Below are 55914 nucleotides of genomic sequence, written 5' to 3'. Positions count from 1 at the left end.
GCCGCTGGCAGGGCATCGTCACGCAGGGGCTGGCAAGCGTGCGGGCGAACATCCCCGCGAATGCCTGCGGAAGCAACGCGGCGTTCTCGGGCACCATCGACGACATCCTCGTCTTCACGGGCAACCGGACCATCGATGGCCCCGGCGGCACCCTCGCGCAGAGCGGGCCGTGCAGCGTCCGCTCGTCGAACGGGCTGACGACCTATTCCACACTGGTGTTCGACACGGCGGACCTGACGCAGTTCAGCTCCCAGCTCGCCGACATCGCCGTTCACGAACTCGGGCACTCGCTCGGCATCGGGACCCTGTGGCAACGCTTCGGGCTGGTGAGCGGCATCGGCACGAGCAACCCCGTGTACCGGGGCACGAACGGCGTGCGCGAGTACCGCGCCTTCGGCGGCACCCTGAGCACCGTGCCCGTCGAGAACACGGGCGGCTCCGGCACGGCGGGCGGCCACTGGCGCGAGACGACCTTCAAGAACGAGCTGATGACAGGCTACCTCAACAGCGGCGTCAAGAACCCGCTGTCGCGCCTGAGCGTCGGCACCTTGCAGGACATGGGTTATGCTGTCACCTACACCACCGCCGACGCCTACAGCCTGACCACCGCGCAGAGCCTCGCCGCGTCGCTGGACCTCGCCTCGCGCGAGGAACTGATCACGCCGAAGTACCGCAGCCGCTGAGAGTTGAGGTTGGACCTGGAACTGCCCCCGCCGGGTTGGTGGGGGTAGTTTTTGTGGGAAGAGAGGAGAACGCCGTTAGCAAGCAGCGTTAATCGCTCTAACAGATTGGATTCGTAAATCTTCCAACTGGCTCTGGACGCCCTGCCTGTTCACCCCCTCCCGACCTCCCCCCTCAAGGGGGAGGAGCAAAAGATCACATCCAAACACAATCTCAACAACTCCTCACTGCAACAACCTCGTCCAAGACCCACGCCCCCGATGCTCTAGGCTAGGCCCTCATGAGTCTGCTCTCGCAACTGTCCGGCACGCTGATCAACGTCGCCGCCGTCCTGCTGGGCACGCTGCTCGGCCTCGCGCTGGGGGGGCGGCTGCCGGAACGCACCCAGCGCACACTGCTGCAAACGCTCAGCCTCGTGACGCTCTTCATCGGCCTGGACATGGCGGGGAGCCTGAACCGCGTGACGGGCGGCAACATTCCCGGCGTGATCCTCGCGCTCGTCAGCCTCGCGCTGGGGGCCGTGATCGGCGAGGCGCTGCGGATCGAGGAGGGGCTGGCGGGGCTGGGTGAGGCTCTCAAGCGAAGATTCCGGGGCGGCGGGCGCTTCACGGAGGGGTTCGTGGCGGCGAGCCTGCTCTTCTGCGTCGGCCCGATGACGGTGGTGGGCGGGCTGCAAAACGGCCTGACGGGCGACAACGCCACCTATGTCCTGAAGAGCACGCTCGACGGCATCGCCTCGCTCGCGCTGGCAGGGGCGTACGGCATCGGAGTCGGCTTCAGCGTCATCACGGTATTTCTCCTTCAGGGGGGCCTCAGCCTCGCGGCGGGGGCGTTCGCGGCGGGCCTGCTGAATGGGGCGGACCCCGGCGTCCTGAGGACCAACCCCTACGTCCTGATGATCACGGGCGCGGGTGGCCTCGTCATCGCCGGAATCAGTTGGAACCTGATGCTCGCCGGGCTGGGCTGGGAGGACCGCCGGGTGCGCGTGGGCAGCATGCTCCCGGCCCTCGCCGTCGCGCCGCTGGCCCTGTGGGTGGCGGGTCGGCTGGGGTAGGGGGAGGGGAGACGCCCGCTCTCAGATGGGAACGGGGTGTTGGTGGCGCACTGTGCGGCAGGGTTCCGCTGTCAGAGCCGTGTCAGTCTCCGTCCCTAGACTGACGACCATCTCCAGGAGACCCGTCCTGACCGAGACTTTCCCCCTCTCCTGACCCTCCGCGCCGGGCGTGACTGGCCCTCCCCACGCCCCACGCCCGGCCTGACCCCTCCCGCGCCCCCACCTCTCGCGTTTTCCCCCTGGGCCGGGTCGTAATCGGCGCGCGAACGGGCGGTGACTCCCGCCCCCAGCGCACAGGCTCAAGCCCTCTCGCCGTGATACAGAGCAGCGCCCCCGCCGGGAGTGGTGGGGGCGCTGTTCATGCTGGCTGTTGATCGCTGGCCGCTCTCAACTCAGCTTCGCCTTGAACTCCTCGTACCCGAAGGTCTTCACCCGTTCATAGGTGCCATCCGCGCGCAGGATGCCGATGTCGGGGTGCTTGACGCCGTTGAAAAAGGTCGTCTTCACCATCGTGTAATGGATCATGTCGTCGAAGATCACGCGGTCGCCGACGCTGAGAGGGTGGTCGAAGACGTACTCGCCCACCACGTCGCCCGCCAGGCAGGTCGTGCCGCCGATGAGGTAGGGGTGGCCGGGTATCTGGTCGTGCGCCTCGCGGTGAGTCACCTCCCCGGCGATGGGGTCGCGGGCACCGAGGATGCGCGGGCGGTAGGGCATCTCCAGCACGTCGGGCATGTGGGCACTCACCGACACGTCGAGGAGGGCGGCGTCCCTGACGTTGTGCACCACGTCGAGCACGCTGCTCACGAGCCAGCCCGTCTGCCACGCGAAGGCCGAGCCGGGTTCGAGGAGGACGTGGACGCCCCACTTCTGGCGGAAGGCACGCACGACGCGAATCAGCCGCTCGATGTCGTACCCCTCGCGCGTCATCAGGTGCCCGCCGCCGAAGTTGACCCACCCCATGCGGGGCAGGAACTCCCCGAAGTTGCGCTCCACGACCTCCAGCGTGCGCTCCAGCGTGTCCGAGTCCTTTTCACACAACGTATGGAAGTGCAGGCCGTCAATGCCGTCGAGGAGGTCGGCCCGGAACTCCCGCCGCGTCACCCCCAGCCGCGAGAACGGCCCGGCGGGGTTGTACAGGTCCGTCTCGACCTCCGCATATTCAGGGTTGACGCGGATGCCGATGTGGAGCGTCTTCCCGGCGGCGCGGGCGGCCTCCACCTGCGGTTTGAAGCGTTCCCACTGGGAGAAGGAGTTGAAGACGAGGTGATCGGCCAGCTCCAGGATGCGCGGGAAGTCCTCGTCGCTGTAGGCGGGGGCGTAGACGTGGACCTCCCCCCGCATCTCCTCGCGGGCGAGCAGGGCCTCGTTGAGACTGCTCGCGGTCGCCCCGGTGATGCCGAATTCGCGCAGGATGGGAAAGGCGCTCCACATGGCGAAGCCCTTGAAGGCGAGGATGATCTGCGCGCCGCTCTCGCGCTGGACGTGACTGATAAGGGCGAGGTTGCGCCGCAGCCGCGACTCGTCGAGGACGAAGGCCGGGCTGGGGATGGCCCGCCAGTCGGTCTCCTCCACGGGCCGGACGGCGGGAAGCTGAAAGTCGGAGACGGTCATGGGAGACAGGGTAGCGGGTGGGGGGCGGGAGGATTGGGTCAGGGGGAGGAACCCTGAGTCGAGGTTTGCTCCTGGGCCAGAGCGTCGAACGTCGCCTGGGCGTCGGCGAGGGCCGCCTGTGCTTCGGCACTCTGCGTGGGGGAAGCCCACCCCTGCGACGCGGCGGGGCGGTCGTCGTCGAGGAAGGACCCACACGCGCGCAGGACGCCGATGACGAAGCTCCCGATCAGCCACCACTGCCACCACGGGCGACCGCCGCGCGCCGCCTCCCGCTCCTGTTCGGTAGCTCCCCCACGAAGTCGCCGGGCGGTCTTGGCGTCCCAGTCCCCGTCTTTGGCCTTCTTCAACGCCTTCTGCGCCCCCTTGTGCTCCTCGGCGGCGGCGCGTTCGAGGAGGTGCTTGGCGTAGTCGAGGCTGTCCTGAAGGGGCCGGGTGTCCACGGGCCGCAGCACACCGTCGTCCCCGACCTCAACCAGCCCGGCGCGCAGTTGCTGGGCGAGGGCGAAGCGGGCGTCGTTGTTCCCGGCGTCGGCGGCCTTGAGGAGGTAGCGGTACTTCGCGCGGTCGTCCAGCTCGAACTGCCCCCGGTAGGCGTCGAACCCCCGGTACACGCGCCAGCTCATGTCGTCGCTGCCGAGGTCGGCGGCCTTGAGGACGGCGTCGCGCTTCTCCGGCGTGTCGCGCAACGCCGCCTTCAATCCCAGCCCGTGCTCTTGCAGGTGGACGAGCATTTCTGCGGCGGCCTTGTCGCCCTCGTCGCGGGCGCGCATGAGGAGGGGGGTGGGATCGGGTATGGCCCACGTGCGGTTGAAACAATGCAGGCGACCCAACGTCACCGCCGCCTCGTGATCGCCCTCCCCGGCCCAGCGGGTGAGCAGGGCCGTGACACGGGGCAGCAGAGGTTCGAGCCAGCCCTTCGCCTGGTACAGCGCCCAGGGGAAATTTCCACTCGCGCGAACGCGGGGGTCTCCCTCGGCGGCGGCCAGGAAGCGTTCCAACGCCACCCGCCGCTCTGCCTCGGGGGCATCGGCGTGCGTGAGCGCGACGAGCAACTGGTCGGCGTAGCTCTCCTGAAGGTCCGCCGCCAGCCGCGCCCGCTCGACGCCTGCTGCCGAATCGCCCGCGAAATGCAGGGCGTGGTGCGAGACGTGGGAGTGGAAGGCGGCCCAGAGCTTCTGCATGTCGCCCTGCCCCAGCAGGCCCGCCTCCTGCTGCTGGCGCACAAAGGTCAGCATGTGTTCCTCGCTCCCGCCCCACTCGGCGCGCAGGTGCAGCAGCGTGACGCGGCGCAGCTCCAGCGAGTGCGGGTTGTCCTCCAGCGGGCGGGTGTACCAGTCGGGATACTGCTGAGCCTGCACGTCGGCGAGGCTCATCTGACAGCCCCGCGTGTTGTGGACGGTGGCGACCGTCAGCCACGCCGTCAGAGGGTTACGCGTCAGGGTCGTCGCCTCCCGCGCGCATCCCTCCGCCTGTTCGAGAAAGTGGTGCAGACCACGCCAGCCCTGATCGCTCACCAGATTGGCCGTGGTCTCACCCCGGAAGGCCCAGGCGCGGCCCAGCAGCCACCCCGCCAGCGCCGCGTGCGCCGCGTAGGAACCGGGGTGAGTGTCCATCCACCCCCGGAAGCACTCGCCCAGCGCCGGGTCGGGATTCTGGAAGGCGTCGAAAGTCCGCTTCAACTCCAGCTCGCTCACCTCGCCGCGCTCGAAGCGCCCTTGCAGGCCAGTGAGAAAGGGGTCGAGGTCGGTGTACCGGGCGTCCCGCAGGTGGGCGAGGAGGTCGGGCGGCGTGAGGTCCATACGGCCCCCAGGCTAGTGGGGCGTCACCTACCGCCGTGTCACAAGTTCGCGCCGTGCCGGGGTCGTGTTGGGGGAAGAGGACCCCCTCACCCCGCCACGAACCGCAGCGCCCCCGGCGTGTCCCCGCCCGGCGCGAGCGTGGGCACCAGCGTGCTCGTGCTGACCTGGGCGGCATGGCGCACGTCGCCCCCCAGCCCCAGGTCCGCGAGGTGCTGGCCGTGCGCGCTGCTGGAGAGCGTCTCGACCGGATCGGCGGCGTTGCGGCGCACCGTCAGGGCGATCCGGGTGCCGTCGTCGCTGGAGAAAGCCCCCATCGCCAGCAGGTACTCGGCGAGGACCCCGGCGGTATACACGTCCTCCAGCCCCACCCGCGTATCGGTGCCCGCGCACACGACGGCGATCTCCTCCGTGGCGAGCGACCGGGCGCGGCGGGCGGCGGCGTGCGCGTTGACCAAAGCGGCCAGCAGCACGTGTTTGCCCGTTTCGGCGGCGGCGAAGGCGGCCCCGGTGCCGTTCGTCGTGTTCATCACCACCGTCTTGCCCGTGAAGTTCTGTCCGGCGGCCTCCACCGGGCTGTTGCCGAAGTCGAAGCCGGGGATAGGCAGCCCGCCCCGCTCCCCGCCGAGGAGAATGTCGGAACTCCCCTCGCGCAGACTCAGAGCGACCTCCGGCGTGGCGGTCAGGAGCAGCGCCTCCGCCCCCCGCTCCAAGTACTGCACGGCGGTCGTCGTGGCCCGCAGCACGTCCACCACGAGCACCACGTCCGGGTAGTGGCCGTGGGGGAGGAGGTCGACGCGCAGTCTCATCGCGGTACCGGGGAGGGGGGGCGGCCAGCGGCCAGCGGCCAGCGGCCAGCAAACCACCCGGAGGTCCAGGGGTCTCTTGATCTCCGGCTCCAACGCCGCCGAACCAACTGGTCTTCTGCTGGTGGCTGGAAGCTGGAGGCTGGCCGCTCCCTCCTCACGCCAGCGCCTCCCGCAACCGCGCCAGCCCCGCCGCCGCCCCGTCCGGCCCGAAGACGCTGCTGCCCGCCACGAGGACGGTCGCGCCCGCATCGGCGAGCATTCGGGCGTTCTCCGGCGTCACGCCGCCGTCCACCTGCACGTCGGCGGCGCTGCCGATCTCGTCCAGCCAGCGCCGCAGGGTCCGCACCCGCTCCACGCTCGCCGGGAGAAACCGCTGCCCGCCGAAACCGGGGTTGACGCTCATCACCAGCACGAGGTCCACGTCCCCCAGGACGGGCCGCACCGCCTCCAGCGGCGTGCCGGGGTTGAGGGTGACGCCCGCCCGCCTGCCGAGTTCGCGGATCGCCCCCACGGCCCGGTGGACGTGCGGCGTCGCCTCCACATGAACGGTCAGACCGTCGGCCCCCGCCTCCGCGAAGTCGCGCAGGTAACGTTCGGGCCGCTCGACCATCAGGTGAACGTCCAGAAAGAGGCTGGTCGCCCGGCGCGCGGCGGCGAGGATGGGCAACCCGAAGGAGAGGTTGGGCACGAACATGCCGTCCATCACGTCCACATGGGCGGAGTCGGCCCCGGCGATGGCCTGCAATTCCTCACCGAGCCGCGTGAAATCGCAGGACAGCAGGCTGGGGGCGAGTTTGACGCGGGTCACGGGGCCACTCTAACAGTGCCGCCGCTTTGTGGCGTGGGTTGCGGTTCGTGGAGAGCGGTCAGCCGTCAGCTTTCAGCGGTCAGCAAAAAGCTGCTTAAGCCCTGGCTCTTTTCACTCTTCCCCTTGGGGGGAGGCCGGGACTCGCGGAGCTGCGAAGCAGAGGGGGTGAACAGGCCTGGCAACCCAGACAACGACGACCGCAACTCCCCAGCACCGTTCAAACGAAATGGCAGGCCAACTCCACCCCTCTCCCACACCCACCAAACGCCCGTTAGTTCCTAGCGTGGCATCATGACGGCAATCCCACGGAGGCCCCATGACCACATCGCAAGACCCGAACGCCCCCGCTCCGGCTGCCTCGCCGCTGGACGCCTGGAAGGCCCTCGCCCGCAAGGACCTGCGCGGCGCGGAGCCGGAGACCCTCAACCGCCTCACGCCCGAGGGGCTGACGCTCCGGCCCCTGTACACCGCCGCCGACGTGGAGGGGCTGGACCCCGGATTGCCGGGCCTGCCGCCCTTCACCCGTGGCCCGCGTGCCACGATGTACGCCGCCCGCCCGTGGACCATCCGCCAGTACGCGGGCTTCTCCACCGCCGAGGAGAGCAACGCCTTCTACCGCCGCAACCTCGCCGCCGGGCAGAAGGGCCTGTCGGTCGCCTTCGACCTCGCCACCCACCGGGGCTACGACTCCGACCATCCGCGCGTGGTGGGCGACGTGGGCAAGGCGGGCGTGGCAATTGACTCGGTGGAGGACATGAAGGTCCTCTTCGACGGCATTCCCCTCTCCGAAATGTCCGTGTCCATGACGATGAACGGGGCGGTGCTGCCCGTCCTCGCCGGGTACATCGTGGCTGGGCAGGAGCAGGGCGCGACGCTGGGCCAGCTCTCCGGCACCATCCAGAACGACATCCTCAAAGAGTTCATGGTGCGGAACACCTACATCTACCCGCCCGCGCCCTCCATGCGGATCGTCGCCGACATCATCGAGTTCACGGCGCGGGAGATGCCGCGCTTCAACTCCATCTCCATCAGCGGGTATCACTTGCAGGAGGCGGGGGCGAACGCCGCGCTCGAACTCGCCTACACGCTCGCGGACGGGCTGGAGTACGTGCGGGCCGCGCTTGCCAAAGGCCTCGACATCGACGAGTTCGCCCCCCGGCTGAGCTTCTTCTTCGCCATCGGGATGAACTTCTACACCGAGGTGGCGAAACTTCGGGCGGCCCGGCTGCTGTGGTCGGAGCTGATGGGACAGTTCAAACCGAAAAACCCGATGAGCCGCGCCCTGCGGACCCACTGCCAGACCTCCGGCTGGTCGCTGACCGAGCAGGACCCCTACAACAACGTCGTCCGAACGGCCATCGAGGCGATGGCGGCGGTGTTCGGCGGGACCCAGAGCCTCCACACGAACGCCTTCGACGAGGCGATTGGCCTGCCGACCGACTTCTCCGCCCGCATCGCGCGCAACACGCAGCTTGTGATTCAGGAGGAGACGGGCATCCCGCACGTCGTGGACCCGTGGGGCGGCTCGTACCTGATGGAGCGGCTGACCGCCGACCTGGCCGAGGAGGCCCGCAGGCTCATCGCCGAGGTCGAGGCCCTGGGCGGCATGGCGAAGGCCGTCGAGTCGGGCACGCCCAAGCTCAGGATCGAGGAGTCGGCGGCCCGCAAGCAGGCGCGCATCGACCGGGGCGAGGACGTGATCGTGGGGGTCAACAAGTACCGCACCGAGGCCGAGACGCATGTGGACGTGCTCAGCATCGACAACGCCTCCGTCCGCGAGGGCCAGATTCGGCGGCTGGAGACGCTGCGGGCGACGCGGGATGGGGCGGAAGTAGACCGGACGCTCGCCGCCCTCGCGGAATGTGCCCGCACGGAGTCAGGAAACCTCCTCGCCCTGAGCGTCGAGGCCATGCGCGCCCGCGCCACCGTGGGCGAGGTGAGCGCCGCGCTGGAGGGCGTGTGGGGCCGCCACCGCGCCGAGGTCCGCACCCTCAGCGGCGTGTACGCGCAGGGCTACTCCGGGGACGAGGGCTTCTCCGCCCTTCAGCGCGAGATCGAGGACTTCGCCGCCGCCGAGGGCCGCCGCCCCCGCATGCTCGTGGTCAAGATGGGGCAGGACGGCCACGACCGGGGGGCAAAGGTCATCGCCACGGCCTTCGCGGACCTCGGCTTCGACGTGGACGTGGGGCCGCTCTTCCAGACGCCCGAGGAGGCCGCGCGGCAGGCGGTCGAGAACGACGTTCACGTCGTCGGCGTGAGCAGCCAGGCGGCGGGGCACGGAACCCTCATTCCGGCGCTGGTCGGCGCGCTGAGGGCCGAGGGCGCGGACGACATCCTCGTGATCGCGGGCGGCGTGATTCCCCAGCAGGACTACGCGGCGCTGCGGGCGGCGGGCGTGGCGGGCATCTTCGGGCCGGGCACACCCATCCTGACCTCGGCGCGCGAGGTGCTGCGGCTGGTGCGGGAACGGCGGGAGGGGACGCCGGGAAAGCCCTGAACGCCGCCGGGGAGGTGAAGTGAAGACAACTGGCACGGCCTCCTCACGCCCGCCCTGTACAACGGAGCATGAGCCACCGTCTCCCGGCTGTGCTTCTCGCCTTCGGTCTGCTCTGCGGCCCCCCGTCAGGTCACGCCCAGGCGGTGTCCCGCCAACCGACCGCCCTGCAACAGGCCCGCGTGCAGGCCGCGCAGGAGACGGCGCAGGTGCGGCTGCTGGAGCGGGCGGGCCAGCTCCGCCCCCAGCGCGTCTCGGCCAGTTGCCGCGACCGCTCGGGCCGGGTGCGCCTGTCCGTCCTCGCCGACGCGCTGGGTACGCCGCGTATCGTGCGCTATGCCCGCCGGATTCCCGACAATACCCTCCACTTCACCGGCTACTACGACGCCACCGGGCGTCTGCGTTTCGCCACCGCCCAGGCCTCCGGCCCCGTGGGCGTGCTGTACAACCTCAGCGCCGAGTACGACGCGCGTGGACGCCTGCTAAGGGAGACGGGAACGCGCCGCGCCGGGTACGCCGCCGAGTTGCGCCGCCTGCCCAATCTGAACGTGGTGCTGCTGAGGCGGGGGATTTGCACGTTGTAAGGGGGCCGCCAGCCGCCAGCTTCCAGCCACCGGCAGGGGGTGGGCGCTCCAGCTTAAAGCTCGGAGCTTCCGAGAATTGGCCCGACGAGGGGAGCCACGCTGTTCTGCTCGTCTGCTCGCTCGCCCCCAGGCGGAGGCCGGGGGACGACGGGTACGGCCCGCGCACGTGCTCAGGGTGTCATGCTGAGCGTCGGCGAAGCGTCCCCAAGCGCCGGGACCCGACGCTCGCGCCCAGGGTGACGAGTCCCGTTGGCCTCGCTCGGAGCGAGTGGCGTCCTCCACCGCTATTCAAAGCGGGGAGATAGGTCGCCGCCTGATAGCAGGGTTGCAATTCGACGCCGAAGGGGCGGCGCAGGGCCACCAAAATTCGGCTTCGCCGTGCCGCCCTATGCACATGGCCGGAGAGCGTTCCACACGACACGCACTTCAAACTGAACTCGCCTCTGGTGTACACTCTCAGGTCTTGCAGGACGTGGTGGAGCGGCTGGACAAGTCCTTCAAGGGCTTCTTCAGGCGTGTGAAGGCGGGCCAGAAGGCGGGGTCTCCGGGGTTCAAGGGAAGGTCCCATGACGACTCCCTGAAAACCTCAACATCAACGGCCTTGCCCGCACCAAGACTGCGAAGGGCGGACTGGACGCGGGATGGGCCACCTTCATCACTCTCCTTTCTCTCAGCGTGGGGCAGGAGAGGCCTCGACCAGAAGTTATCTGCGCCGACGCTTTCCTCCGGCATTCGCCAGGCTCTCGCCGTGCTTCAGGAGCTTGACGCGCACGGAGGACGGAGGGGGACGCGGTGGGGCCTGAAAAAGACTCATACCCCGCGCGCTAGCCTGCCCGCATGACCCTCGCCCCACCGCCGGACACGACGCCCGCCCCCGAGTCCGGCCCGCCGCGCCCGGTCGGCGGTGGGGAACGCTCGGCCCTGCCCGACGTGCTGCGGGGGCTGGCCCTGCTGGGCATCCTCATCGTGAACGTGCAGAACTTCGCGGGCTTCCGCGAGTGGGAGCAGCGGGGCGTGGACGGGGCGGTGCAGACGCTGACCGACATGTTCGTGAACGGGCGGGCGATCAGCCTCTTCGCCATGCTGTTCGGGTGGGGGGCGGCGGGCCTCCTCGCGCGGCACGGCTCCGGGCGGCTGTTGCGGCGGCTGGTGGTGCTCTTCGCCATCGGGACGGCGCACGCGGTCCTCGTGTGGACGGGCGACATCATCTCCAACTACGCGCTGCTGTCGCTGGCGCTGCTCCTCACCGCGCGGGCGACGACGGGCACGCTGGTGGCGCTGGCGGGTGGCCTCGGCGCGTGGTGGCTGCTGACGACGGTGCTGGAGGGGTTAGGTGCGCTCGCCCGCGACCCCCGGCCCCGCTTCTCCGGCCTGCCCATCCTTCCGCCCGGCACGACCTACGGCGACGCGGTGGCCGAGCGTGCCGCCGATTTCCTGCCCGCGCTCATCAACGGGAGCGTCTACAACGGACCGTGGTTGATCGCCCTGTTCCTGCTGGGGGCCGCCGCACAGCGCACGGGGCTGCTCACCCGCCCGCAGGAGCACTTGCCCCTGCTGCGCCGCCTCGCCGTCTTCGGGCTGGGCATCGGGCTGCCGCTGGGCATCCTCCTCGCGTGGATGAACACGCAGGGGACGCTGAGCGCCGGGCTGCTCTCCATTCCGGTTCGCATGGGGGGCGGGCTGGCCTCCGCGCTGGGCTACGTGGGCGTGCTGGGGCTGCTCGCCGCCGGGGGACGGCTGGGCGTCCTGATCGCCTTCGCCGCCAGCGGGCGCGTCGCCATGAGCAACTACATCGCGCAGAGCCTGATCATGACGACCCTTTTCTACCCCTACGGCGGCGCGCAGTACGGGGAGTGGGGGGCCGCGCCTGCCGTGCTGCTCGCGCTGGCGGTCGGCCTCGCGCAACTGCCGCTGAGCGCGTGGGTGCTGCGCCGCTTCGGAAGTGGGCCGCTGGAACGGCTGACGCGCTGGCTCGTCTACGGTCCCGCTCGCGGCGTAAGGTAGGGCATGGAATTCATCTGGAAGGCGGGCGTGATCCGCGAGATCGCCCACGCGGGGGCGCGCCTGGAAGTCATCGAACACACCGCTGAACCCGCCACGCGGGCGCTGGAGGGCTACCATCAACCCCTCTCGCGCCCGTCCCCGTGGCGGCAGCTCGCGGTCCACACGGGCGGCGCGATGGCGGTCCTCGAACCCGGTGCCCTGCAATACCTGCGCGGCGACATCGAGTTGCAGGCGAGCACGTCCGGTGGCGCGAGCGGCGGGGGCGGGCTGGGCGGCTTCCTGCGCGGGGCGGTCACGGCGGCGGCGACGGGCGAGGGCCTGTACAAGACCGTCTACCGGGGCGCGGGCACCGTCTACACCGAGCCGACCCGGCTGCACCTCCTCCTCGGTGAGCTGCGCGGCGAGGACCTGATCGTGGACGACGGGGCCTTCGTCGCCTGTGCGGGCGAGGTGACGGTGGGCCGCCACGTCAACGCGGGCCTCACGGCGGCGCTGGGCAGCGGGGAAGGCCGGGTGCAGCCCAAACTCTCCGGCACGGGCGTCTTCGCCCTGCAAAGCCCGGTCCCCGAGGCCGAGTTCCAGTTCCTCGACCTGCGCGGCGAGACCCTGAAGGTGGACGGCAACCTCGTCGTGGCGTACACGGGCGGCCTGAGTTTCGCCGTGGAGCGCAGTGCGCGGGGCCTGCTCGGCGGCGGCAAGACGGGCGAGGGCTTCGTGCAGGTCTACCGGGGCACGGGCCGCGTGTGGCTCGCGCCGACGTTGCCGCTGAGGGTGTCGCCGCTGGGGGTGGCGATGTCGGTGGGGTGAGTCAGTCTTTGTGGTAGACGAAACTTCGTGAACAACTACAGGAGTTTTTGGGACCACGTTTCTGGGAGGCTACGCCTGTTCACCCCCTCCCGGCCTCCCCCTCAAGGGGGAGGAGCTAGAAAGCCACTGCTTAAGCCTCAGCTCTTTTTCTCCCTCTCCCCTCGTGGGAGAGGGCCGGGGTGAGGGGGCGACGTGGCGACTCAACCGCTCAATCCTCCCTCCAGCCGCGCCCCCTCCACCACCGTCCCCAGCCGCTCCAGCCGTTCGCGCAGCGCCACGAGGTACACGCCCGGCTCCACCTCCTCGCCGAGGGTCCAGACCCGCACACCGGGCGGGGCCGCCAGCACCCGGTCCACGAACGCCAGCGTTTGCATGCGCGTGGCGCGGGCTTCCTCCACCAGTTCCGGCAACGTCATCTCGCCCAGCGGTGCGGTGAGGCGGTGGGGCACCTTCGCCGCGTAATCGCCCAGACCGATCCGCATTTCCATCCCCATCTTGCGCTCCATACCGATCACGCGCCGCAGGGTGTCCTCGGCCCCGGCACCCCAGCCGTCGGCGGTCAGCCAGGTGTGGTAGGCGGCAGCCTGTTCGTCCAAGTCGGCGCGAATCCGCGCGGGCGAGATCACGGCGGCCTGCGCGCGGATGGCCTCCAGGGGGTGAGGGTCGCCAGTCATAGCGGGCAGTGTCCCACACGGGGCCGCTATCCTGATGCCCGATGCAGCACACGGGCACCTGGACGGACATCTACGGCTCGGCTCGCGCAAGCTTCGAGGGCCGCGCGGGCGGGCACCGCTGGCTCGTGGCCGCGCCGCCCGATCTGGCCTCGGAAGTTCCTACTCAATTGGAGGCGGTGGACGGCAAAGGCCGAGCCGACCTCCTCGTCCACGAGGGTCTGACTCCACTCCTCGCCGCCGTGCGTGAGCTGGGGCCGCGTGGGGTTCTCGTCGTCGCGCCGCGTGCCCTCGCCTCCGGTCCTGTCGTGACCGTGGGAGAGCAGGTCATCGAACCACCGGACGGCGTGCCCTACCGCGAGGGGGGCGAGTTCCCCGCCTGGCGCTCGGCCCTGCCCGGTTCCGACGACGAGGGCGAGAGCGGGGCTGCGAGCGCCGTCGCCTCCCTCGGCCTCCCGGTGGTCGTCACGACGCCCGAGAGGGTTCGAGCCGCCCTCGAAGCCTGGATGGACGCGACCCCACACGGTCGGTAAGCCAAAAGAGACGGCCTACCGCGCCCAATCCTCCTCTTCCCCCTACACTCGCCCCGTGACCGCGCCCGCCCCCGACCCCACCGTGCGACACCTCTACGTCCACGTGCCCTTCTGCCCGAGCATCTGCCCCTACTGCGATTTTCACGTTCTGACGCGGCGGGCGGGGCTGGTGGAGCGGTATCTGGAAGGTATCGAGGCCGAGGCGGCGCGGCTGGCGGCGGAGTACGCGGTGGACCTGGAGACGGTGTACCTGGGCGGCGGCACCCCGAGCTTCCTGCGAGATGCTGAGCTGGCGGCCCTCGTGGGCAGCGTTCGCCGTCACCTGGGCTGGGGTGGCGTGGAGAACACGTTGGAGGTCAACCCCGGCACAGTGTCCCCGGAGCGGGCGGCCCACTGGCGCTCACTCGGATTCGACCGCGCCTCCGTGGGTGTGCAGAGTCTCGACGACGCGACGCTGAAATTCCTGGGCCGCCAGCACGACGCCGCGCAGGCCCGCGAGGCCGTCACCACCCTGGTCGGCGCGGGCTTCCGGGTCAGCGGCGACCTCATCACCGCCGTGCCGGGGCAACCGCTGGAGGCCGACGTGCGCGGTCTGGTGGACCTCGGCGTGGGACACGTCAGCGCGTACACCCTCACCATTGAGCCGGGTACCGAGTTCGCCCGCCGGGGCGTGACGGTGGAGGAGGACGACGAGCGCGCGGGCTTCGAGCGGACGGAGGCGCTGCTGGGCGGCCTCGGCTTCACCCGCTATGAGGTGAGCAATTACGCCCGCCCCGGCGAGGAGTCGCGCCACAACCTCGCCTACTGGAACAACCGGCTGTACCTGGGGTTGGGGCCGGGGGCGGCGGGGCATTATCCGGTGGTCGGGCGAGTCGAGGAGTCGGGGCGTCGAGGAGTCGAGCAGGAACTCCCCTCGACCTCCCGACCTCTCGACCTCTCGACTCCCCTCACCCACCGCCGCACCAACCCCCACCTCCACGACTGGCTCGCCGGGGCACAGGGCGAGGGGCAGGACGTGGACGCCGCCGAGTTCGTCACCGACGCGCTGTTCATGGGCCTGCGGCTGCGGGAGGGGGTGGACCTGTCCGACGTGTTGCGCCGCTCGGGGCTGGACGTATCCACCGTTTACGCCAACCCTATCGCCGCGAACGTGCGCCGGGGTCTGCTGGAGGTGGACGGCATACGGCTGCGCGCCACTCCGGCGGGCTGGTGGAGCCTCAACCGGGTGGTTTCCGACTTCCTCGAAATTGAGCCGCACCTACCACTTTCAGGTGTGAATGAACCCTTCACGACTCCGGACGCAGGTGACTGATGGCTCCCGGCGCACCCATTAGACTGCCCGCATGACAAAGAATTACGATTTCGACGTGCTCGTGATCGGCGCGGGTCCCGGCGGTTATCACGCGGCCATCCGCGCCGCCCAGCTCGGCCTGAAGGTCGCCTGTGCCGACCGCGAGGCGGTGGGCGGCGTGTGCCTGAACGTGGGCTGCATCCCCACCAAAGCCCTGCTGCACGCGGGCGAGCAGATGGCCGCCGCACGCCACGCCTCCGAGTTCGGGCTGACCTTCGGCGAGCAGAAGCTGGACGTGGCGAAGCTCAACGGCTGGAAGGACAGCATCGTCAAGAAGCTCACGGGTGGCGTGAGCGGCCTCTTCAAGGCCAACAAGGTCACGTACCTCGTCGGGCAGGCGAGCTTCGTGGACGACCACACCGTCCGGGTGGGCGAGCAGACCTACACGGCGGCCAACGTCATCATCGCCACGGGCAGCGAACCCGCCCGCATTCCTGGGCTGGAGGTGGACCAGCAGAGCATCGTGGACTCCACGGGTGCCCTGACGGTGCCCGACCCCGTGCCCGCGCGGATGCTGTGCGTGGGCGGCGGCGTCATCTCCTTCGAGTTCTCGCACATCTACAACAACCTCGGCGCGAAGGTCAAGATCATCGAGTTCCTGCCGACCATCATCCCCGGCGCGGACGCCGACGCGGTGAAGGAGTTCGGCAAGTCGATGAAGAAGCAGGGCATCGAGTTCGAGACGCAGGCGAAGGCCAACTCCGCCGTGAAGAAGGCCGACGGCGTTCACGTCGAGATCGAGAACGTGAAGACGGGCGAGAAGCGCACCGAGGTCTTCGACCGGGTGCTCGTCGCCGTGGGCCGCCGCCCGCGCACCGACGGCCTGAACGTGGAGGCGGCGGGCGTGGCACGCACCGACCGGGGCTTTGTCCCCGCCGACGAGCAGCAGCGCACCAACGTGCCCCACATCTTCGCCATCGGGGACGTGGCAAGTAACCCCATGCTCGCCCACAAGGCGATGAAGGAGGGATTGGTCGCCGCCGAGGTCATCGCCGGGAAGCCCGCCGCGCAGGACGCCGTCGCCATCCCCGGCGTCGTGTACACCTCCCCCGAACTCGCCTGGGTCGGCCTGACCGAGCAGGAGGCCCGCGACAAGGGCTACGACGTTCGCACGGGCGTCTTTCCCCTCAGCGCCTCGGGCCGCGCGATGACCTTGCAGCAGACCGACGGCTTCGTGAAGATGGTCGTGGACCACGACACCGACCTGTTGCTCGGCGTCCACATCGTCGCCGCGCACGCCAGCGATATGCTGGGGGAGGCCAGCCTCGCGCTGGAGATGGGTGCGACCGCCACCGACATCGCCCTGACGATCCACGCCCACCCCACCCTGGGCGAGACGATCCTGGAGGCCGCCGAGTCGGTCCACAAGCAGGCCATCCACATCGTGAACCGCTGAGCGGGCACAGGTGGGGGCGGGGGGACGTTCGGAGCCTCCCCGCCCCCGCCCCTGCTATACTCCCGCCTGCGATACGCGGGCACTCGTAGCTCAGTCGGATAGAGCGGGGGACTCCTAAGCCCTAGGCCACTGGTTCGATTCCAGTCGAGTGCACCAGAAACAAGGCGGCAGGATGCAGCGTATTCAACCTGCGTCCTGCCGCTCTTCTTAACCTGATGGGGAAGATGGGGGGAGGCGAGGATATGCGCCTAAACAGTGCGGAGGCGCGTGCTACAAGAGGTCGTGCGTTTTCTCATTCCCCTCGTCCTTGCCTCGTCCGCCCTCGCCACTCCGGCTCTTCCGGTCGCCAACGGTCACACTCCGGGCAGTCTCGTGAGTGGCCTGGCGGTCAAACGCGACTGGACTCTGGAGGACAACGGCTTTTGCAGGCAGCGGGCAGCGGCGGCGGCCAGCATCTCGCATCCGCAGAAGGCCAGTTCCAAGTTCAAGTACATCAGGACGTTCAGCTTCCGCACGAGAAGCACGGCGAGCCATGAGCGTCTGATGCTGGACTACACGAACGCCGGACTTCAGGTGCCGTTTCCCTGGCAGGACGGGCAGTGGCTGAGCCGTCAGTACACGTCGCAAGCGACGCCCAACCACACGTACCTGTTGGAGATGCAGGACCAGCCGAAGGCGCAGGGCAGCTACACGACCGTGGCAAGCGCCTGCATCACAGTATTTGGGTTGCGTTGACCTGGGTGTCCGGGACACTGGAGCGTTCTGCCGCCCCTGTGCGTCGCAGGTCTCTTCATCTCCGAGGCAACCTTGACCCTCGGCTCACCCCGCGCCGGGGCTGGGGGTGCATCCTGCCCGCATGAGCCACAAGGACAAGTACAACGAGGGCGACCGCGACCATAGCCGCGAGCCGGGCAGCAATAAGCCGAGCGCCGACGAGAAGAACGGCGACGGTCGCCGCAACGGCAGCGAGAGCGGCGCGGGTGGAGGCGGCAAGAGCAGCGGCGGTGGGCAGACGGGCAGCGGCGGCAAGAGCTGAGCCGTCAGGACCAAGACACGGACGGAGGTTGAACCCATGACGAACGACGCGAGAGACGACGGACAACGGGGACAGAAGCAGCGGGCCGAGGGCGGCGACGTGACCGCCGAGGGCACCGAGATGACCGACGGGCAGATGGCGCAACTGGGTGCCCGTCCCGGTCGCGGGGCCAGCGAGGTGGCCGGGGCCGACCCGTCCGACGAGTACGTGTTCGAGCATGTCGAGGGTGAGGACGCGCAGGGTCCCAAGCTTCCCACGACCCAGCCCGATTGAGGCGCGTGACATGGCTTTCAAGGTCGGGGACCGGGTGAAGTGGTCGAGCCACGGTGGCGAGGCCGAGGGCAAAGTCGTGAAGGTGGCCCATGAGGACGGCGAGGAGAAGGGCTTCCACTACCGCGCCAGCCGGGACGACCCGCGCTACATCGTTTGAGCTGGCGGACGGGCGGCGGGCGGCCCACAAGGAAGATGCCCTCAGCAAGGCGTGAGCCGAGGCAGAGCAACCCCGCTGAAAGCCCCGCCCAGAAGTGATGGAGCGGGGCTTTTGCGTGGCAGGGTCAGGTCAAGCTGCCCCTCAGCGAATCGTGCTGGCGGCGAAGGTCCGGGCGTTCTCGCTGAAGAGGGCGTCCCAGGTGGCGCGGTCCACGCGGCCCGTGACGGGCAACCCGTTGGCCGCCTGGAAGGCGCGGACGGTGGCGGCGGTGATCGGGCCGTACCAGCCGTCGCCGCGTCCGCCGCCGCTGGGGCGCGTCAGGGCGATCAGGCGGTTTTGCAGGGCCTCCACGTCGGTGCCGCTCAATCGCTGGGCCTGAAGCTGGAGCGTACGGCGGAAGGGCACGGAGGAGAGGTCACGCGAGGACGGCGCGGGAGTGGTGGCGGTGGGCGTCGCTGGCTGTGTCCGCGCCTGGGGAGCCGGGCGGGCGGGCGTGGTCGGCGCGGGGGCCGGGGTCGGTCGCGTGACGGTGACGTTGGGCACGGGGGTTGGGGTGGGTGTGCGGGCGGCGGGGGTGGCGGGCGTGCTTCCCGGCGGGGTGTCCAGGTACACCAGCGTCTGCGCGCGTCCATCGGGGTCGGGCTGGAGGCGGATGTAGACGTAACCGCCGGGGGTCCGCAGCCAGTTGTAGACGCTGCGCTGCTCGTCGCGGCTGCGCCACACGCCGTAGAGGTCGTCCCCCACTGCCTCGCCGAGCCGCACCCGGACCGCTTCCACCGTGCCGCTCACGCCGACGCACTTCTTGTCGGTGGTGCCGATGCCCGCGAAACTCGCCGGGCAGTTCCGCAGCACGCCGTTGAGGGCCTGTGCCGTCCGTGTCCCGGCCTGTTCCACGTTCGGCGCGGCGAGGGCGGGCGAAGAGCACAGGGCGAGCATCAGGGGGACGGCGAACCTCATATCCGTAGTGCTAGCACGCGCCGTCTGACGGGTGCTGAGGCGCGGTTCAGGGTGGGATGGAAGACCTGCCCATCTGCGCTACCCTGCCCCCGATGACGCCCGAACGGTACGAGAAGATTCGCCGCGTGCTGGGGAGGCGTCAGCCCAGCCTTAGCGTGCTGATGGACGAGGTGAACAAGCCCCACAACTTCAGCGCCATCCTGCGAACCTGCGACGCGGTGGGTGTGCTGACCGCCCACGCCGTCCCCCCGAAGAGCGGAGCGCTTCCCACCTACGACGCCACGAGCGGCAGCGCCCATAAGTGGGTGGCGGTGCAGACGCACGCGGACGCCGTGAGCGCCGTGCGCCATCTCCAGGCCGGAGGTGTGCAGGTTCTCGCCACCCACCTCTCCCAGCGCAGCGTGGACTACCGCGAACCCGACTACACCCGCCCGACCTGCGTGCTCCTCGGGGCCGAGAAGTGGGGCGTATCCGACGAGGCCGCCGGAGTCGCCGACATGAACATCGTCATCCCCATGTTCGGCATGGTGCAGAGCCTCAACGTCTCGGTCGCCGCCGCCACCATCCTCTTCGAGGCGCAGCGCCAGCGTCTCGCGGCGGGGATGTACGAGACGCCGCAACTCGCGCCCGCCGAGCTGGACCGCCTCGCCTTCGAGTGGGCGTACCCCGACCTCGCGCCGGGCTACCGGGAGCGCGGTGAGGCTTACCCTGTGTTGGACGAGGTAGGGCAGATCGTGAGGTGACGGGCGCACGGCCCACGTCCTGTTGCATTCCGTGTGTTCCGTACGCCCCACATCTACCGGGGCGGGCGGGTAGACTGCCGTGATTATGTTCGGACTCGAAATGCCCCCGCTCAACGCCGAGACCTGGGCGATCATCGGCACCCTCGTGCTGCTGGAGGGCCTGCTCTCGGCGGACAACGCCCTCGTCCTCGCCGTGATGGTGCGGCACCTCGCCGGGGACCTGCAACGCAAGGCCCTCGCCTACGGCATCGGCGGCGCGGTCGTCCTCCGCATCCTGGGCGTGCTGCTCGCCTCCTATATCCTCGAATACTGGTGGCTGCGGGCCTTCGGGGCCGCCTACCTCGCCTACCTCGCCATCAGCCACTTCGTCAAGCACAAGACCTCCGAGGAGGAGGGCGCGCAAAAGGCCCGTGGGCGCGGCTTTTGGGCCACCGTCGTGCTGCTCAACCTCACCGATCTCGCCTTCTCCGTGGACTCCATCCTGGCGGGCGTGGCGCTCATTCCGCGCGGAATGCCCCGTGAGCAGGGCCTGACCATCGTGGTCCTCGGCGGCATCGTGGGCCTGATCCTGATGCGCTTCGCGGCGACGATCTTCCTGCGCCTGCTGAACAAGTACCCGGCGTTCGACAACGTGGCCTATGCGCTCGTGGGCTGGATTGCCGTGAAGCTGGGCGTGGAGACGCTGGAGGCCGCGCACGAGATCTACCCGGCGGTGCCCGCCCTGCACATTCCCAGCCCCCTGTTCTGGGGCGTCATGGCCGCCATCGCCATTATTGGGTCGTACCTCGCTACCCGCACGCCCGCGATGACGGACACGCAGGCCGAGGCCGAGGCCGAGCGCGTCACCCACCAGATCGACGACATGGCGGTGGACGCCGCCGACGGGCGCATCGACGGGCGCTGAGCCGTCCACGAGAGGGGCCACCTCCACCGTGGGGTGGCCTTTTTTCCTGCCTCCGCTCCCTATGCCACCCCCGCTCCCAGCCTGTTCTCCGGGTTACAGTGGCCCCATGAGCGACCTGATCGACACCATCCGCCCCCTCGCCAAGAAGACCGACAGCAAGATTCTGATGGTGGTCCTCGACGGGGTGGGCGGTCTGCCCCTCACCGCGAACGGGGAGACCGAACTCGCCAGCGCGCAGACGCCCAACCTCGATGCGCTCGCGCGGGAGGCGCAACTCGGTCAGATCGAACTCGTCGGCGCGGGCATCACGCCGGGAAGTGGGCCGGGGCACCTCAGCCTCTTCGGGTACGACCCCCTGAAGTACGTGGTGGGGCGCGGGGCACTCTCGGCGGTCGGCATCGGCGTCCGGCTTCAGGCCGGGGACGTGGCCGTACGCGGCAACTTCGCCACCCTGGGGCAGAGCCGCGTCATCGAGGACCGCCGCGCGGGTCGCCCCAGCAACGAGAAGAACGCCGAGGTCGTGGCGAAGTTGCGCGCCGCCATTCCCGAGATCAACGGGACACCCGTGGAGATTTATACCGAGAGCGAACACCGCTTCGTCGTCGTCTTCCGCTCGGGCGGGCTGGACGAGGCCGGGCAGGGATTGGGCGCGAACATCAGCGACGTGGACCCGCAGGTGACGGGCGTACAGCCCATGCTCGCCGTCGCGCAGGACACGCTGAGCACCCTCACCGCCGAACTCGTGAACACCTTCGTGACGCGGGCGGAGGCGGTGCTGGCGGACGAAGCCCAGGTCAACGGGGTGCTGTTCCGGGGCTACAGCGACGTGCCGCACTTCCCCTCCTTCGCCAACATCTACGGCCTGCGCGCGGCGTGCGTCGCCTCCTACCCGATGTACCGGGGCCTCGCCAGCCTCGTGGGCATGGACATCCTCCCCGTCGCGGGCGAGGAGGACGCGCTGGAGGGTAAGGTCGCCGCCCTGACCGAGAACTGGGCCAAGTACGACTTCTTCTACTGGCACGTCAAGAAGACCGACTCCACGGGCGAGGACGGCGATTTCGCCGAGAAGGTCCACAAGATCGAGCTGTTCGACGAGCTTCTGCCCTCTCTGCTCGCCCTCAAGCCCGACGTGATCTGCATCGTGGGCGACCACTCCACGCCGAGCAAGCTCAAGAGCCACTCCTGGCACCCGGTCCCCCTCCTGATTCACAGCGACTATGGCCGCAAGGACCTCGCCATGCGCTACACCGAGGAGGAGGCGGGGAAGGGCAGCCTGGGCCTGCGCCGGGGCACCGACATCATGCCGCTGCTGATGGCGAATGCGCTGAAGTTGCAGAAGTTCGGGGCGTAGGGGAGGGGTCAGCCGTCAGTGAAGGAGAAAGGAAGGGGGAGGGGTTTAGGTGGGCCTCTTCCCTTTCCCCTAGCTTTGTGGCAGGACCTAATGGGGAGGTCACATCTCTACTTTAATTCGGCGGCGAGTCTTCTAATCTCTCCTCGTGCATCCTCTATAGATATACCTGCACGCTCAACCCCCTCCCTCGTCCAATTCTCTCTACTCAGCCAAAACTCGCTTTTTGAATAGGCGATGCGTTGTAAAACGTTGTCAATAGCTAAACAAGAAAGGGATGCTTGCCGCCAGAGTCGCACCAAGTCCTCTTCTACTTGCCTGTCTCTGTGAACTAAATCAGAATTCATGTGATCCGACTCTCCAGATAGCCTCTTCAAACGCGATATATATATTTGAGTTTCGACGAGAGCAGTCTCGAAAATCTTCAAAGCCTCTCTTTTCTGTTGAGCCGACACAGTAGGACTAAGCAAATTATTACGCAACGCCAAAATTAAATCTAGGAAGAAGCTAGCTGCTCCAAAGTCCATGTCTAACTGTATCAATGAGCGAGGCCGGAGCAATCACGCCCCGGCCTCCCCCGTCCTGCTTGAGCTTTAGAAGTCCATCCCGCCCATGTCGGGCGCGCCGCCACCCTGGGGCGCGGACGACGCCTTCTCGGGCTTGTCGGAGACGATGGCCTCCGTGGTCAGGATCAGCGCGCCGATGCTGGCGGCGTTCTGAAGGGCCGTGCGCGTCACCTTCGCGGGGTCCACGATGCCGGCGGCGATCATGTCCTCCACGTACTCGCCCGTCGCGGCGTTGAAGCCGTAGCGGGGCTGGGTGGCGTTGATGACGGCGTTCACGATGACGCTGCCCTCCTCGCCCGCGTTGATGGCGATCTGGCGGGCGGGTTCCTCCAGCGCGCGGATCAGGATGCGTGCGCCGGTGGCCTCGTCACCGATCAGACCCTCGGCGGCCTTCCGCACGGCGGGGATCACGCGCAGCAGCGTGGTGCCGCCGCCCGCGACGATGCCTTCCTCGACCGCCGAGCGGGCGGTGGAGAGGGCGTCCTCGTAGCGGTGCTTCTTCTCCTTGAGTTCGGTCTCGGTCGCCGCGCCCACGCGGATCACGGCCACGCCGCCCGCCAGCTTGGCGAGGCGCTCCTGGAGCTTTTCCTTGGCGTAGTCGGAGTCGGTGGTGTCCAGCTCGGCCTTGATGGCGTTCACGCGGGCGTCGATCTCGCTCTGGTTGCCCTTGCCGTCCACGATGGTGGTCTCGTCCTTCGTGATGCGGATGCGCGCGGCGCGGCCCAGCATGTCCATGCCGACGTTCTCCAGGCGGTGGCCGAGGTCCTCGGAGACGACCTGCCCGCCCGTCACGGCGGCGATGTCACGCAGCATCTCCTTGCGGCGGTCGCCGAAGCCGGGGGCCTTCACGGCGGCGATGTTCAGCGTGCCGCGCAGCTTGTTCACGACCAGCGTGGCCAGGGCCTCGCCCTCCACGTCCTCGGCGATGATGAGGAGCGGGCGGCCCGTCTGCGCGACCTTTTCCAGCACGGGCAGGAGGTCCTTGAGGGAGGAGACCTTCTTCTCGTTGATCAGGATGTAGGCGTCTTCCAGCACGGCCTCCATCGTCTCGGGGCTGGTGATGAAGTAGGGGCTGATGTAGCCCTTGTCGAACTGCATCCCCTCGACGACATCCACCTCGGTGTCGAAGCCCTTCGACTCCTCGATGGTGATGACGCCTTCCTTGCCCACCTTGTCCATCGCGTTGGCGATCTCGGTGCCGACCTGCTCGTCGTTGGCGCTGATGCCCGCGACCTTCTTGATCGCGTCGCTGTCCTCGACGGGCACGGCGAGCCGCTTGATCTCCTCGACGGCCACGGCCACGGCCTTGTCGATGCCGCGCTTCAGGGCCAGCGGGTTCGCTCCGGCGGCCACGTTGCGAAGACCTTCCTTCACGACGGCCTGACCCAGCACGGTGGCGGTGGTGGTGCCGTCACCCGTGATGTCGTTCGTCTTGGAGGCGACTTCCTTGAGAAGCTGGGCACCGATGTTCTCCAGCTTGTCCTCCAGCTCCACTTCCTTGGCGACGGTCACGCCGTCCTTGGTGATGGTGGGGCTGCCGAACTTCTTCTCGATCACGACGTTGCGGCCACGCGGCCCGAGGGTCACTTTGACGGCGTTGGCGACGGCGTTGACGCCGCGTTCCAGGCTGCGGCGGGCGGCTTCATCAAACACAAGCTGTTTAGCCATTTGAATTGCTCCTTTGGAGGGGCTGTCAGCGGTCAGCTTTCAGCAGTCAGGAAAAGAAGGGTGGGGCTTGAGCGGTCGCGTCAGCTTTCGCCGCTGAGGGCTGAAAGCTGAGAGCTGACCGCTTTACTCGACGATGGCGAGAATGTCGCGCTCGCTGAGAATCGAGTAGTTCTTGCCTTCCAGCGTCACTTCCGTACCGCCGTACTTGGCGAAATACACGGTGTCGCCTTCCTTCACGTCCAGCGCAACGCGCGTTCCGTTGTCGAGGAGCTTGCCGTTGCCGACGGAGACGACCCGGCCACGCTGGCTCTTCTCCTTGGCGGTGTCGGGGACGAACAGGCCCCCGGCGGTCTTCTGCTCGGCTTCCTCGATGATCTCCACGAGAACGCGGTCGCCCAATGGTTTCAACATGGGTGTGTACCTCCTATGAAATGAAGTGAATGAACGGTCCTCACCGGCTCACCCGGCGATTTTTGCCGTTGCGGAGGGCATCCTAGACGCTCTGCATCGGAAATGTCAAATCCCGGAGTCTGACAATCTGAGCGTAGGGCGCTCAAGCCGCGCCAGGACACACCTTTTCGGGGGGGAGTAGATGGCGTGATGCGTAGGATATATATATACACTATGTACATACAAGCGTTCGGAAGGGGAAGTTCTCGTGGCCCGTCCTGACATCCTCATTCGTTCAGCTTTCGAGAGCGCCTTTGAGCGGCTTGGAGATGCGCCCCTCACGCTGGCCGTCCTTGATCTCGACCATTTCAAGCTGCTCAACGACACGTTGGGCCACACGGAGGGCGACCGCGTGCTGAGGGGCGTGGAGCGGTTGCTCTCGGGCAGCCTGCCAACCGGAAGCGTGATCGGGCGGCTCGGCGGGGACGAGTACGCGGTCATCCTTCCCGAGACGGCGGCGGAGACGGCCCTCATCCTCTTCGACGAGGTGATCAAGCACTTCCAGATTCACCGGGACCCCCACTGGCCGCGTCCCCTCGGCATCAGTGTGGGGCTGGCGGCGCGTCCGGCCCATGCCCACACCTTCGCCGACCTCCACCGCGCCGCCGACGAGGCGCTGCTGCGGGCCAAGCGCGAGGGCCGGGGCCGCGTGTGCATCTACGTGGAGGGGAAAATGGTCCTCAAGAGCAACTATTACCCCAAGAGCCAGCTCGAACGCCTCGCCAAGCTGTCGGGGGCGCTGGGCCGCACGGAGGCGAGTCTGCTGCGGGAGGCGCTGGACGAGCTAATCGAGCGGAATCGGGGGGCGTTGTGAGGCGGTCTGTGGACAGTGGTAAGTGGTCAGTGGAGAAGGCAGACAACACATTGACTCCTCACCTCCTACCACTGACTCAGGGCTGGCACGCCGCCCTCAGCCAGGCCTGGACCGCCTACCTGCACGGCTCGTATCCCATCGGTGCGGTGATCGTGGACGCTTCGGGAGCCGTCATCGCGCGGGGGCGCAACCGGCTGGGCGAGGGGCGGAGCGTGGCGGGCGGCTTCATCTCCGGCCACGACCTCGCGCACGCGGAGATCAACGCGCTGCTGGACCTCGCGGCCACGCCCTGCCCCGAGTGCTACGGCTGGACGCTGCTGACGACCGTGCAGCCGTGCCCGCAGTGTGCCGGGGCCGTCGCCATGAGCGGCCTGCGCGCCCTGGAGTACGCCGCGCCCGATCCGTGGGCAGGGTGTACCCGTCTCCTGACAGATGATCCGTATGTCTCACGCAAGGGCATCCGGATGGGTCGGGCACCGGAGGAGGTGCAGCGGGCGGCGCTGCGGCTGGTGCTGACCGCCTTTCTGGAGGAGGCAACCTCATCTGATGATCCGGTCCTGCGCGCCTTCTCAGTCCACGCCGAGGACTACGCCCACGCCGCCCGCCTCAGCGCCGAGGGGACGCTGCGCCGCCTCCGTGAGCGTGGGGCCGAATTGGAAGACGTGTTGGAGATGCTGGCGTGACGCTGACGGTCAACCTCTCGCCCGGTCTCCAGCACACGGGCCGTGCCTGCGTCTGGGTGGAGCATGAGAGGCGGGTGCTGATGGTCGGTCTGGAATGGGGTGGTTGGACCCTGCCCGGTGGTGGCATCGAACCCGGCGAGACGGGCGCTCAGGCCGCCGCGCGTGAGGCGTGGGAGGAGGGCGGGGCGCGGGTGGAAGTGACGGGTGAGGCGGTGACGATCCGGGGGCGTTCGGGAGTGGAATCGCTCTGCTTCCCCGCCCGCCTGCTCTCCCTCGAACCCAGCCCGGAGGGGCGGCCCGTCGCCTGGGTCAACCCGCGCTCGTTGCCCTGGGCAGACGACGTGCAGGTGCGGCAGGTATTGGGGGCGCTTCCCCCAGCGCCCCCGGCTCTCGCCCTACCCGAACGGGTGCGGGTGGCGCAGGCGGAGGCGCGGCGGCTGGGCTTTGGCCGCTCGTGCAGTCTGGAGACGGGGCGACTGCTGCGAACGCTGGCCGCCACTCGCCCAGGTGGGCGGCTGGCCGAACTGGGGACAGGTACGGGCGTGGGCGCGGCATGGCTCCTCGCGGGGATGGACGGCGCGGCCCGGCTCGTAACCGCCGAACTCGACCCGGAGCGGGCGGCGGTGGCGCGGGATGCGCTGGCGAGCGACCCACGCGCCGAGGTGCTGAATGGGGACTGGCGCGAAGCCCTTACTCACGGCCCCTTCGACCTGATCTTCAGCGATTGCGCGCCTGCCAAGCGGGAGACGGAGAGCCTGGACGTGTTGGTGGGTGTCCTGCGCGTCGGCGGAATGCTCGTCCTCGACAACTTCAGCCCACCCGCGCTCCTGCCGGAAGCGTTGCACGGCGGCGACCCTGAGCGCGACCGACTATTCTCCCACCCGCGCCTGACGTGCAACGAGGTGGCGGTGAGTGCTTGGGAGCGAGTTATTTTGGGAGTGAGGACGAGTGAATAAAACTTACTCCTGCAAAAACGGATACGGATTGATCGCCCCGCCCCCCGCGTAAATCCCGTAATGCAGGTGCGGCGGCGTGCCCTGTGCGTTGCCGCTGTCGCCGACGTAGCCGACCACGGTGCCCGCCTCGATCCAGTCGCCCTCCGCGAGGTCGGGGTAGCGTTCGAGGTGGGCGTAGTAGTGCCGCTGCCCGCCGGGACCGAGGACCATGACGGTGCGCCCGCCGAGGCGGTTCTCGCCGATGTTGAGGACGAAGCCGCGTGTGGTGGCGCGGATGGGCGTGCCCCGCCGCGCGAAGATGTCGATACCCTCGTGGCGTCGGCCCTGGCTGCGGGCGGCGCCCCACGTGTCGGTCAGGGACTGGCCGGGCAGGGGATTGGGAAGGGTGCCCGCCGCCGGGGCGGGTTCTGCCGTCAACTCCACGTACCGCCACACCCGCTGCAAGGTGGGCCATGCCAGATACACGGCACCCGCCAGCACGGCCAGCACCAACACGAGGCGGAAGAAGCGGCGCACGGGTGCAGCATCGTGGGAGGCGATGAGAGCTTCGCCGTCTCGGTGGAGGTGGTCACAGTTCCCAGTGCGGCTTGCGGGGAGGAACTCCCGCTAGGCTGCCCTCATGGCCCTGAACGGCGGCTACACCTACCGCGAACGCCCCAGTCCGGAGGCGCGGGGAATGACGGTCCTCGCCTACCTGACGCGGCGGTACACCCACTCCACTGAGAGCGAGTGGCGAGAGCGGCTGGAGCGCGGCGAGGTCAGCCTGGACGGAGTGACCGTGCGGGGTGGGGAAGTGCTGCGCGCAGGCCAGACCCTCCTGTGGCACCGTCCCCCCTGGCACGAGGAGGACGTGCCCCTCACCTACGAGGTGGCCCATGAGGACGACGCGCTCCTGGCCGTCGTGAAGCCGTCCGGGTTGCCCACCATGCCGGGCGGCGGCTTTCTCGACCACACGCTGCTGATGCGGGTGCGCGCCACGTTCCCGGAGGCCAGCTCCCTGCACCGATTGGGACGCGGCACCTCCGGGCTGGTGCTGTTCGCGCGGACGCACGCGGCGGCCTCCACCCTCGCCCGCGCGTGGCGGGAGGGGGAGGTGGACAAGCGGTACCGGGCGCTCGCCGCAGGTCTCACCGAACGGGACACGTATGAGATCACCACGCCCATCGGCCCCGTTCCGCACCCCCGCCTCGGCACCGTGTACGCGGCGAGCGCGGCGGGGAAGGCGTCCCACAGCGTCGCCCGCGTGCTGGAAAGGCGAACGGAGGGGAACACATTGTTCGAGGTGGCCATCCACACCGGAAGGCCGCACCAAATCCGCATCCACCTCGCGTCCATCGGCCATCCCCTCATCGGCGATCCCCTGTATGCGCCGGGCGGCGGCCCACTCCCCGATCTTCCCGCCCTCCCCGGCGACGGCGGCTACCTCCTCCACGCCGAGCGCCTGAGCTTCGTTCACCCGCTGACAGGCGAGCGTCTGACCCTCCACGCCACTCCCCCACCCGAACTGTGGAGAGCTGACGGCTGAAAGCTGACCGCTCCCCCGGTGTTCCCGCCTCGCGGCGCTAGACTCCCCCGGTGACGACTGTGGCCGCGCCTGGGGCGCATCTGTGGACCCTGGAGGGTGGGCTGAGGGTCGCGTTCGAGCGCCGGACCGGGCCGGGCTTTGCCCTCGACGTGCGCGTTCCGGTGGGCAGTGCCCATGACCCTGTGGGCCGCGAGGGGTCGGCGGGCGTGCTGGAGGAGTGGCTGTACAAGGGGGCCGGGGGCCGGGATGCTCGCGCCTTTCAGGACGCGCTCGACGACCTCGGCGTGCGGCGGGGTGGAGGCGTGGGGCCGGAGGCGACGCGGGTCGGAATGAGCGGCCTCGTGGGCGACCTGCCCGGTGCGCTGGCGCTGACCGCCGACCTGCTGCTGCGCCCGGAGCTGCCGCCCGGTGAGTTGCCCGTCCTCGCCGACCTCGCGCGGCAGGATTTGGAGGGGCTGGAGGACAGCCCGCCCGATCTCCTCGCGGTGGGGGCGCGGCGGGTGGCCTTTCCGCACGACCCGGCCTCACCCTTCGCAGGATTCACGCACCCAGCTAGTGGGACGGCAGAAGGGCTGGCGAACCTGAACGCGGAGGGGCTGAGCGTCTTCCTGGGCCGGTACGGAACGCGGGGCAGCGTCCTCGGGCTGGTCGCGGACGCCCACCCCGACGAGGTGAGAACGCTCGTGGAGCGGACCTTCGTGGGCTGGCGGCCCGGTGAGGACGAGACCGTGCCCGCCGACTTCCGCTCCGGCGAGCGCGTTCACCTTCCCCACGCCGACGCCGAGCAGACCCACATCAGCGTGACCGCACCGGGTGTCAGTCCCCGTGACCCCGACTGGCTGGCGTGGCAGGTCGCCCTCACGGCCCTGTCGGGGGGCAGCGCGAGCCGCCTGTTCACCGCCGTGCGCGAGGAACGCGGCCTCGCCTACAGCGTCAGCGCCTCGCCCGTCGTGCTGGGCAAAAAGGGCTTCCTCAGCGCCTACGCGGGGAGCACGCCGGGCCGCGCGCCGGAGACGCTTTCGGTCCTCCTCGCCGAACTCGCCCGGCTGCCGGAGGGCTTGACGGAGGCCGAGTTCCACCGCGCCCGCGCCGGACTCACCGCCTCAGTCGTCTTCGGGGCCGAGAGCCTGCGCGCCCGCGCGACGAGCCTCACGCGCGATGTGGCCGTGTTCGGGCGGGTGCGGAGTGTGGCCGAGTTGCGCGCCGCCCTGAATGCCCTCACGCTGGACGGGGTGAACACCTTCCTTGCCGGGTACGACCCCGCCGCCCACGCGACCGTCGTGACCCTCGGCCCGCAGGAGCCTGCGCTATGACCTCCCTTCCCAAGTCTGCCGAAACCCTGACCCACACCCTTCCCAACGGCCTGACCCTGCTCCTGGAGCCGAGTGCGGACGCGCAGACGGTCGCCGCCGGGTACTTCGTGGCGACGGGGGCGCGCGACGAACGCCCGGAGGAGCTGGGGGTCTCGCACTTCCTCGAACACCTGATGTTCAAGGGGTCGGAGGTGGTGGGGGCTGCCGAACTCAACGAGCGGCTGGACGGCCTCGGTGGCAACGCGAACGCCTTCACGAGCGAGGAGGCGACCGTGTACCACGCGGCGACCCTGCCCGAACAGACCTCCGAACTGCTGGGGACCCTGACCGAACTGATGCGCCCGGCCCTGCGACCCACCGACGTGGAACCCGAACGCGGCGTCATCCTCGAAGAAATCGCCATGTACGCCGAGCAGCCCGCCGTGCGCGTGGCGGACGAACTGCGGACCGACTACTGGGGCACGCATCCCCTCAGCCAGCCCGTTCTCGGCACGACGCAGACGGTGGAAGGCCTGAGCCGGGATGCCCTCGCGCGCAACCACCGCGAACGCTACGGCGCGGGCCGGGTGACGCTCACCGTGGTCGGGGCCTTCGACCCGGCGGGGGTGTTGGGCTGGGCGCAGGGGGAGCTGAGGAACTGGCCGACCGGGCACCCCGCCGCGCCCACGCCGCCCCCCGTGCCCCGGCACCCCGGCACGGTGCGGACGATCCACGACTCCGCCCTCGCCCGCGTGCAGGTCGCGCTGGCGCTGCCCGGCCTGAGCGCCACCGATCCGCTGAGAGAGGCAGCGGTGGTCCTCGCCGACCTCATCGGGGGCGAGAACGGGCGGCTGTACTGGGCGCTCCTCGACACGGGCCTCGCCGACGGGGCCGACCTCGCGCATCTCGAATACCGGGACGCCGGAGCCTTCGAGGGCGGCTTCTCCTGCGACCCGGACCGTGCCCAGACGGTCCTTGACACCTATCTGGCGGTGCTGGCGAACGCGGAGGAGGCCATCACTGACGCCGCCGTGCGCCGCGCCGCCCGCAAGCTCGCGGTGGACACCCTGCTGCGCGCCGAGACGACGCAGGGCCGCCTGTTCACGCTCGGGATGGAACATCTGGCCCTCGGTCGCCCGGTCGGCACCGCCGAACTCGTGGACCGCTTCGCCCGCGTCACCGCCGACGAGGTGCGCGCCGTGCTGAGGATGTGCCCGCTCGCCCGCCCCACGGTGGTCGCCCTCGGGCCGGTGGAGGGGCTGCGGTAGGGTGAGTGGGGCCTACGCCGAGGCGAAAGCTGACGCGAAGGCCCCCACTTCTCACAACCCACCCTCCCAGATGAGAGCTGCTTGTCACCCACATGGGAAAACCTTGCGTACCTACGTGGGGGCGAGCTAGCATGCGCCTCACCGAAGAATCGGCAGAGTTCGTTGTTCCAGACGCCCTCCCACCCCCGTCCTCGCGGCCACCGTGCGCCGAAGGCCGTCATGCGCCCTTGAAGGAGTTCACATGCAACGACACCGCCTCCTGTCCCTCGCCCTGTTGCCCGGCCTGCTGCTCGCGGCGTGTGGCGTCGTCGTTCCGCCCGAGGTCGAGCCGAACGACAGCGTGGCGACCGCGACTCCCCTGGCTATCGGCGCGACGGTGAAGGGCACCATCTCGGGAACCGCACGCGACTACGACTACTACCGGTTCGACGCGGTGGCGGGCGACCAGCTCCGGCTGACGGTGAAGAGCACGGGCGTGGACGCGGCGAGCACCCTCGATCCCCACGTCACGGTCCTGCTGCCCGACGGCGTGACGGTCTTCGAGCGCGACGACGACAGCGGCACGGATCAGGAGGCCGACCTGCGCTTCAACGTGACGCAGGCCGGAACCTACACGGCGGTCGTGACGAGCTTTGACATCTACGACGACGAGGAAGCCACCGACGACCTCGCCACCAACACGTACCAGATCGCCCTGACACGCCGTTAACGCCCCGCCGACTGCCCGACCCCGCCCGAGCCTTCCCCCAAAGGAGCCTTCCCGCATGAAACACTCCCTCAGCAAACTCCCGCTTCTCACCGTGGGTCTGGTGCTCGCCGCCTGCTCCCAGACGAGCACTCCCGCCTCTTCCAACTCCGGCGTCACCGCCAGCGGCAGCCTGCCCGCCCTGCGCGGCGCGGCGGAGGTGTCTGGCCGCTGGTTCGTCGAGCTGGAGGGCGACCCCACCACCCTGAGCGCCCAGAGTGTCCGCAGTCAGCAGGCCACCTTCCGCAGCCTCGCGGCGTCGCGCGGCATCCGCTTTCAGGAGGTCGCCAGCTTCACCACGCTGTTCAACGGCTTCAGCGTGAAGGCGACGAACGCCGACATCGGGCGCATCTCGCGGTTGCCGGGCGTGGCGGGCGTGTTCCCGGTGCGGCGCATCGAGCGGCCACGCGTCGAGCGCAGCCTGACCGCCTCGCTGGAGCCGCAGATGTTCAGCGCCGTCACGATGACGGGCGTGGACGTGGCGCAAAACGAGCTGGGCCTGACGGGTCAGGGCGTCAAGGTGGCCGTGATGGACACGGGCATCGACCGCGACCACCCGGCCTTCAGCGGGCGCATCGTGGCGGGGTACGACTTCGTGGGCGACGCCTACGGCACGGACGACAACTACACCCCCGTGCCCGACGAGAACTACGACGACTGCGGCGGCCACGGCACCCACGTGGCGGGCATCGTGGGCGGCAACGACGCGACCACGGGCTTCAAGGGGGCCGCACCCGGCGTGACCTTCGGGGCCTACAAGGTCTTCGGCTGTGAGGGGTCCACCTACGACGACGTGATGATCGCGGCGATGGAGCGCGCCCTTGCCGACGGCATGAACGTGCTGAACATGAGCATCGGCTCGGCCTTCGACTGGCCGCAGGCCCCGACCTCGCGGGCCGCCAGCCGCCTCGTGAAGCGCGGCATGGTCGTGACCGTCTCGGCGGGCAACAGCGGCACGAGCGGGCAGTACGCGACCGGGGCACCCAGCCTCGGCGAGAACGTCATCTCCACCGCCTCGGTGGACAACATCAAGCTGGAGCTGTCCAACTTCACGATCACCCCCGACGGAAGCAGGGTCGGCTACCTGCTCGCCACCGGCTCGAAGGACGCCACCAGCGGCGCGTCGCTGCCGATCACCAAACTCTCCACGAGCACTCCCACCACCACCAACGACGGCTGCTCGGTGAACGGGGTCAGCCCCTACGCGGCGGGCAGCCTGACGGGCAAGGCCGTGCTGATCCGGCGCGGCACCTGCACCTTCCGCGAGAAGGCGCTCAACGCGCAGAACGCGGGGGCCGGGGCCGTCATCCTGTACAACAACGCGCCCGGCTTCATCAGCCCGACCGTGGCCGGTTCGGCCAACGACAACGTGGAGATCGAGATTCCGGTCGCGTCCGTCCTGCGCTCGGACGGCGAGAAGATCGACGGCCTGATCGCCTCCGGCGTCACGTTGACCTTCAACGCCGAGACGAGCGTCTTCGACAGCCCGACGGGCAACGCCATCAGCGACTTCTCGTCCTACGGCATGTCGCCCGACCTCGAACTCAAGCCCGACCTCTCGGCACCCGGCGGCAACATCAAGAGCGCGTACCCCCTGAGCGTCGAGCCGACCGGCTACGCGATCCTGAGCGGCACCAGCATGGCCGCCCCGCACGCGGCGGGCATCGCCGCCCTGATGCTTCAGGCCGAACCCACCATCCGCGCCGAGGACATGCGCGCCCGCCTGATGAACACCGCGTCGCTGCGCTGGTACCTCAACAACGGAACCCTGCTTGAAGGCGTGCCCAACTACGTGCAGCGTCAGGGCGCGGGCATGGTGGACGTGGTGGAGGCGTACAACAACCGCGTCACGGCCATGCCGAGCAAGCTCAGCCTCGGCGAGAGCGAGACCTTCGGTGCCCGCAGCAAGGTCGTCGTGCTGAAAAACCGGGGCACGACCGCGCAGGTCTTCGAAGCCTCCCACTATCCGGCCCTCACCGTCAGCGGCACCACCCTGGCCCCCGCCCCCAGCCAGGAGGTCGCCACCATGACGATCAACGGGCAGGACGCCGACGCGGGCGCGGTGCAGGTCACGGTTCCGGCGGGCGGTGAGGTCGAGCTGAACGTGGTGGTCACGCCCCCCGCCGGGGCCACCGACAAGTCCCAGTACGGCGGCTACGTCTACCTGGAGGGCGCGAACGGCAGCCACCTGGAGATTCCCTACAGCGGCTTCAAGGGCGACTACCAGAGCATTCAGGTGTTGGGAAATGCCCGCATCGGCATCACGACGTACGACTTCCCGGCCCTCTACGAGAACGCCACCGGCGTGATCTACCCGGAGGGCGCGACCCTCACGGAACTGCCCACTTTCACCTTCCAGGAGATCGACGGCTACCTGGACAACCCGGTGGTGCTCGCCCAGCTCTCGCACCAGTCGCGCCGACTCACCTTCGAGCTGCTGGACGCGAGCGGTGCCGTGAAGGACACCCTCCTCGTGCAGAACTACGTGGCCCGTAACGCCACCAACGCCTACACGAGTGCCGACAGCGACGCCTTCAACTTCTACGAGTGGGACGGCAAGTTCAGCGACGGCAGCGCCGCCCCCGCCGGGACCTACCAGCTTCGCGTAAGGGTCCTCAAGGCGCTGGGCAACGAGAGCAACCCCGCCCACACCGAGACGTACACGAGCCAGCAGTTCAGCGTCGTGCGCTGATCCCACGGCAACAGAGAAGGGAGGCAGGAGCCTGTGCGCTTCTGCCTCCCTCCCTTTTGGTTGCGGCTATGCCGTCCGTGCGGGCAGCGCCGACAGGATCGCCCCGATCACCCCGTCCAGCGTCAGCGGCCCGGTGTCGATCACGCGGGCGTCTGGCGCGGGGGCGCTCTGCCGGGCGTCGCGTCGGTCGCGTTCGGTCAGGGCGGCCTCGATGGCGTCCACCTCCTCGGGCCGTTCCTGCGCGCGGCGCTGAGCGCGGACGCGGGGGCTGGCGGTCAGGTAGAACTTGGCGTCCGCGTGCGGAAAGACGTTCGTGCCCATGTCGCGCCCCTCGGCGACGAAGGGTTCGGGGAGGGCGCGAAGCTGCGCGTTCACCCAAGCGCGGACCTCCGGCAGCACGGCGACGGCGCTCACGCCCGCGTCCACCCGCGAGGAGTGGAGGTCGGGGGTCAGGTCCCGTTGCCCGAGGTCGCCGATCAGGAACACCCGGTTGCCCGCCGCCCGCGCCTCCAGCCGGGGCGGGTGCTGCTCCAGCAGGGCGAGGAGGGCCGGGGCGTCGTCCAGGGAGAGGCCCGCCTCCAGCCCCAGCAGGGTCGCCGCCCGGTAGAGCAGGCCGCTGCTCACGTAGGGCACGCCCAGCGCCCGCGCCACCCCCGACGCCACGCTGGACTTGCCGCTGGCGGCCACGCCGTCAATCGTCACGATCATCCGCCCAGTGTAGGAGATGGTCCGAGGGGGCTGGGTGACGGTCGCCGCTCATTAGGGGATGACGGCCAGGAGGAATGAGGAGGGCAGTTGAGCCGGGGGCGACCCCTCCGCCCCTGCGGGGCACCTCCCCTTGAAGGGAGGCACAACACAAAGCCTCCCTTCGAGGGAAGCTGACGGAGGGGTTGCCGCCGCGTCACCAAGCAGCACCCGTCCATACCCGGCGAAGGGGACAGCTCCTCTATTCCCCTCAGACAAACCCTCTAGACTCGCCCCATGAGACAAGCCGCCCTCCTCCTCACCGCGCTCCTCACCCTGACCGCCTGCCAGGACCGGAACGAGAGCGCCGACACGAGCACCGAGACCGCCCAGACGGAGACGACGGACACCGCCACGGAGACGACTGAGACCGCCTCGACCGACACGGCCCAGTCCGGCACCACTGCATCCGGCAGCACCCAGACCGCCGCCGTCACCACGCCCGGCCCCGTGCCGAGCGGCTATACCCTCGTGTCCTTCGTGAGTCAGCAGCCGGTGCGCGAGTTCAAGGCCGAGCCTGCGCTGACGCTGGAGGCGGGCAAGGACTATTACGCCCTGATCGACACCAGCCGGGGCCAGATTCTCGCGGACCTGTACGAGCAGGAGACGCCCGTCACCGTCAACAACTTCGTGACGCTGGCGCGCAACCACTTTTACGACGGCATCCGCTTTCACCGGGTCATCGACGGCTTCATGGCCCAGACGGGCGACCCCAAGAGCGTGAACGACGCGCAGAAGGACGAGTGGGGCACGGGCGGCCCCGGCTACAGCTTCGCCGACGAGTTCCGCACCCGCCTGACCTTCAACGGCTCAGGCATCCTGGCGATGGCGAACAGCGGCCCGGCCACGAACGGCTCGCAGTTCTTCATCACCTTCGCGCCCACGGAAAACCTCAACGGTCGCCACACCATCTTCGGCAAGGTCGTGACCGGACAGGACGTGCTGCCCAAGCTCACCCGCACCTCCGACACGAGCACCGGGCAGGAAACGCCCGTCGCCGGGGCCACGCCCGACCGGCTGCTGAGCGTGCGGATTCTGACGAAGGGGTGAGGGAGCGGCCTGCGGCCAGCTTCCAGCCGACAGCACAAGAGAGTCATCCGGACGAGTCGAACACGCGCTGACGACTCGTCCGGGTCTTTCGCTTCCCCTACAGCGTCCGCGTCGCCTCCACCCACCAGCCGGGGTGCTGTGCCCGGATGGTCCTCGCCGCGTCGTGGGCGTGGTCGTCACTCATAGCGAGGGCGAAGCAGGTCGCGCCGCTGCCGCTCATCAGGGGAGAGCGCAGCCGGGCAGCGGCCAGCGCGGCCAGCGCCTCCCGGATGGGGGCGTGGCGGGCGACGACGGGTTCTTGCAGGGCGTTGTGGTACGGCACCTCCCTCCCGCTGTGGGAGAGGGCGGCCAGAATGCCCTCCACGTCGAGTTCGGGGGTGAAGGTCTCCTCGTCGTCCAGCCAGGCGTAGGCGTCGCGGGCGCTGACCTCCACACCGGGATTGACGAGCACGAGCGGCACAGGCGGCACGGGCAGCGGTGCCAGCACCTCGCCCACCCCCGCCGCCAGCGCCGCGCGCCCCAGCAGGAAGAAGGGCACGTCCGCGCCCAGGCCCAGCGCTAGTGCAGCCAGGTCCACCCCCGCCGGATACAGCCGCGCGAGGGCCATCAAGGTGGTCGCCGCGTCGCTGCTGCCCCCGCCCAGCCCGGAGGCGAGGGGCAGGCGCTTGTGCAGGGTGATGCTTGCGCCGCCCGTTACCCCCGCCGCGTCCAGATACGCCCGCGCCGCCCGGTACACGAGGTTGCGCTCGTCGGCGGGCAGGTCCGACCCCTCCACCCGCAGGGTCAGGGTGTCGGCGGGACCGATCTCCAGGTCGTCGCCCACCGACAGGGGCACCATGATGGAGTGCAGCTCGTGGAAGCCGTCCGCGCGCAGGCCGCGCACGCTCAGGCCCAGGTTGACCTTGGCGGGCGCGAGGTAGGTCCGCGAACCGGGGGAGTCAGGCGTCATCGTCCCCAGCATCCCACACCCCGGCGTCCCACACTGCCGCGACCGCCTGTGCGAGCGCGAGGTCGCCCGGTGTCGTCACCTTGAACAGCCGCGCATCCCCCGGCACGAGCGCCACCCTCCCACCCAACCGCGCGATTATCCCCGCGTCGTCGGTGGCGGCGAAGCCCTCGGCGGCGGCTCGCGCGTGGGCGTGGATCAGCGTCTCACGGCGGAAGCCCTGCGGGGTCTGGACGGCCCACAACCCCTCACGCGGAACGTATTGGCCCCACCCCCCGTCCTCTCCCGCCCGGACGAGCGTGTCCGCCACGGGCAGGACCGCCGTTGCCGCGCCGACCTCCCGCGCCGCCGCCGTCACCTCCCACACCACCCGCGCGGGCAGAAAGGGCCGGGCCGCGTCGTGAACGAGGACGACCTCGGCGTCGGTGGCCTCCAGCAGCCGCCGCACGCTGTCCTGCCGGGTGGCTCCACCGGGGATGGACCGCGCGGTAATGCCGGAAGGTAAGCTCATTCCGTCTGGCAGCGCCACGACGACCTCTCCCACATGGGGCGCGAGACGAGCCACGCTGCGCGCGAGGAGGCTCATGCCCGCGACCTCCACGAATGCTTTCGGTCCCCGCCCCAGACGGGTGCCGGACCCGGCGGCAGGAATGAGGGCCGCGACGCTTCCGCCACTCACTCCTTCCACCGCCGGAAGCCCGGCACGTCCAGCCCGAACTGATCCAGCACCCGCGCGGTGACGAAGTGCAACAGCTCCTCCACATCCCCCGGCGCGTGGTAGAAGCCGGGGCTGGCGGTCATGACGGTGGCTCCGGCGTCGTGAACTTTCAGCATGTTCTCCAGCATGGGGCGGGGCAACGGGTCCTCCCGGACGACGAGGACGAGGCGGCGGCGTTCCTTGAGGACGACGTGGGCGGCGCGGGAGAGCAGGTTGTCCGCGAAGCCGTGGGCCACCTTCGCCAGCGTTCCGGCGCTGCAAGGGACGATCAACATGCCGTCCGTGCGGTAGCTGCCGCTCGCCACGCTCGCCGCGAGGTCGCGGTCGTCGTGGGTGACGCTCGCCAGCGTCGTCAGGTCGGGGAGGGTCGGCCCGCCCTCCGCCGTCATCACCCGCTTGGCCCCGCTGCTGACGATCAGGTGCGTCTCCACCCCCAGCCCGTGCAGGGCGCGCAGCACGGCGAGGGCATAGGGGATGCCGCTCCCGCCGCTCACGCCGATGATCAGCCTCAACCTGTCCACTCCATGCCGGCAGGCTAGCAGGCGCGCGGGGGGATAGCCTGTGTCCATGACGACCGCTCCTACTCCGACCCCGGCGGCGGTGCTGGACGCCTACTGGAACGGTGCCCACCTCGCCGACCCGCCCGCCTTCCTCCACCGGGCGCGCGGCGTGTCGCCCGTGCTGCACGACTCCTCGCGCGGCGTCGCCCTGCTGACCGGCCACCCGGAGGTCTCGGCGGCGCTGCGGAGTCCCCATGTCCGCACCACCCGTTACGAGGGCGGCGAGGCGGTCCGCGCGAGCGCCAGTTACGCGGTGATGAGTCCGATGATGCTCTTCCACGACGGGCCGAGCCACACGCGGCTGCGCTCGCTCGCCGTGCGCGCCTTTACCCCGCGCGTGCTGGAGGAGAGCCGGGAGTTCATCACCTCGCTCACCGACGAACTGCTGGACGACGCGGCCCGGCGGGGGGAGGTGGACGGGGTGGCCGCCCTCGCCACGCCGCTCCCCGTCACCGTGATCGTGCGGATGCTGGGGCTGAGCGGCACGGACGCCGACCGCTTCCGCATGTGGTCGGAGAGCATCGCGGACCTGCTGGGCGGGGTGAACGTAACTCCGGAGCGCTGGGCACAGGTGGAGGCCGACGCGCGGGCGATGCGCGCCTACTTCCGCACGTTGGCGGATGACCTGCGTGCGAATCCCCAGCCCGGCCTCCTCTCCGCCCTCGCCGCCGCTGAAGATGAGGGGGGCAGGCTGAGCGGCGAGGAACTGCTCGCCAACGCCGTCCTCCTCCTCGTCGCCGGGCACGAGACGACGAGCAACCTGATCTCGGGCAGCCTCCACGCCCTGCACGAACACCCGGAGCAGCGCGCGTGGCTCGCCGAGGACCCGGAGGCGCGGGTGGGCAACGCAGTGGAGGAGTTGTTACGCTTCCTCTCCCCGGTGCAGGGGACGGGTAGGGTGGTGACGGTCCCCCTCACCCTCGGAGGAGTTGAATTGCCCGCCGGAACGTTCCTGAGCGTCAGCCTCGCCGGGGCGAACCGTGATCCTCGCCTGTTCGAGGACCCGGACACCCTGAACCTCGCCCGCGAGAACGCCCGGCTCCATCTGGCCTTCGCAGCGGGGGCGCACTACTGCCTCGGTGCGAGCCTCGCCCGGCTGGAGGGGAGCGTCTTCCTGACCCGGCTCCTCACCCGCTTCTCGGCGTACCGGGTGCCCGAGCAACCGCTCGCCTACCGCCCCAACTTCACCCTGCGCGGGCTGCGGGAATTGCGGCTGCACCTGCGTTGATCCCCTCCGACTCCCTCCCCCGCGCCCTGTGGCGGATGGCCCTGCTCTCCCTCGGGGGTGCGGTGGCACTCGGCTTCGCCCGCTTCGCCTACGCGCTCATTCTGCCCGCCATGCGCGCGGACCTCGACTGGTCCTTCACGCTGGCCGGTGCCATGAACGCGGCGAACGCGGTCGGCTATCTGCTCGGGGCACTGACGGCTCCTACAATTGCGGCGCAGTTGGGTCTACGCGTCACCTTCGCGGCTGGTCTGGCCCTAACGGCCCTCGCCCTCCTCGCCTGCGCGCTGACGGGAGCGGCCCTGGCCCTGCTCATCCTGCGCTTCTTGGCCGGGGTGGGAGGGGCACTCGTCTTCGTGACGGGCGGGGCGCTCGCCTCGCTGGCCGCGCGTGCCCACCCGTCGAGGAGTGTCCTCCTGCTCGGCGTCTTCTACGGCGGGGCGGGGGTGGGCATCCTCGCCTCGGCGCTGTTGCTTCCGCCGCTGCTCGTCCACGGCTGGCGGGAAGCGTGGGCGGCCCTCGGTGTGGCGTCGCTGCTCGCGCTGGGGGCGACCCTGCCCGCGCTGGTCCGGCTGCCCGACCGCACGGCGGGAGGTCTGGGAACGGGGCGCGCCTCCCTCACTCCCCTCGTGTGGGCCTTCGCCGCCTACGCCTGCTTCGGCGTCGGCTATATCGCGTACATGACCTTTATCGTCGCCTTCCTGCGGGCGAGCGGGGCGGGCGGTCTCGTCACCGTGTTCTGGGCGCTGCTCGGCCTCGCGGTCATCCTCAGCCCCCTGGTGTGGCAGCGGCCAGCCACCCATCTTCCCGGCGCTCGGGCGATGTCGGCGCAGATGCTCACGCTCGCGGTGGGCGCGGCGCTTCCGCTGCTCTCCACCCATCCCGCCGCGCTGCTTCTGTCCGGCCTGCTCTTCGGCGGGAGTTTCCTCGCCGTCGTCACCTTCACGACCATCCTCACGCGGCGCACCCTGCCCGAACCCTCATGGGGCCGGGGCATCGCCGCCTTCACCGTCATCTTCGCCGCCGGACAGACCCTCGGTCCGCTCCTCACCGGGGCGCTGTCGGACGGGGCGGGAGGGCTGAGGCTCGGCCTGGGTGTCTCGGCGCTCGTGCTGCTGGCGGGGGCGGGGCTGGCGTGGGGGCGGAGAATAGAGCGAGAGGAGCGGACTGCATGAGCTACCAAGTGACATGGCACAACACCGAGGAGACGCACGCCACTATCCGCGACATTCTATTCATGTATGTGGAGATGGCAGAGAGTGGAGGCTTTTTCCACAACATAGACACGGGAAGCTTCGACGCCTTGCGTTTTGTTGATGCAGAGTTAGATGTTGGCCCACATCACGCCCCTCCGGTTGACCTTGATCTGCTGCGAATGGGATCGGCAATCAACCTCTTGTGCCGGTTGAACGACTGTTGGGTGGAGCATGACACCATAGAACTTCCCGAGAACGACTTTTTTCGGGAGGCGGTGCGAGACGGGAAGTTCTTGCATTTACCGGACATAGAGGTGCTTCTGGTCGAAACGTTTTCGAGGAGTTCCAGCGAGTTGGAGGGCTGGCTTGATGAACAACTTAGGTTTATCTACGAACGGCACGTCCTGGCCTACTTCGCTCGGTTGAGTCGGTCTTGACCCTCCATTCGCTCCTGCCCACCCGCTAGAATCCCCTCCGTATGCCCGATCCCGACCGTACCCGCGAGGCCCTGCGCGCCGCCCTCACCGCCTGGGCGGTGGCAGAGGTGCGCGGCGACCAGGCCCGCGTGACCCTCGCGCCCGACCCGGACACCCTCGCCCGACACCTCGACCCCGTGGACGCGGGGTGGTCGCTGGGCTGGACCTGCGAGAGCGTGCAGCCGCCCGTGGTGCGCGCCCGCCTGACCGTGGGCGGCGCGACCCGCGAGGGCCTGGCGGGAGGTCACACCCTCCACGACGCCAAGTTGCGTGCCCTGGCCGACGCCGCGCGCTTCTTCGGCGTGCTCACCCCCGGCGAGGCCCCCTGGGTGGAGTACGACCCCGAGGACGGCCCCAACACCAGCGACCTCGACGCGGAGGTGGAGGCTGCGCCCGCCGCCCGCACCTCGGCCCTTCCGCCTGAGCCACCCCGCGACCCGCAGATGGACAAGGCCCGGCGTCACATCGAGGAAATGGTGGACCAGATTCGTGCGGCAGGAAAGGGCAAAGAGATGGCTCACCTGACGATGCGCGGCTACGGCAAGACGGTGGAGGAAAGCCGCGCCATCTACAAAGAGCTTCAGGCCATTCTCAAGGGCTGAGCGGGAGGCGAGGCGGGTGCGGAAGTTCATCGCGGTGGGGGACGTTCATGCCGACTGGGCGGGCCTGTGGGCGGCGCTGCGGGCGGCGAGCTGCGTGGACGCTCAGTTCCAGCCGACGCCCCCGGTGCAGTCGGGGCTGTATCAGGTGGTCCTGCTGGGCGACCTCGTTCACCCCAAGAGCGAGCGCGACTACGAGCGGCTGACCGGGCTGGCCCGCTTTAGCCCCCGCGACCCCGACCACCTGCTCCTCGCGGCGCGGGAACAGGTCGCCCACCTGGAGCGGCTGCGAGCCTACCAGGAGGCCGCGCCCCACGCCGTCCACATCCTGCTCGGCAACCACGACGCCGCCGTGCTGGACCCCCGCTTCGTCCTGGGCACGAGCGGCGGCCTCGTCCACGTGGAGTTCGACCCCGCGCACGGCGGTCAGCACCTGCCGGGGCACCTGCGCGCCTGGATGGAGGGCTTTCCCCGCGAGCTGCGGGTGGGGAGCGTGCAATTCGCCCACGTCTCGCCCCTGCCGTCGCACCTCCACTACGACGACCTCTTCTACGCCGACCGCACCGCCAAACGCTGGTTCCGCGAGACGCCGGAGAACGTGCGCCGCTCGGGCCTGAGCTTCGGCGTCTACGGCCACACCCAGCCCGGCGGCGGCATCCTCCTCGACCGGGGCACGGGCTTCGCCATCATCGACGCCCTGCCCGACCGCGAGTATCTGGAGGTGCTCCTCGACCCGGCCCACCCCGACCCCGTGCAGAGCGCGCGTGCGGTGCCCTTTTAAGGTCTGCGCCTCGTGTTGACATCCCCAGGGGACGCGGCTATCCTTAATCCCGCTGCTTTTTGCGGCATGTCGTTCGGCGGGGTCCGGTAGTGTAGCGGTTAGCATATCTGCCTGTCACGCAGAAGGTCGCGGGTTCAAATCCCGTCCGGACCGCCAACAGGCCTCCCCTGGGAGCCACACGGCAAAGTAGCTCAGTTGGTAGAGCAAACGACTGAAAATCGTTGGGTCGGCGGTTCGAGTCCGCCCTTTGCCACCAAGCAGGAAGTTCCCCGTCAAGCACGGGGAATTTCTATTTGGACTCTTCAATGAGCGAGATGGGAATCGCGGGATAGTTTGCTCCTCGGGGCGTGTTTTCAGAGCGAACGGAACGATTCGAGTTTGTCAGTCGCAGACCAACCCAGGATGCCGTTGGGAGGAGCAGTTATGCACCTCGACGAACTCTGAACTCTGGCAGCGACACACCCGGCACCTCAAGCGCCGTAAGCGCAGCGCGTCACCCTGACTTACGACGCCACCGCCCGGACCCTGCGTGCCTACCTGGAAAGGCAGGGCCACTCCCTGCAAGCTGAGGCAGTCACTGTGGCGGACCTGCGCGGCTTCATGGAACACCTCGAAGCGCGGGGCCTTGCCGAAGGAGGGATGAACGCTCACTCCCGTGCCCTCGAGGAGGTCTTCGGCTGGGCGGTCAAAGACGAACTCCTCGACCGCAGTCTCACTGCCCGGTTGGAGCGCATCAGGAGACCCCAGCGGCTCATGGTGACGCTGGGCGGCGAGGAGTACCGGCGGATGCTCGACGTGGCCCGCAAGTGCGCCTGCCGCGACCGGGAGACCACCATCGCGGTCAACCTGTTCGACACCGGGCTGAGACTGGTGGAGGTGGCGAGCCTGACGCTGGACGACGTGAGGTGCGCCGATGGGCACATCCGGCTCATCGGGAAGGGCGACAAGGAGCGCGTGGTCCCTCTCGGTCAGATGTCTTCCGAGGTCCTGAACCTTTACATCCGCAAGAGCCGCAAGCCACGCCACAACTTCACGCAGCACGTCCTCCTGGGCAGGGCAGGCACCCCGCTGACCCGCTCCGCTCCGGCGTCTCGCGGACCTCGGGGAGCAGGCCAGGCTAAAGTGCCCAGGGCACACGCGGCTCCTCACGCCTTTGGGCGGGCCTTCGCCCTGAACCACCTGCGGAATGGGGGAGACGTGTTCTCGCTCCAGCACGTCATTGGTTACTCCACCCTGGACATGCCCCGCCGCCACCTGAACCTGCTTCCCGAGGACCTGGTGAGAAGGCACGCTCAGGTGTCCCCGGCGGACCGTCTCGCCGCCTACTTCACATTCAGGACGAACCCCCGGTGTGGAGCCGGGGGTTGTCGTCCTGAACGTGGCGCACCCTGTAGGACTCGAACCCACGACCGACCGCTTAGAAGGCGGTTGCTCTATCCAACTGAGCTAAGGGTGCAAACGCTAGGGAGCAGGGAGAAGCCCCCAGTCGGGGGCCTGAGTCGTTGGAGCGGGATCACGGATTCGAACCGAGGCCAGAAGCTTGGAAGGCTGCTGTGCTACCACTACACCAATCCCGCGTGCTCACGCGCTGAACGTAAAAATTGGTCGAGGCGACTGGATTCGAACCAGCGACCCCTTGGTCCCAAACCAAGTGCGCTACCGGCCTGCGCTACGCCTCGTCCACGTCTGCGCGGTCAAGATAATAGCAGAGCGCGGGCGGTTGTGGAGTGGGGCGTCTGGCTGACGTGAGAGGGGTATCCTGCGACATCGTGAGGGCCGCCGCGAGCGTGAAAACCTATCTGGAACTGGTGAAGTTCGAACATACCGTCTTCGCCCTGCCCTTCGCCTACGCGGGGATGCTGCTGGCAAGCATGGAGGCCAACGGCACGGGCTGGCCCGGCTGGCACGTCCTCTTCTGGGTCACGGTGGCGATGGCGGCGGCGCGCACGGCGGCGATGGGGGCGAACCGGGTCATCGACCGCCTCATCGATGCCCGCAATCCGCGCACGGCGGCCCGCGAGGTCCCCAGCGGCAAGGTCAGCCCGGCCCAGGCGTGGGCGCTCGTCGGGGTCAGCCTCGTCGTTCTGACGTTCGCGGCGGCGCAACTCAATCCGCTGTGCCTCGCGCTGTTGCCGCTGGCCGTGGTCTTCCTGATCGGCTATCCGTACACCAAGCGTTTTACCTGGTTGTGTCATGTCTGGCTCGGTGTGACGGACGGCGCGGCGGCGGCGGGGGGCTGGATCGCCGTCACGGGCGAATTCGCGCCGGGGGCGTGGCTGCTGTGGGCGGTCGTCCTCTTCTGGATGATCGGTCTGGACGTGATCTACGCGACGCTGGACTACCGGTTCGACCTCGCGCACGGGATCAGGAGCATCCCGGCCCGCTTCGGCATCCCCCGCGCCCTGCGGATCGCGGCGGCGAGCCACGCGCTGACCTTCGGGCTGCTCGCTCTCGTGGGCGTGGTCACGGGCGCGAGTTTCTGGTACTTCCTCGCCGTGCTGGCGATGGGCGGCCTCCTGCTGTACGAACACCGCCTCGTGAACCCGGACGACCTGGGGCGTGTGAACGTCGCCTTTTTCGACGCGAACATGTGGCTGGCCCTCACCATGCTCCTCGGCGTGGTCGTGGACGTGACGTGGCGCAGCCTGACCTGACGGCCCCCCGAACCGCGTTCGGGGACGGGGACGAGCGACTCGCCCTCACGCTCCTGCGCCGGGCACGTGACGCGCAGCTTCCCGGCTCGGTGGAGTGGGCGGTCCTCGAGCGGCTCACGGGCCTCGTCCTGATCCACACCCTGCGGGAGGTGGAGGGCACCTTCGCGCTGGAGCGGGCGGACGCGGTGCTCGACGCGGCGGGGGTGCCCCGGCCCACACTGGCCTGGCTGGAGGACGGCCCCGGTGCCGACGGTGGCGGTGCCCGTTAGAATGGCCCGAATGCGTGCGGCGGCGGGAGGAAGGGCTTGACCCTGGAGAGTTCGGAACTGGAGTTCGCGTCCAGGTACGAGCCTTACGCCGCGTCGGGCCTCCTGTACCCGCAGCGTGAGGGCAGCCCCCTGCTGGAGTTCGCCTCGGGCGGGCGGGTCCTCTACCTCTTCGACCGCAGCGGCCCGTACCGGGGGCGGCCCGGCCCGGCGCGCGTGGTCGTCCACGGCGTTCTCGATTCCCAGGGGGAGGGGCCACGTGTGCTGACGGCGGACGAGACGGGCCGGGCGCGAGAGGCCCTGACCGTGGTGGGCGTCTCCGGGGTGGAGGGCGTCGGTCAGCTCCTCGCCGTCTCCCGGCGCGTGTGGGTGGTCCGCGCCCGCCTGCCGCTCGTGCTGGCGACCTTCGGGGAGCTTCCGGCAGCGCAGGTCGGTGCCTGGGCAACGTTCCGGACGGTGCCGCCGCTCCACGGCTTTCTCGTTTGAGGAGGACCGTCCAAACTGGCAGCGGTCCTGAGTTGAGGCTGAGAGAACCTCAAACGGTCGTTCGGGAAGAAGGAGGGACAGACGCAGTGAGAGTCACGCCTGCTCCTCTGATGCTCGGAAACGCCGTCTCATCAAGAGAGGCGGGCACCTCCCCCACCTGTCGCCCCCACCGTCCTCTTATGTGAGCGAGATGGGACTTTACTTAAGCTGGCCCGTCGGTCATGATGGTCCGGGCGCTCCATGACCGATCTGCTCTTTCCTCTTCCGGCGCGGCGGCACGACCATCAGCGGGCGTGTCTGGTGCTGGGCGACCTCGTGGAGAGCACGCGGCTGGCCCACCTGCTGCCGCTGGAGGACTACGCGGCCCTGATGGCGGAGTTCGTGCAGGTGCTCATCCTGAGTTTCGAGGCGCGGGGCGGGCGGGTCTTGCAGCATCAGGGCGACGCGGTGCTGGCGCTGTGGCGGGCGGGCGAGGTGGCGTCGGGGGTGGCCGCCGGGCACGAGGCCCACGAACGGGCCGCGCGGCTGGGGCTGGCGGGCCGACTGGGAGTGACGTTGCGCGTGCGGGTGGGGGTGGCCCTCGGTCCCGTCATCACCGGCCCGGTGGGCGGACAGCCGAGCGCCTATGGCCTGCCCGTCAACTATGCCCGTCGCCTGTGCGACGCCGCCGAGCCGGGCGAGACGCTGGCCTGCGGCGAGGTGGCGGCCTCACTGGGATTCCCCGCCCATCTCCTCCCCCGCCTCCTTCCCCCGCTGGCGGGCTTCGGGGCCGACTGCCGGGCCTACGGCGTGCGTGAGGTTGTTGCGGGCGGCATGAAAACTGGTTAAGCGGTGGGGGGGCCTTCTCATGAGAGCGCGTCTAGACTGCCCGCATGGAACGCAAGCCCCTGGTCCTCGTCATCGAGGATGAAAAAGATATCGCACGCTTCATCGAACTCGAACTCGCCGCCGAGGGGTACGCGACGGAGGTCGCCTTCGACGGGGTGACGGGCCTCTCCAAGTTCCGGGAGGTCAACCCCGACCTCGTGATCCTCGACCTGATGCTGCCGGTGCTCGATGGGCTGGAGGTCGCGCGGCGCATCCGCAAGACGAGCAACACGCCCATCATCATCCTCACCGCGAAGGACGGCATTCAGGACAAGGTGGAGGGGCTGGACTCCGGGGCCGACGACTACCTCATCAAGCCCTTCTCCATCGAGGAACTGCTCGCCCGCGTGCGCGCGCACCTGCGCCGGGTCAACCCCGCCGTGACGGGCGAGGTGCGCGTCGCCGACCTCGTGATGAACCTCGACGGGCGCGAGATTTTCCGGGGGGGGCGTCGCGTGGAACTCAGCGCGAAGGAATTCGAGTTGCTGGAACTCCTCGCGCGCAATCCGGGCAAGGTCTTCTCGCGCTTCGAGATCGAGGAAAAGGTCTGGCCGGAGTACACGGGCGGCAGCAACGTGGTGGACGTGTACATCGGCTACCTGCGCCGCAAGCTGGAGGAGGGCGGCGAGCGGCGGCTGATCCACACCGTGCGCGGCGTGGGCTACGTCCTGCGCGAGGAATAGCAAGAGCAGCAGGAGCCGGGGCGGGAGCTACACTGCCGGGCGTGAGGGACCACCCCACCACGCCCGGCGTTCGTCTGTCTGGAGAGGTCGTCAATCTCCGGCCCTCTTCCTGGCGACTGGCAGCGGGCGACTGGCGACTTCCCCCACCAGCCCGGAGCCACCCGTGACCCTCCGCTGGCGTCTGACTCTCTTCTACACCGGGCTGCTCGCCGCGCTCCTGACCGTGGTGGGGGTGGCGGCGCTGCTGCTGATGCGGACGAGCCTGCTGGGCAACCTCGACCGGGAGCTGGGGCGGACCTTCCGCACCTTCACGGAGACCGTGAGCCAACTGCAACTGGAGGAGTCCGGCACGACCGGGGAGGAGAACGTGGCCGGGAGCCTCTCGCCCCTGCGCTACTTCTTCCCGAACGACGCGATTCAGTTGGAGGAACTCGCCTTCTACGACGCGGCGAGCCTGCGGGCGGCCCTGAACGGGGCGCAGACGCCCGCCGCCCGTGAGCAACTCTTCAATCTGGTGCGGACCCTCGCCGACGCGACCCGCCGCCCGCCCATCGGGCTGAACCCCGATACTCCCCTGCGGCTGAGCGACGCCGAACTGACCCGGTTGATCGGGGCGCAGGGCGGGCAGCTCATTGTGGAGCGTGACCTTCAGGAGGCGTACAGCAACCGGGTCTCGCGCTACCGCTTTCTCGTCACGCTGGGGCCGGTGCAGCTCAAGCCGAGCGGGCTGGGCGGGCCGCGCGAGACCTTCGCCGTGACGTACGTGGGGCGGCCCCTCACCGCCCTTCAGGACACGCTCGCGCAGCTTCGGCAGGTGATCGTGCTGCTGTTCCTCGTCGGGCTGGCGACGGCGGGGGCGGGGGCGTACCTGCTCGCCGGGCGGGCGCTGCTGCCGCTCCGGCAGGTGCAGCGGGCCGCCGAGGGCATCGGGGGGCAGAACCTCGCCGAGCGGGTGCCCGAGCCGCGCACCGGGGACGAGGTGCAGGCGCTGGCGGCGGCCCTCAACGCCATGCTGGGACGGCTGGAGGCGAGCTTCGAGGCGCAACGCCGCTTCACGAGCGACGCGAGCCACGAACTCCGCACGCCCGTCACGGCGATCAGCGGGCACGCCTCGTACCTCCTGCGCCGCACCAACCCGACCGGCCAGCAGCGCGAGAGCCTGAACATCATCCGCTCGGAGTCCGAACGCCTGACCAACCTCATCGCCAGCCTGCTCCAGCTCGCGCGCTCGGACAGCGGGGCGCTGACCCTGACCCGCCAGCCCGTCCTCTCCGGTCCCTTCCTCGCCGAGATCACGCGCGAACTCGCCCCGCTCGCGCAGGCGCAGGGCACGGCCCTCACGGCGGGCGGGCAGGAGGTGGTCTTCGAGGGCGACCCCGACCGCCTCAAGCAGGTCGTCATCAACCTCGTCGGCAACGCCCTCAAGGCCGGGGCGAGGACCGTCACCCTCACGGGAGAGCCTCAGGAGGACGGGCGCGAGGTGCGCCTGAGCGTCCGCGACGACGGCCCCGGCATCGCCCCCGAACACCTCGCCCGCCTCTTCGACCGCTTCTACCGCGTGGAGGACAGCCGCAGCCGTGATCAGGGCGGCGCGGGCCTGGGCCTGAGCATCGCCAAGGGCATCGTGGACGCCCACGGCGGGCGCATCTGGCTGGAGAGCGAGGTGGGAAAGGGCACCACTGCCCACGTCCAGCTTCCGGTCGGCGATCTTCCCGAGCTGGACGAGGACGACGTGCCGTGAGCGAAGGGCGGGGGAGAACGTTCCTCCTCCGCGTTGAGGACGAAGGTTGAGGCTATCGGCGGGGACGGGGGGAAGTCACAGCACGTCAGTCTTCGCCCTCCAAAAAACCCTCACTCTCGCCGCCCACTCCTCACCTTTGAGCCGACGGCCCACGCCACCACCACGCCTTGCTCGCGGAGCTTCCTGGGTGGGCCTTCCAAACAGAGCACACCAAGATCAAACCTTGCCACGCTGAGAATCCGATCACATACGCGGTTCACAGGCCCTTTGCCCAGCGCAGCGCCACTCCCCCAGCCCCCTCTGGGGGGAGGGGGCAAACCGAAGCAAGACGCCCCGCCCCTTCACCACCCTCCCCCAATACCCCCCGACCGTGACCCCATTCCCCACACCCTTTTCCCCCTCCGCCCTACACTGAAGAGCGTGTGGCCCGCCCGCTCCCCCTACGCCCGCCTGGAGGCGTTCCTGCGGGACATCCTCGGCGGCGGCACGGCCCTGCTCCACGAGGAAGAGGCGGCCCCCGCCCACACTCTGAACGCGGTGGACCTCGGCTGGTCGGAGGCGGTCTCGCGCGGCTTCGGCTTTCCGGAGGTCTTCAGCCATCAGGCGGAGACGTACCGCCTGATGCGGGACGGCAAACACGTGATCGTCACGACGCCGACGGCGAGCGGCAAGACGGGCGCGTTCTTCCCGGCGGTGTTCGAGCGGCTGGAGCGGGACCCACGGGCGACCGCGCTCTTCGTCTACCCCCTCGTGGCACTCGGGCAGGACCAGCGCGACAAGCTCGCGGCCTTCCGGGAACGCGGCGGCTTCGGCTGGGAGATCGGCGCGTTCCAGGGTGGTGCCCAGCCGAACGAAGTGTTCCGGGAGGACGTGCGGATGGTCACGGCCACCCCCGACAAGCTCCACTGGTCGTTGACGCAGCCGCGCGTGCGCGAGTTTCTGTCGCACCTCTCCTTCATCGTGCTGGACGAGGCGCACACCTACCGGGGCGGCTTCGGCAGCGAGGTCGCCGGAATGCTGCGCCGCCTGCTCGACCTCGCGCGGGCGCTGGGGGCGAGGCCGCAGGTCGTCCTCAGCACCGCCACCATCGGCAACCCCGCCGAGTTCGCCCGCGAGCTGACCGGGGTGGACGCCGTGCAGGTGGGCGAGTCGGGCGCGGCGCGGCACGGCAAACGCTACTACCTCGCCGACCACCGGGGACAGCCCCGCCGCTTCTGGGACGCGGTGGTGAGCGCCAGCGTGACGCACAACCTCAAGGTTCTCGCCTTTTTCCGGGGCCGTTCGCGGGCCGCGCGGCTGTACTCGACCTACCGGGCGCAACCGCTCTCCGCGCGGCACACCCACCTCTACATGGCCGGAACCTCCGACCGCGAGGGCCGCCTCACCGAGTTCCGCCGGGCGGGAAGCGGGGTGATGTTCGCCACGAACGCGCTGGAGGCCGGGGTGGACATCGGCGACCTGGAAGTGGTCATCATCGACGGCTATCCGGGGTCGCGCATGGCCTTCCGGCAGATGGCGGGCCGGGCCGGACGGATCGCGCCGGGGCTGGTGCTGTACCTTCCCGCCCTCAACGAACAGGGCGTGCCACAGCCCGTGGACGCCTTCTACTCCAACGCGGGCAACTTCCGCGAACTCGTCACCGGACCCATCGAGAAGGCCGTGGTGGAGGCGAACAATCCCTACCTCTCACCCCGGCACCGGGGGCGGGCGAACGAGGAGTTCAGGGCGGCGGGCCTCCCGGCGGAGGTGGGGCCGTCCCCGAAATACTGGAACCTGCGCGGCGAGGGCAGCGCCAAGTTCGCCGTCGTGGAGGAGGCCGACTGGGAGACGAAGGGCCTGCGTGCCTTCGACACCCCGCTGGAGTCGCCCAGCCAGCACTACGCGCTCACCGAGAAGCACGAGGGGGCCGTCTTCACGCTCGACGGGCAGGGGTACAAGGTGACGCGCTGGCAGGAGCACCCGGCGGGCACGGCGATCCTGGCGCAACGCTTCGACGCGGCCAACCTCTTCACACGCGGGCTGTACGCCATCGAGGTCAGCCCGACCCGCATGGGCGAGTGGGTGCGGCGGGGTGCCCTTGCCTACCGCCACGGCGAGGTGACGATCCGCCGCCGCTACACCGGCTTCATGATGATGCGGCAGGTCTTCGAGCGCGTCTGCACCGGCTGCGACCGCGAACCCGACCCCACCGAGCGGGCGTGCCGGACCTGCGGCAGCCGCATTCAGGACCGGATGCAGGACCACAAGCTCTCCGAGCACCTGTACGACGATCCCCTCGAACTGCCGCCCTTTCGCACCTCCGCGCTGGAGATCGGGGTGGATGCCCGCGCCACCGAATACCCCACGGCGGTCGCGCACACCCTCAAGCACCTGCTGCAAAAGGTCACGCCCGAGCGCGTCGCCTGCGACGAGAACGACCTCGCCGGGGCCTTCCGCGAAGGCCGCGACAACTACTTCTTCCTGTACGACGACTGGCTGGGGGGCCTCGGGGTGTCGCGCCGCGCCTTCGAGAATCTGGACGACCTGCTGGGCCGTGCCCTCGACCTCACCGCCAGGACGTGCTGCAAGGAGGCGCACGGCTGCTACGAGTGCATCGCCGTGAGCCGCTGCTACGCGCCCTTCCTGGCAAGTGGGGAGCGGCGTCCCACCGACAAGCATGCGACCCGCGCCTTCCTGCAAACGCTGCTGGGAGTTCAGCCCGCCGCCGAGCTGGAACCCGACGCCGCTACCCTGCCCGAGATTCCCGCCCTGCCACCCGCGTGGCCGCTCCAGGCGCGCGAGCTGCTCGACCTCCAGGGCCTCTCGCTTCCCGAGGTCAGCGCCCGCCTCGGCATTCCCAGCCGCGAGATTCAGCGGGCCGTGAGCACGACGAGTCCCCTGCGGGTGCGCCACGCCAAGTTCGGCGAGGGCGTGCTCCTCCAGGGCTTCGGCCAGGGCGAGCGCCGCGAGGTGCTGGCCTATTTCCCCGGCGTCGGTCAGAAACGCCTGCTCCTCAAGTTTGCGGGGTTGACAGTGATCGAGAAGCCCACCGTGGGGGCCGGGGCCAGCGGTTGACCCCCCCGTGCGGACGCGGCTATACTCCATTCCGCCTGTGAGCAGGCGACCCTTTGGGGCATTGTGTAATGGCAGCACAGCAGTCTTTGGAACTGTTAGTCAAGGTTCGAATCCTTGTGCCCCAGCCAGGCAGAACTCCCGTCCAGCACGGGGGTTTTCTTTTTGCGGCGGCGGGTCACGGTGGAGGGGGCTTCTTAAAGCGTCCAGCTGATGGGAAAGCGTCTCGCAGATGAGGCGAAGTTCACTCCGCCTCACGTCCAGTCAGGCGGGCTTCACCCGAAATCAGGCGGCCCCGGATACGGTGAGGCCAGTCAAGCCGCCGAGACCCAGCGTCCAGAACGGCTCTGGAGACGCGGCTTCCCACGCCGGAGGAATCCCATGAAGAAGTTCGCCATCCTGACCCTGCTGACCGCCGCCGCGCTGCCCCTCGTCGCCCCGGCCCTGGCCGCGCCCCGCCTCAGCACCCAGAGCATCATCGTGAACCCCGTGCAGACGAGCCTCTCGGTGCGCGTGTGGGTGGACCGCGACCCCAGCGGCAGCATGACCCCGAACTACCGGGTCGGCGACCGCATCCGGCTCTCCGTGCAGACCAACGAGGACGCCTACGTCTACCTGTTCAACGTCAACCCCGACGGCAGCGTGGACCAGATTCTCCCCAACCGCCTCGGCGGCACCAACTTCGTTCGCAGGGGCGAGGTCCGCACCTTCCCGGCGGTGAACGACTCCTTCACCTTCGACGTGGCCGGACCCTACGGCGTGAACAAGGTCCTCGTCGTCGCCAGCCGCCGCGCGCTCAACCTCTCGGAGATCAGCTCCTTCCAGACCGGGCAGCCCTTCGCCACGGTCAAGCCCACCGCCAACTCCCCCCAGCGGCTCGCCCAGGCCCTGAGCATCGTCGTCAACCCGGTGACGCCCACCCCCACCCAGCCCGTCCCGTCCCAGCAGGACTGGGTGAGCGATACGGCGCAGTACAACGTGGCGTACTGAGGGTGAGTGGTGAGTAAGAAGTGGTGAGTGGGGCTGCCCCGCTGACTTTCAAAATAAGTGAGAGGAGTGGACGTGGTTGGTGACACGTTCCCTCGCTTTTATTTGTTCTCCTCCGTCAGCACGTAGAACGCCCGCTCCCCCTGCCGGGCGAGGTCAGTCACGGTGTACCCCCGCTCCAAGTACGTTCCGAGCACGTCGCGCAGGGCGTGTCTCCAGGCGAGGCGGGCGGCTTCGGGGAGAGTGTCGGTCTGAATGGGAACCTCCGCGAGAAGTTGATCCCCAGTCAACTCCAGACACGGGCGACCCGGCCCACCGTCCGTCTCTGCCTCCAATGCCGTTTCTCCTTGTGGTGGCGGGGCGGGACGTTCGGTGTGCGGCGCGGTCAGGTCCCACTCGATCATTAGGCGGTCGGCGGGGAAGGCGGTCTCGCGGCTCCCGCCCAGCGCGTACCAGTCGGGGTGGTAGCTCACGGCCCGCGCGCCCAGCTTGCCCAGGTTGAGGCGGGCGTTGCGCGCCAGGAGGGGGTCGAAGGTCCACGTCATGCGCGTCAGCCCCTGCGCCAGCGCCCGCTCCCGCTGCGCGAGCTTCAGGGCGACGGCGGCCCCACTGCCCCGCCACTCGGGGTCCAGCGCGAGGAGGTGCGAATGGTGCCACACCCGCCCGTCTCGCCACGCCGGGAACCCGTAGGCGAGGCCGAAGGGGCGGGGAGAGGGTTCGTCCGCCGGATACGCCCCCAGCACCACCGCCCCCGTGTGCGCCCCGATGCGGAGCATGGTCGCGGGCAATATCTCGCGGTCGGGGTAGCCCCAGGCCCGCACCTGCACGTCCTCCAGCGCCCGCATCTCCCAGGGATCCGTCACGTCCCGGATGACGAAGGGACGGCTCAAGCCCGGTGCTCCTCGTACAGTTCGGACACGTCGGCCAGAAAGTCCCGGTTCAGGGTGACGCCGATGCCGGGACCCTGCGGCACGGGCATCAGGCCGCCTTCGGCCTCCAGCCCCTCGTTCACCACGTCGGTCTCCCAGTAACGGCTGGCGCTGCTCGTGTCGCCCGGCAGCGTGAAGTTCGGCAGGGTGGAGAGGTGGATGTTGTGCGCCCGGCCCACGCCGCTCTCCAGCATCCCGCCGCACCACACGGGCACCCCGAAGGCGTGGGCGAGGTCGTGGACGCGCCGCGCCTCCGCGAGGCCCCCGACCCGCGCGACCTTGACGTTGATGACCCGCCCCGCCCCGAGGGCCAGTCCCTTGCGGGCGTCGGCGGCGCTCGCCACGCTCTCGTCAAGGCACAGCGGCGTCCGCAGTCGGCGCTGCAACTCCGCATGGTCCACGAGGTCGTCCCACGCAAGCGGCTGTTCTGTATACGTCAGGTCGTAAGCGTCCAGCGCCGCCAGCCGCCCCGAGTCCGCAAGGGTATAGGCGCTGTTGGCGTCCACGGTCAGGCGGATGTCGGGAAAGGCCTCCCGCGCCGCGCGGACGGGCTGCACGTCCCAGCCCGGCTTGATCTTGAGCTTGATGCGCCGGTAGCCCTGCTCGACATGTCGACGCACCGCGTCCACCGTCGCGTCCTCGTCTGCCTGAATACCCAGGCTCACCCCCACCTCCACCTCGGTCTTGCGGCCTCCCAGCAGCGTTCCCAGCCCCACACCGAGGGTCCGTGCCCACAGGTCCCACGCGGCCATCTCCACCATCGCCCGCGCCATGCGGTTGCCCCGAAAACCACCCAGCGCCGCCTCCACCGCCTCCGGGTTGGCGAAGGTCTCGCCCAGCACGCGCGGCAGAAACACCTCGCGCAGCAGATGCAGCGCCCCGGCGATGGTCTCCTCCCGGTACATCGGCGCGAATTCCATTGTCCCCTCGCTCAACCCCTGCACGCCGTCCCCGTGTAGCACGAGCAGCGGCACCAGCTTCTCCGTCTGCACCCCGAAACTCGTCTCGAAACGGAACTTCAGGGGCAGGCGCACGAGCCAGAGTTCAGCGGCGTCAATTCGGAGCATGATCACAGTATGCCGCCCCCGAAAAGTCGCCGCTGGCCGCGCCCCAATCCAGCTTGAGGAGGAGTTGACAAGATCGGGAAAGGCCTGTATCTTTTCTGAGCCTCAAGCGAGGCGGGGAGCATGACAGGCGAAGAGATGCGAGAGCAGGGCCGCCCGACAGGGGGGTACACGCGGTTCCTCCCCCGAGGAACTCCAGACGTGTGAGGAGT

Annotated in this window: 53 protein-coding genes, 7 tRNA genes and 1 pseudogene (1 of these 61 only partly in view); 43 read left to right on the top strand and 18 right to left on the bottom strand. The window is 69.3% G+C overall.

Translation table 11 applies throughout. The features are described from left to right. Positions 1-683, top strand: partial view of a leishmanolysin-related zinc metalloendopeptidase gene (locus V3W47_RS14900; RefSeq protein ID WP_331826010.1) — the 3' portion only. 268 nt of this gene lie to the left of the window's left edge; the window shows 683 of its 951 coding nt (coding positions 269-951); its start codon lies off the left edge, out of view; its stop codon occupies positions 681-683. A 278-nt stretch (positions 684-961) separates the two neighbouring features. Beyond that, complete coding sequence (locus V3W47_RS14895; protein WP_331826009.1) at positions 962-1735, top strand: DUF554 domain-containing protein; 774 nt, start codon at positions 962-964, stop codon at positions 1733-1735. Positions 1736-2122: 387 nt separating this feature from the next. Here the strand turns inward: V3W47_RS14895 and nspC are convergent, their stop codons facing one another. The 4 genes from nspC to rpe all read right to left on the bottom strand — a co-directional run bounded on the left by nspC (position 2123) and on the right by rpe (position 6762). Next, complete coding sequence (nspC, locus tag V3W47_RS14890) at positions 2123-3349, bottom strand: carboxynorspermidine decarboxylase (RefSeq protein ID WP_331826008.1); 1227 nt, start codon at positions 3347-3349, stop codon at positions 2123-2125. A 38-nt stretch (positions 3350-3387) separates the two neighbouring features. Then, positions 3388-5148 (bottom strand): DUF4034 domain-containing protein, encoded by a 1761-nt coding sequence (locus V3W47_RS14885; RefSeq protein ID WP_331826007.1) that lies wholly within the window; start codon positions 5146-5148, stop codon positions 3388-3390. A gap of 86 nt (positions 5149-5234) precedes the next feature. Continuing rightward, positions 5235-5954, bottom strand: a complete 720-nt coding sequence (locus tag V3W47_RS14880; protein WP_331826006.1) for a 2-phosphosulfolactate phosphatase — start codon at positions 5952-5954, stop codon at positions 5235-5237. Between the two features lie 154 nt (positions 5955-6108). Next, entirely contained in the window at positions 6109-6762 is a 654-nt protein-coding gene (gene rpe, locus V3W47_RS14875) for a ribulose-phosphate 3-epimerase (protein ID WP_331826005.1), read from the bottom strand. 316 nt (positions 6763-7078) lie between these two features. Here rpe and scpA point away from each other — a divergent pair, with 316 nt between their 5' ends. The 4 genes from scpA to V3W47_RS14855 all read left to right on the top strand — a co-directional run bounded on the left by scpA (position 7079) and on the right by V3W47_RS14855 (position 12651). Then, on the top strand, positions 7079-9259 hold the full coding sequence (gene scpA, locus V3W47_RS14870) for a methylmalonyl-CoA mutase (protein ID WP_331826004.1): 2181 nt from the start codon (positions 7079-7081) through the stop codon (positions 9257-9259). A gap of 68 nt (positions 9260-9327) precedes the next feature. Then, positions 9328-9840: a hypothetical protein gene (locus tag V3W47_RS14865; protein WP_331826003.1), complete on the top strand. Its 513-nt coding sequence runs from the start codon at positions 9328-9330 to the stop codon at positions 9838-9840. Between the two features lie 837 nt (positions 9841-10677). Further along, positions 10678-11844 (top strand): DUF418 domain-containing protein, encoded by a 1167-nt coding sequence (locus V3W47_RS14860; RefSeq protein WP_331826002.1) that lies wholly within the window; start codon positions 10678-10680, stop codon positions 11842-11844. A 3-nt stretch (positions 11845-11847) separates the two neighbouring features. After that, on the top strand, positions 11848-12651 hold the full coding sequence (locus V3W47_RS14855) for an AIM24 family protein (RefSeq protein WP_331826001.1): 804 nt from the start codon (positions 11848-11850) through the stop codon (positions 12649-12651). A gap of 200 nt (positions 12652-12851) precedes the next feature. Here V3W47_RS14855 and V3W47_RS14850 read toward each other — a convergent pair whose 3' ends face one another. Then, positions 12852-13325, bottom strand: coding sequence for a hypothetical protein (locus tag V3W47_RS14850; protein WP_331826000.1), 474 nt, complete (start codon positions 13323-13325; stop codon positions 12852-12854). Positions 13326-13366: 41 nt separating this feature from the next. Between V3W47_RS14850 and V3W47_RS14845 the strand changes: the two genes are divergently transcribed. The 8 genes from V3W47_RS14845 to V3W47_RS14810 all read left to right on the top strand — a co-directional run bounded on the left by V3W47_RS14845 (position 13367) and on the right by V3W47_RS14810 (position 18068). Then, entirely contained in the window at positions 13367-13855 is a 489-nt protein-coding gene (locus V3W47_RS14845; RefSeq protein WP_331825999.1) for a hypothetical protein, read from the top strand. A gap of 55 nt (positions 13856-13910) precedes the next feature. After that, positions 13911-15167: a radical SAM family heme chaperone HemW gene (hemW, locus tag V3W47_RS14840; protein WP_331825998.1), complete on the top strand. Its 1257-nt coding sequence runs from the start codon at positions 13911-13913 to the stop codon at positions 15165-15167. Positions 15168-15198: 31 nt separating this feature from the next. Continuing rightward, positions 15199-16602 (top strand): dihydrolipoyl dehydrogenase, encoded by a 1404-nt coding sequence (gene lpdA, locus V3W47_RS14835; RefSeq protein WP_331825997.1) that lies wholly within the window; start codon positions 15199-15201, stop codon positions 16600-16602. A gap of 79 nt (positions 16603-16681) precedes the next feature. Continuing rightward, positions 16682-16758: transfer RNA gene (locus tag V3W47_RS14830), tRNA-Arg, on the top strand. A gap of 111 nt (positions 16759-16869) precedes the next feature. Next, on the top strand, positions 16870-17337 hold the full coding sequence (locus V3W47_RS14825) for a hypothetical protein (protein WP_331825996.1): 468 nt from the start codon (positions 16870-16872) through the stop codon (positions 17335-17337). Positions 17338-17458: 121 nt separating this feature from the next. Beyond that, positions 17459-17638, top strand: coding sequence for a hypothetical protein (locus V3W47_RS14820; protein WP_331825995.1), 180 nt, complete (start codon positions 17459-17461; stop codon positions 17636-17638). Positions 17639-17674: 36 nt separating this feature from the next. After that, complete coding sequence (locus tag V3W47_RS14815) at positions 17675-17911, top strand: hypothetical protein (RefSeq protein ID WP_331825994.1); 237 nt, start codon at positions 17675-17677, stop codon at positions 17909-17911. Between the two features lie 10 nt (positions 17912-17921). Further along, positions 17922-18068: a hypervirulence associated TUDOR domain-containing protein gene (locus V3W47_RS14810; RefSeq protein WP_331825993.1), complete on the top strand. Its 147-nt coding sequence runs from the start codon at positions 17922-17924 to the stop codon at positions 18066-18068. A 141-nt stretch (positions 18069-18209) separates the two neighbouring features. Here the strand turns inward: V3W47_RS14810 and V3W47_RS14805 are convergent, their stop codons facing one another. Next, positions 18210-19025, bottom strand: coding sequence for a peptidoglycan-binding domain-containing protein (locus V3W47_RS14805; RefSeq protein WP_331825992.1), 816 nt, complete (start codon positions 19023-19025; stop codon positions 18210-18212). A 92-nt stretch (positions 19026-19117) separates the two neighbouring features. Between V3W47_RS14805 and trmH the strand changes: the two genes are divergently transcribed. The 3 genes from trmH to V3W47_RS14790 all read left to right on the top strand — a co-directional run bounded on the left by trmH (position 19118) and on the right by V3W47_RS14790 (position 22023). Beyond that, entirely contained in the window at positions 19118-19768 is a 651-nt protein-coding gene (gene trmH / locus V3W47_RS14800; RefSeq protein WP_331825991.1) for a tRNA (guanosine(18)-2'-O)-methyltransferase TrmH, read from the top strand. Positions 19769-19853: 85 nt separating this feature from the next. Next, entirely contained in the window at positions 19854-20672 is an 819-nt protein-coding gene (locus V3W47_RS14795; protein ID WP_331825990.1) for a TerC family protein, read from the top strand. A gap of 106 nt (positions 20673-20778) precedes the next feature. After that, a complete protein-coding gene (locus V3W47_RS14790) occupies positions 20779-22023 on the top strand; it encodes a 2,3-bisphosphoglycerate-independent phosphoglycerate mutase (protein ID WP_331825989.1) in 1245 nt (414 codons plus the stop codon). A gap of 590 nt (positions 22024-22613) precedes the next feature. Here V3W47_RS14790 and groL read toward each other — a convergent pair. Both groL and groES read right to left on the bottom strand, forming a co-directional pair. Then, positions 22614-24254, bottom strand: coding sequence for a chaperonin GroEL (groL, locus tag V3W47_RS14785; protein WP_331825988.1), 1641 nt, complete (start codon positions 24252-24254; stop codon positions 22614-22616). A gap of 123 nt (positions 24255-24377) precedes the next feature. Next, positions 24378-24665: a co-chaperone GroES gene (groES, locus tag V3W47_RS14780; RefSeq protein ID WP_331825987.1), complete on the bottom strand. Its 288-nt coding sequence runs from the start codon at positions 24663-24665 to the stop codon at positions 24378-24380. A 247-nt stretch (positions 24666-24912) separates the two neighbouring features. Between groES and V3W47_RS14775 the strand changes: the two genes are divergently transcribed. Genes V3W47_RS14775 through V3W47_RS14765 form a run of 3 tightly spaced genes read left to right on the top strand, consistent with a single transcriptional unit; the run spans position 24913 to position 27157 of the window. Further along, the gene (locus V3W47_RS14775; protein WP_331825986.1) at positions 24913-25518 is read left to right on the top strand and encodes a GGDEF domain-containing protein; all 606 of its coding nucleotides are present in this window, start codon (positions 24913-24915) and stop codon (positions 25516-25518) included. Between the two features lie 50 nt (positions 25519-25568). Then, entirely contained in the window at positions 25569-26201 is a 633-nt protein-coding gene (locus V3W47_RS14770; protein ID WP_331825985.1) for a nucleoside deaminase, read from the top strand. Beyond that, positions 26198-27157 carry an NUDIX domain-containing protein gene (locus tag V3W47_RS14765; RefSeq protein WP_331825984.1) on the top strand — a complete coding sequence of 320 codons (960 nt, stop codon included), beginning with the start codon at positions 26198-26200 and terminating at the stop codon, positions 27155-27157. Before V3W47_RS14770 ends, V3W47_RS14765 begins: the two co-directional genes overlap by 4 nt. A gap of 3 nt (positions 27158-27160) precedes the next feature. Here V3W47_RS14765 and V3W47_RS14760 read toward each other — a convergent pair whose 3' ends face one another. Further along, a complete protein-coding gene (locus V3W47_RS14760) occupies positions 27161-27673 on the bottom strand; it encodes a M23 family metallopeptidase (RefSeq protein ID WP_331825983.1) in 513 nt (170 codons plus the stop codon). A gap of 103 nt (positions 27674-27776) precedes the next feature. Between V3W47_RS14760 and V3W47_RS14755 the strand changes: the two genes are divergently transcribed. The 5 genes from V3W47_RS14755 to V3W47_RS14735 all read left to right on the top strand — a co-directional run bounded on the left by V3W47_RS14755 (position 27777) and on the right by V3W47_RS14735 (position 34679). Next, positions 27777-28682 carry an RluA family pseudouridine synthase gene (locus tag V3W47_RS14755; RefSeq protein ID WP_331825982.1) on the top strand — a complete coding sequence of 302 codons (906 nt, stop codon included), beginning with the start codon at positions 27777-27779 and terminating at the stop codon, positions 28680-28682. A gap of 50 nt (positions 28683-28732) precedes the next feature. Beyond that, the gene (locus V3W47_RS14750; RefSeq protein WP_331825981.1) at positions 28733-29995 is read left to right on the top strand and encodes a M16 family metallopeptidase; all 1263 of its coding nucleotides are present in this window, start codon (positions 28733-28735) and stop codon (positions 29993-29995) included. Beyond that, entirely contained in the window at positions 29992-31242 is a 1251-nt protein-coding gene (locus V3W47_RS14745) for a M16 family metallopeptidase (RefSeq protein ID WP_331825980.1), read from the top strand. Before V3W47_RS14750 ends, V3W47_RS14745 begins: the two co-directional genes overlap by 4 nt. A 241-nt stretch (positions 31243-31483) precedes the next feature. After that, on the top strand, positions 31484-31951 hold the full coding sequence (locus V3W47_RS14740) for a PPC domain-containing protein (RefSeq protein ID WP_331825979.1): 468 nt from the start codon (positions 31484-31486) through the stop codon (positions 31949-31951). A gap of 55 nt (positions 31952-32006) precedes the next feature. Next, a complete protein-coding gene (locus V3W47_RS14735) occupies positions 32007-34679 on the top strand; it encodes a S8 family serine peptidase (RefSeq protein ID WP_331825978.1) in 2673 nt (890 codons plus the stop codon). A 66-nt stretch (positions 34680-34745) separates the two neighbouring features. Here the strand turns inward: V3W47_RS14735 and cmk are convergent, their stop codons facing one another. Next, positions 34746-35387: a (d)CMP kinase gene (gene cmk / locus V3W47_RS14730; protein WP_331825977.1), complete on the bottom strand. Its 642-nt coding sequence runs from the start codon at positions 35385-35387 to the stop codon at positions 34746-34748. Positions 35388-35660: 273 nt separating this feature from the next. Here cmk and V3W47_RS14725 point away from each other — a divergent pair, with 273 nt between their 5' ends. Continuing rightward, positions 35661-36473: a peptidylprolyl isomerase gene (locus V3W47_RS14725; RefSeq protein WP_331825976.1), complete on the top strand. Its 813-nt coding sequence runs from the start codon at positions 35661-35663 to the stop codon at positions 36471-36473. 97 nt (positions 36474-36570) lie between these two features. On the opposite strand, the gene V3W47_RS14720 is transcribed toward V3W47_RS14725, so the two are convergent. Genes V3W47_RS14720 through V3W47_RS14710 form a run of 3 tightly spaced genes read right to left on the bottom strand, consistent with a single transcriptional unit; the run spans position 36571 to position 38649 of the window. Then, positions 36571-37422 carry a 4-(cytidine 5'-diphospho)-2-C-methyl-D-erythritol kinase gene (locus tag V3W47_RS14720; protein WP_331825975.1) on the bottom strand — a complete coding sequence of 284 codons (852 nt, stop codon included), beginning with the start codon at positions 37420-37422 and terminating at the stop codon, positions 36571-36573. Then, positions 37412-38098 (bottom strand): 2-C-methyl-D-erythritol 4-phosphate cytidylyltransferase, encoded by a 687-nt coding sequence (ispD, locus tag V3W47_RS14715; RefSeq protein WP_331825974.1) that lies wholly within the window; start codon positions 38096-38098, stop codon positions 37412-37414. The genes V3W47_RS14720 and ispD overlap by 11 nt, the downstream gene beginning before the upstream one ends. Next, positions 38095-38649 carry a UbiX family flavin prenyltransferase gene (locus V3W47_RS14710; RefSeq protein ID WP_331826027.1) on the bottom strand — a complete coding sequence of 185 codons (555 nt, stop codon included), beginning with the start codon at positions 38647-38649 and terminating at the stop codon, positions 38095-38097. The genes ispD and V3W47_RS14710 overlap by 4 nt, the downstream gene beginning before the upstream one ends. 55 nt (positions 38650-38704) lie before the next feature. On the opposite strand from V3W47_RS14710, the gene V3W47_RS14705 reads away from it, so the two are divergent. The 8 genes and pseudogenes from V3W47_RS14705 to V3W47_RS19720 all read left to right on the top strand — a co-directional run. Continuing rightward, positions 38705-39925, top strand: a complete 1221-nt coding sequence (locus V3W47_RS14705; protein ID WP_331825973.1) for a cytochrome P450 — start codon at positions 38705-38707, stop codon at positions 39923-39925. Between the two features lie 35 nt (positions 39926-39960). Next, positions 39961-41097: a YbfB/YjiJ family MFS transporter gene (locus tag V3W47_RS14700; RefSeq protein ID WP_331825972.1), complete on the top strand. Its 1137-nt coding sequence runs from the start codon at positions 39961-39963 to the stop codon at positions 41095-41097. Further along, a complete protein-coding gene (locus V3W47_RS14695) occupies positions 41094-41555 on the top strand; it encodes a hypothetical protein (protein WP_331825971.1) in 462 nt (153 codons plus the stop codon). The genes V3W47_RS14700 and V3W47_RS14695 overlap by 4 nt, the downstream gene beginning before the upstream one ends. 41 nt (positions 41556-41596) lie before the next feature. Next, positions 41597-42196, top strand: coding sequence for a single-stranded DNA-binding protein (locus V3W47_RS14690; RefSeq protein WP_331825970.1), 600 nt, complete (start codon positions 41597-41599; stop codon positions 42194-42196). A gap of 16 nt (positions 42197-42212) precedes the next feature. Beyond that, on the top strand, positions 42213-42974 hold the full coding sequence (locus tag V3W47_RS14685; RefSeq protein WP_331825969.1) for a metallophosphoesterase: 762 nt from the start codon (positions 42213-42215) through the stop codon (positions 42972-42974). 80 nt (positions 42975-43054) lie between these two features. Further along, positions 43055-43130, top strand: a tRNA-Asp gene (locus V3W47_RS14680). Positions 43131-43154: 24 nt separating this feature from the next. After that, positions 43155-43230: transfer RNA gene (locus V3W47_RS14675), tRNA-Phe, on the top strand. A gap of 344 nt (positions 43231-43574) precedes the next feature. Then, positions 43575-44162 (top strand): annotated as a pseudogene (locus V3W47_RS19720) (tyrosine-type recombinase/integrase); the annotation flags it as partial. Between the two features lie 191 nt (positions 44163-44353). Here V3W47_RS19720 and V3W47_RS14665 read toward each other — a convergent pair. The 3 genes from V3W47_RS14665 to V3W47_RS14655 form a co-directional block, all read right to left on the bottom strand. Further along, positions 44354-44430, bottom strand: a tRNA-Arg gene (locus V3W47_RS14665). Between the two features lie 47 nt (positions 44431-44477). Continuing rightward, positions 44478-44551 (bottom strand) — tRNA-Gly (locus V3W47_RS14660). Between the two features lie 25 nt (positions 44552-44576). After that, positions 44577-44653: transfer RNA gene (locus V3W47_RS14655), tRNA-Pro, on the bottom strand. A gap of 90 nt (positions 44654-44743) precedes the next feature. Here V3W47_RS14655 and mqnP point away from each other — a divergent pair. From mqnP to V3W47_RS14610, 9 genes are all read left to right on the top strand, one after another. Beyond that, complete coding sequence (gene mqnP, locus V3W47_RS14650) at positions 44744-45628, top strand: menaquinone biosynthesis prenyltransferase MqnP (protein WP_331825967.1); 885 nt, start codon at positions 44744-44746, stop codon at positions 45626-45628. Beyond that, entirely contained in the window at positions 45610-45897 is a 288-nt protein-coding gene (locus V3W47_RS14645; protein ID WP_331825966.1) for a hypothetical protein, read from the top strand. The genes mqnP and V3W47_RS14645 overlap by 19 nt, the downstream gene beginning before the upstream one ends. Before the next feature lie 36 nt (positions 45898-45933). Next, positions 45934-46380 carry a hypothetical protein gene (locus V3W47_RS14640; RefSeq protein WP_331825965.1) on the top strand — a complete coding sequence of 149 codons (447 nt, stop codon included), beginning with the start codon at positions 45934-45936 and terminating at the stop codon, positions 46378-46380. A gap of 240 nt (positions 46381-46620) precedes the next feature. Beyond that, positions 46621-47208, top strand: coding sequence for an adenylate/guanylate cyclase domain-containing protein (locus tag V3W47_RS14635; protein WP_331825964.1), 588 nt, complete (start codon positions 46621-46623; stop codon positions 47206-47208). 44 nt (positions 47209-47252) lie between these two features. Next, the gene (locus V3W47_RS14630) at positions 47253-47930 is read left to right on the top strand and encodes a response regulator transcription factor (RefSeq protein ID WP_010887388.1); all 678 of its coding nucleotides are present in this window, start codon (positions 47253-47255) and stop codon (positions 47928-47930) included. Between the two features lie 163 nt (positions 47931-48093). Next, complete coding sequence (locus V3W47_RS14625) at positions 48094-49671, top strand: sensor histidine kinase (RefSeq protein ID WP_331825963.1); 1578 nt, start codon at positions 48094-48096, stop codon at positions 49669-49671. A 420-nt stretch (positions 49672-50091) separates the two neighbouring features. Next, entirely contained in the window at positions 50092-52725 is a 2634-nt protein-coding gene (locus tag V3W47_RS14620; protein ID WP_331825962.1) for a DEAD/DEAH box helicase, read from the top strand. 54 nt (positions 52726-52779) lie between these two features. Beyond that, positions 52780-52853 (top strand) — tRNA-Gln (locus V3W47_RS14615). 250 nt (positions 52854-53103) lie between these two features. Beyond that, entirely contained in the window at positions 53104-53712 is a 609-nt protein-coding gene (locus V3W47_RS14610) for a DUF4384 domain-containing protein (protein ID WP_331825961.1), read from the top strand. Positions 53713-53810: 98 nt separating this feature from the next. Here V3W47_RS14610 and V3W47_RS14605 read toward each other — a convergent pair whose 3' ends face one another. Both V3W47_RS14605 and menC read right to left on the bottom strand, forming a co-directional pair. After that, positions 53811-54554, bottom strand: coding sequence for an acyl-CoA acyltransferase (locus V3W47_RS14605; RefSeq protein WP_442877231.1), 744 nt, complete (start codon positions 54552-54554; stop codon positions 53811-53813). Positions 54555-54595: 41 nt separating this feature from the next. After that, positions 54596-55705, bottom strand: a complete 1110-nt coding sequence (gene menC / locus V3W47_RS14600) for an o-succinylbenzoate synthase (RefSeq protein ID WP_331825959.1) — start codon at positions 55703-55705, stop codon at positions 54596-54598. Positions 55706-55914 lie beyond the last annotated feature (209 nt).

It is taken from the genome of Deinococcus sp. YIM 134068 (assembly GCF_036543075.1).
In the GTDB taxonomy this organism is placed as follows: Bacteria; Deinococcota; Deinococci; order Deinococcales; family Deinococcaceae; genus Deinococcus; species Deinococcus lichenicola.
This window is presented reverse-complemented; position numbering and strand designations above follow the sequence as displayed.

Coding starts and splice junctions, on each gene's coding strand:
- V3W47_RS14895 (WP_331826009.1), top strand. CDS start 962: ATGAGTCTGCTCTCGCAACTGTCCGGCACGCTGATCAACGTCGCCGCC.
- nspC (WP_331826008.1), bottom strand. CDS start 3,349: ATGACCGTCTCCGACTTTCAGCTTCCCGCCGTCCGGCCCGTGGAGGAG.
- V3W47_RS14885 (WP_331826007.1), bottom strand. CDS start 5,148: ATGGACCTCACGCCGCCCGACCTCCTCGCCCACCTGCGGGACGCCCGG.
- V3W47_RS14880 (WP_331826006.1), bottom strand. CDS start 5,954: ATGAGACTGCGCGTCGACCTCCTCCCCCACGGCCACTACCCGGACGTG.
- scpA (WP_331826004.1), top strand. CDS start 7,079: ATGACCACATCGCAAGACCCGAACGCCCCCGCTCCGGCTGCCTCGCCG.
- V3W47_RS14865 (WP_331826003.1), top strand. CDS start 9,328: ATGAGCCACCGTCTCCCGGCTGTGCTTCTCGCCTTCGGTCTGCTCTGC.
- V3W47_RS14860 (WP_331826002.1), top strand. CDS start 10,678: ATGACCCTCGCCCCACCGCCGGACACGACGCCCGCCCCCGAGTCCGGC.
- V3W47_RS14855 (WP_331826001.1), top strand. CDS start 11,848: ATGGAATTCATCTGGAAGGCGGGCGTGATCCGCGAGATCGCCCACGCG.
- V3W47_RS14850 (WP_331826000.1), bottom strand. CDS start 13,325: ATGACTGGCGACCCTCACCCCCTGGAGGCCATCCGCGCGCAGGCCGCC.
- V3W47_RS14845 (WP_331825999.1), top strand. CDS start 13,367: ATGCAGCACACGGGCACCTGGACGGACATCTACGGCTCGGCTCGCGCA.
- lpdA (WP_331825997.1), top strand. CDS start 15,199: ATGACAAAGAATTACGATTTCGACGTGCTCGTGATCGGCGCGGGTCCC.
- V3W47_RS14820 (WP_331825995.1), top strand. CDS start 17,459: ATGAGCCACAAGGACAAGTACAACGAGGGCGACCGCGACCATAGCCGC.
- V3W47_RS14815 (WP_331825994.1), top strand. CDS start 17,675: ATGACGAACGACGCGAGAGACGACGGACAACGGGGACAGAAGCAGCGG.
- V3W47_RS14810 (WP_331825993.1), top strand. CDS start 17,922: ATGGCTTTCAAGGTCGGGGACCGGGTGAAGTGGTCGAGCCACGGTGGC.
- V3W47_RS14805 (WP_331825992.1), bottom strand. CDS start 19,025: ATGAGGTTCGCCGTCCCCCTGATGCTCGCCCTGTGCTCTTCGCCCGCC.
- trmH (WP_331825991.1), top strand. CDS start 19,118: ATGACGCCCGAACGGTACGAGAAGATTCGCCGCGTGCTGGGGAGGCGT.
- V3W47_RS14795 (WP_331825990.1), top strand. CDS start 19,854: ATGTTCGGACTCGAAATGCCCCCGCTCAACGCCGAGACCTGGGCGATC.
- V3W47_RS14790 (WP_331825989.1), top strand. CDS start 20,779: ATGAGCGACCTGATCGACACCATCCGCCCCCTCGCCAAGAAGACCGAC.
- groL (WP_331825988.1), bottom strand. CDS start 24,254: ATGGCTAAACAGCTTGTGTTTGATGAAGCCGCCCGCCGCAGCCTGGAA.
- groES (WP_331825987.1), bottom strand. CDS start 24,665: ATGTTGAAACCATTGGGCGACCGCGTTCTCGTGGAGATCATCGAGGAA.
- V3W47_RS14755 (WP_331825982.1), top strand. CDS start 27,777: ATGGCCCTGAACGGCGGCTACACCTACCGCGAACGCCCCAGTCCGGAG.
- V3W47_RS14745 (WP_331825980.1), top strand. CDS start 29,992: ATGACCTCCCTTCCCAAGTCTGCCGAAACCCTGACCCACACCCTTCCC.
- V3W47_RS14740 (WP_331825979.1), top strand. CDS start 31,484: ATGCAACGACACCGCCTCCTGTCCCTCGCCCTGTTGCCCGGCCTGCTG.
- V3W47_RS14735 (WP_331825978.1), top strand. CDS start 32,007: ATGAAACACTCCCTCAGCAAACTCCCGCTTCTCACCGTGGGTCTGGTG.
- cmk (WP_331825977.1), bottom strand. CDS start 35,387: ATGATCGTGACGATTGACGGCGTGGCCGCCAGCGGCAAGTCCAGCGTG.
- V3W47_RS14725 (WP_331825976.1), top strand. CDS start 35,661: ATGAGACAAGCCGCCCTCCTCCTCACCGCGCTCCTCACCCTGACCGCC.
- V3W47_RS14720 (WP_331825975.1), bottom strand. CDS start 37,422: ATGACGCCTGACTCCCCCGGTTCGCGGACCTACCTCGCGCCCGCCAAG.
- V3W47_RS14705 (WP_331825973.1), top strand. CDS start 38,705: ATGACGACCGCTCCTACTCCGACCCCGGCGGCGGTGCTGGACGCCTAC.
- V3W47_RS14700 (WP_331825972.1), top strand. CDS start 39,961: ATGGCCCTGCTCTCCCTCGGGGGTGCGGTGGCACTCGGCTTCGCCCGC.
- V3W47_RS14695 (WP_331825971.1), top strand. CDS start 41,094: ATGAGCTACCAAGTGACATGGCACAACACCGAGGAGACGCACGCCACT.
- V3W47_RS14690 (WP_331825970.1), top strand. CDS start 41,597: ATGCCCGATCCCGACCGTACCCGCGAGGCCCTGCGCGCCGCCCTCACC.
- V3W47_RS14635 (WP_331825964.1), top strand. CDS start 46,621: ATGACCGATCTGCTCTTTCCTCTTCCGGCGCGGCGGCACGACCATCAG.
- V3W47_RS14630 (WP_010887388.1), top strand. CDS start 47,253: ATGGAACGCAAGCCCCTGGTCCTCGTCATCGAGGATGAAAAAGATATC.
- V3W47_RS14610 (WP_331825961.1), top strand. CDS start 53,104: ATGAAGAAGTTCGCCATCCTGACCCTGCTGACCGCCGCCGCGCTGCCC.
- V3W47_RS14605 (WP_442877231.1), bottom strand. CDS start 54,554: ATGCGGGCGCTGGAGGACGTGCAGGTGCGGGCCTGGGGCTACCCCGAC.
- menC (WP_331825959.1), bottom strand. CDS start 55,705: ATGCTCCGAATTGACGCCGCTGAACTCTGGCTCGTGCGCCTGCCCCTG.